The organism is Streptomyces sp. NPDC090021 (assembly GCF_044748225.1).
Taxonomy (GTDB): domain Bacteria; phylum Actinomycetota; class Actinomycetes; order Streptomycetales; family Streptomycetaceae; genus Streptomyces.
Genome location: NZ_JBIVFO010000054.1, coordinates 1 through 43,837, shown reverse-complemented (window position 1 = coordinate 43,837; position 43,837 = coordinate 1). Strand labels below are relative to the sequence as shown.

At 72.4% G+C, this 43,837-nt stretch carries 38 protein-coding genes and 1 pseudogene; 11 read left to right on the top strand and 28 right to left on the bottom strand.

Features of this window, described 5'->3' with window-relative positions; all coding sequences use genetic code 11:
• Positions 1-96: 96 nt before the first annotated feature.
• The 5 genes from ilvC to ACIPXC_RS31575 all read right to left on the bottom strand — a co-directional run bounded on the left by ilvC (position 97) and on the right by ACIPXC_RS31575 (position 8,034).
• Positions 97-1,098 (bottom strand): ketol-acid reductoisomerase, encoded by a 1,002-nt coding sequence (ilvC, locus tag ACIPXC_RS31595; RefSeq protein WP_030664757.1) that lies wholly within the window; start codon positions 1,096-1,098, stop codon positions 97-99.
• A gap of 157 nt (positions 1,099-1,255) precedes the next feature.
• Positions 1,256-1,780 (bottom strand): acetolactate synthase small subunit, encoded by a 525-nt coding sequence (gene ilvN, locus ACIPXC_RS31590; protein ID WP_030027475.1) that lies wholly within the window; start codon positions 1,778-1,780, stop codon positions 1,256-1,258.
• Positions 1,781-1,811: 31 nt separating this feature from the next.
• Positions 1,812-3,698 (bottom strand): acetolactate synthase large subunit, encoded by a 1,887-nt coding sequence (locus tag ACIPXC_RS31585; protein WP_401624895.1) that lies wholly within the window; start codon positions 3,696-3,698, stop codon positions 1,812-1,814.
• A 204-nt stretch (positions 3,699-3,902) separates the two neighbouring features.
• On the bottom strand, positions 3,903-6,788 hold the full coding sequence (locus ACIPXC_RS31580) for a putative bifunctional diguanylate cyclase/phosphodiesterase (protein ID WP_401624893.1): 2,886 nt from the start codon (positions 6,786-6,788) through the stop codon (positions 3,903-3,905).
• Positions 6,789-7,086: 298 nt separating this feature from the next.
• Positions 7,087-8,034: a 2-hydroxyacid dehydrogenase gene (locus tag ACIPXC_RS31575; protein WP_401624890.1), complete on the bottom strand. Its 948-nt coding sequence runs from the start codon at positions 8,032-8,034 to the stop codon at positions 7,087-7,089.
• A 72-nt stretch (positions 8,035-8,106) separates the two neighbouring features.
• Between ACIPXC_RS31575 and ACIPXC_RS31570 the strand changes: the two genes are divergently transcribed.
• Together ACIPXC_RS31570 and ACIPXC_RS31565 are read left to right on the top strand one after the other, a co-directional pair.
• Complete coding sequence (locus tag ACIPXC_RS31570) at positions 8,107-9,114, top strand: aldo/keto reductase (RefSeq protein WP_401624887.1); 1,008 nt, start codon at positions 8,107-8,109, stop codon at positions 9,112-9,114.
• Positions 9,115-9,222: 108 nt separating this feature from the next.
• A complete protein-coding gene (locus tag ACIPXC_RS31565) occupies positions 9,223-10,458 on the top strand; it encodes a PQQ-dependent sugar dehydrogenase (RefSeq protein WP_401624884.1) in 1,236 nt (411 codons plus the stop codon).
• A gap of 5 nt (positions 10,459-10,463) precedes the next feature.
• Here ACIPXC_RS31565 and ACIPXC_RS31560 read toward each other — a convergent pair.
• The 4 genes and pseudogenes from ACIPXC_RS31560 to ACIPXC_RS31545 form a co-directional block, all read right to left on the bottom strand.
• Positions 10,464-10,733 (bottom strand): annotated as a pseudogene (locus ACIPXC_RS31560) (hypothetical protein); the annotation flags it as partial.
• Between the two features lie 250 nt (positions 10,734-10,983).
• Positions 10,984-11,538: a GNAT family N-acetyltransferase gene (locus ACIPXC_RS31555; RefSeq protein WP_401624882.1), complete on the bottom strand. Its 555-nt coding sequence runs from the start codon at positions 11,536-11,538 to the stop codon at positions 10,984-10,986.
• 39 nt (positions 11,539-11,577) lie between these two features.
• Complete coding sequence (locus tag ACIPXC_RS31550; protein ID WP_401624879.1) at positions 11,578-13,827, bottom strand: MMPL family transporter; 2,250 nt, start codon at positions 13,825-13,827, stop codon at positions 11,578-11,580.
• 196 nt (positions 13,828-14,023) lie between these two features.
• Positions 14,024-14,461 (bottom strand): signal peptidase I, encoded by a 438-nt coding sequence (locus ACIPXC_RS31545; protein ID WP_401624876.1) that lies wholly within the window; start codon positions 14,459-14,461, stop codon positions 14,024-14,026.
• Between the two features lie 61 nt (positions 14,462-14,522).
• Here ACIPXC_RS31545 and ACIPXC_RS31540 point away from each other — a divergent pair, with 61 nt between their 5' ends.
• Together ACIPXC_RS31540 and ACIPXC_RS31535 are read left to right on the top strand one after the other, a co-directional pair.
• Positions 14,523-15,332: a GNAT family N-acetyltransferase gene (locus tag ACIPXC_RS31540; protein WP_401624899.1), complete on the top strand. Its 810-nt coding sequence runs from the start codon at positions 14,523-14,525 to the stop codon at positions 15,330-15,332.
• A 143-nt stretch (positions 15,333-15,475) separates the two neighbouring features.
• Positions 15,476-15,976 carry a DinB family protein gene (locus tag ACIPXC_RS31535; RefSeq protein ID WP_401624873.1) on the top strand — a complete coding sequence of 167 codons (501 nt, stop codon included), beginning with the start codon at positions 15,476-15,478 and terminating at the stop codon, positions 15,974-15,976.
• A 59-nt stretch (positions 15,977-16,035) separates the two neighbouring features.
• Here the strand turns inward: ACIPXC_RS31535 and ACIPXC_RS31530 are convergent, their stop codons facing one another.
• On the bottom strand, positions 16,036-16,767 hold the full coding sequence (locus ACIPXC_RS31530) for a siderophore-interacting protein (RefSeq protein ID WP_401624870.1): 732 nt from the start codon (positions 16,765-16,767) through the stop codon (positions 16,036-16,038).
• A gap of 75 nt (positions 16,768-16,842) precedes the next feature.
• Here ACIPXC_RS31530 and ACIPXC_RS31525 point away from each other — a divergent pair, with 75 nt between their 5' ends.
• From ACIPXC_RS31525 to ACIPXC_RS31515, 3 genes are all read left to right on the top strand, one after another.
• Positions 16,843-19,032 carry a penicillin acylase family protein gene (locus tag ACIPXC_RS31525; protein WP_401624868.1) on the top strand — a complete coding sequence of 730 codons (2,190 nt, stop codon included), beginning with the start codon at positions 16,843-16,845 and terminating at the stop codon, positions 19,030-19,032.
• Complete coding sequence (locus tag ACIPXC_RS31520) at positions 19,029-19,649, top strand: GNAT family N-acetyltransferase (RefSeq protein ID WP_401624865.1); 621 nt, start codon at positions 19,029-19,031, stop codon at positions 19,647-19,649. The genes ACIPXC_RS31525 and ACIPXC_RS31520 overlap by 4 nt, the downstream gene beginning before the upstream one ends.
• A 183-nt stretch (positions 19,650-19,832) precedes the next feature.
• Positions 19,833-21,677, top strand: coding sequence for a protein kinase (locus ACIPXC_RS31515; RefSeq protein ID WP_401624863.1), 1,845 nt, complete (start codon positions 19,833-19,835; stop codon positions 21,675-21,677).
• On the opposite strand, the gene ACIPXC_RS31510 is transcribed toward ACIPXC_RS31515, so the two are convergent.
• From ACIPXC_RS31510 to ACIPXC_RS31460, 11 genes are all read right to left on the bottom strand, one after another.
• A complete protein-coding gene (locus ACIPXC_RS31510; protein ID WP_401624861.1) occupies positions 21,667-22,203 on the bottom strand; it encodes a hypothetical protein in 537 nt (178 codons plus the stop codon). The genes ACIPXC_RS31515 and ACIPXC_RS31510 overlap by 11 nt on opposite strands.
• A 117-nt stretch (positions 22,204-22,320) precedes the next feature.
• Positions 22,321-23,835 (bottom strand): Asp-tRNA(Asn)/Glu-tRNA(Gln) amidotransferase subunit GatB, encoded by a 1,515-nt coding sequence (gene gatB / locus ACIPXC_RS31505; protein WP_401624859.1) that lies wholly within the window; start codon positions 23,833-23,835, stop codon positions 22,321-22,323.
• A 16-nt stretch (positions 23,836-23,851) separates the two neighbouring features.
• Positions 23,852-24,097, bottom strand: coding sequence for a hypothetical protein (locus ACIPXC_RS31500; RefSeq protein ID WP_037928130.1), 246 nt, complete (start codon positions 24,095-24,097; stop codon positions 23,852-23,854).
• Positions 24,094-25,587 carry an Asp-tRNA(Asn)/Glu-tRNA(Gln) amidotransferase subunit GatA gene (gene gatA, locus ACIPXC_RS31495; RefSeq protein WP_364859699.1) on the bottom strand — a complete coding sequence of 498 codons (1,494 nt, stop codon included), beginning with the start codon at positions 25,585-25,587 and terminating at the stop codon, positions 24,094-24,096. The genes ACIPXC_RS31500 and gatA overlap by 4 nt, the downstream gene beginning before the upstream one ends.
• Before the next feature lie 5 nt (positions 25,588-25,592).
• On the bottom strand, positions 25,593-25,889 hold the full coding sequence (gatC, locus tag ACIPXC_RS31490) for an Asp-tRNA(Asn)/Glu-tRNA(Gln) amidotransferase subunit GatC (RefSeq protein ID WP_030030671.1): 297 nt from the start codon (positions 25,887-25,889) through the stop codon (positions 25,593-25,595).
• A 198-nt stretch (positions 25,890-26,087) separates the two neighbouring features.
• Positions 26,088-28,268 carry a putative bifunctional diguanylate cyclase/phosphodiesterase gene (locus ACIPXC_RS31485; RefSeq protein WP_401624857.1) on the bottom strand — a complete coding sequence of 727 codons (2,181 nt, stop codon included), beginning with the start codon at positions 28,266-28,268 and terminating at the stop codon, positions 26,088-26,090.
• Positions 28,269-28,652: 384 nt separating this feature from the next.
• On the bottom strand, positions 28,653-30,854 hold the full coding sequence (gene ligA / locus ACIPXC_RS31480; RefSeq protein ID WP_401624855.1) for an NAD-dependent DNA ligase LigA: 2,202 nt from the start codon (positions 30,852-30,854) through the stop codon (positions 28,653-28,655).
• A 30-nt stretch (positions 30,855-30,884) separates the two neighbouring features.
• Entirely contained in the window at positions 30,885-31,868 is a 984-nt protein-coding gene (locus ACIPXC_RS31475; protein ID WP_401624853.1) for a methionine synthase, read from the bottom strand.
• Positions 31,865-32,554, bottom strand: a complete 690-nt coding sequence (locus ACIPXC_RS31470) for an SDR family oxidoreductase (protein ID WP_401624851.1) — start codon at positions 32,552-32,554, stop codon at positions 31,865-31,867. The genes ACIPXC_RS31475 and ACIPXC_RS31470 overlap by 4 nt, the downstream gene beginning before the upstream one ends.
• Before the next feature lie 325 nt (positions 32,555-32,879).
• Positions 32,880-33,224: a DUF1330 domain-containing protein gene (locus ACIPXC_RS31465; protein WP_401624849.1), complete on the bottom strand. Its 345-nt coding sequence runs from the start codon at positions 33,222-33,224 to the stop codon at positions 32,880-32,882.
• Positions 33,225-33,319: 95 nt separating this feature from the next.
• A complete protein-coding gene (locus ACIPXC_RS31460; protein WP_401624847.1) occupies positions 33,320-34,288 on the bottom strand; it encodes a GlxA family transcriptional regulator in 969 nt (322 codons plus the stop codon).
• A gap of 111 nt (positions 34,289-34,399) precedes the next feature.
• Between ACIPXC_RS31460 and ACIPXC_RS31455 the strand changes: the two genes are divergently transcribed.
• Positions 34,400-35,323: an NADP-dependent oxidoreductase gene (locus tag ACIPXC_RS31455; RefSeq protein WP_401624845.1), complete on the top strand. Its 924-nt coding sequence runs from the start codon at positions 34,400-34,402 to the stop codon at positions 35,321-35,323.
• A 20-nt stretch (positions 35,324-35,343) separates the two neighbouring features.
• On the opposite strand, the gene ACIPXC_RS31450 is transcribed toward ACIPXC_RS31455, so the two are convergent.
• On the bottom strand, positions 35,344-35,862 hold the full coding sequence (locus ACIPXC_RS31450; RefSeq protein ID WP_401624843.1) for a M48 family metallopeptidase: 519 nt from the start codon (positions 35,860-35,862) through the stop codon (positions 35,344-35,346).
• A gap of 176 nt (positions 35,863-36,038) precedes the next feature.
• Positions 36,039-36,554 (bottom strand): ATP-binding protein, encoded by a 516-nt coding sequence (locus ACIPXC_RS31445; RefSeq protein ID WP_401624841.1) that lies wholly within the window; start codon positions 36,552-36,554, stop codon positions 36,039-36,041.
• Between the two features lie 278 nt (positions 36,555-36,832).
• Here ACIPXC_RS31445 and ACIPXC_RS31440 point away from each other — a divergent pair, with 278 nt between their 5' ends.
• The gene (locus tag ACIPXC_RS31440; RefSeq protein ID WP_401624839.1) at positions 36,833-37,684 is read left to right on the top strand and encodes a helix-turn-helix domain-containing protein; all 852 of its coding nucleotides are present in this window, start codon (positions 36,833-36,835) and stop codon (positions 37,682-37,684) included.
• Between the two features lie 11 nt (positions 37,685-37,695).
• Complete coding sequence (locus ACIPXC_RS31435) at positions 37,696-37,893, top strand: DUF397 domain-containing protein (RefSeq protein ID WP_401624837.1); 198 nt, start codon at positions 37,696-37,698, stop codon at positions 37,891-37,893.
• A 287-nt stretch (positions 37,894-38,180) separates the two neighbouring features.
• Here the strand turns inward: ACIPXC_RS31435 and ACIPXC_RS31430 are convergent, their stop codons facing one another.
• Both ACIPXC_RS31430 and mnmA read right to left on the bottom strand, forming a co-directional pair.
• The gene (locus ACIPXC_RS31430) at positions 38,181-38,663 is read right to left on the bottom strand and encodes an ATP/GTP-binding protein (protein WP_401624835.1); all 483 of its coding nucleotides are present in this window, start codon (positions 38,661-38,663) and stop codon (positions 38,181-38,183) included.
• Positions 38,664-39,797 (bottom strand): tRNA 2-thiouridine(34) synthase MnmA, encoded by a 1,134-nt coding sequence (gene mnmA / locus ACIPXC_RS31425; RefSeq protein ID WP_401624833.1) that lies wholly within the window; start codon positions 39,795-39,797, stop codon positions 38,664-38,666.
• Positions 39,798-39,866: 69 nt separating this feature from the next.
• Here mnmA and ACIPXC_RS31420 point away from each other — a divergent pair, with 69 nt between their 5' ends.
• A complete protein-coding gene (locus ACIPXC_RS31420) occupies positions 39,867-40,532 on the top strand; it encodes an N-acetylmuramoyl-L-alanine amidase (RefSeq protein ID WP_401624831.1) in 666 nt (221 codons plus the stop codon).
• A gap of 13 nt (positions 40,533-40,545) precedes the next feature.
• Here ACIPXC_RS31420 and ACIPXC_RS31415 read toward each other — a convergent pair whose 3' ends face one another.
• From ACIPXC_RS31415 to ACIPXC_RS31405, 3 genes are all read right to left on the bottom strand, one after another.
• Positions 40,546-41,709 (bottom strand): cysteine desulfurase family protein, encoded by a 1,164-nt coding sequence (locus ACIPXC_RS31415; protein ID WP_401624829.1) that lies wholly within the window; start codon positions 41,707-41,709, stop codon positions 40,546-40,548.
• 124 nt (positions 41,710-41,833) lie between these two features.
• Positions 41,834-42,688, bottom strand: coding sequence for a thioesterase family protein (locus ACIPXC_RS31410; protein WP_401624827.1), 855 nt, complete (start codon positions 42,686-42,688; stop codon positions 41,834-41,836).
• Between the two features lie 46 nt (positions 42,689-42,734).
• The gene (locus ACIPXC_RS31405) at positions 42,735-43,391 is read right to left on the bottom strand and encodes a trimeric intracellular cation channel family protein (protein WP_401624825.1); all 657 of its coding nucleotides are present in this window, start codon (positions 43,389-43,391) and stop codon (positions 42,735-42,737) included.
• Between the last annotated feature and the right edge of the window lie 446 nt (positions 43,392-43,837).

Sequence of the window (43,837 nt, the reverse complement as noted above, 5' to 3'; positions counted from 1 at the left end):
GCCGGCGCCCCCGCCCCGGGGGGGGGGGGGGCCCCCCCGCCCGGGGGGGGGGGGGGGGGGGGGGGCGGGGGGCCCCCCCCCCCCCCCGCCCCGAGATCAGCTCTCGTCGTTGTCGACCCAGCTCATCAGCTTGCGCAGCTTCTTGCCGGTGGTCTCCAGCAGGTGCTCCGAGTCGGCCTTCTTGTACTCGTTGTACTTCGGCAGACCGGCCTTGTACTCGGCCATCCACTCCTCGGCGAACTTGCCGCTCTGGATCTCCTCCAGGACCTTCTTCATCTCGGCCTTGGTGGCGTCGGTGATGACGCGCGGGCCGGTGATGTAGTCGCCCCACTCGGCGGTCTCGGAGACCGACCAGCGCATCTTCTCCAGGCCGCCCTCGTACATGAGGTCGACGATGAGCTTCAGCTCGTGCAGGCACTCGAAGTAGGCGATCTCCGGCTGGTAGCCGGCCTCGGTCAGGGTCTCGAAACCGGCCTTGACCAGCGCGGACGCGCCACCGCAGAGGACGGCCTGCTCACCGAACAGGTCGGTCTCGGTCTCTTCGGTGAAGGTGGTCTTGATGACGCCGGCGCGGGTGCCGCCGATGCCGGCCGCGTAGGAGAGCGCCAGGTCGAAGGCCTTGCCGGTGGCGTCCTGCTCGACGGCAGCGATGCACGGAACGCCGCGGCCCTCCTCGTACTGGCGGCGGACCAGGTGGCCGGGGCCCTTCGGGGCGACCAGGGCGACGTCCACGTTGGTGGGGGGCTTGATGAAGCCGTAGCGGACGTTGAAGCCGTGGCCGAAGAAGAGCGCGTCGCCCTCCTTGAGGTGGTCCTTGATGGACTCCTCGTAGATCTCGGCCTGCAGCGGGTCCGGGGTGAGGATCATGATGACGTTCGCCCACTCGGCGGCCTCGGCCACGGGGACGACCTTCAGGCCCTGCTCCTCGGCCTTCGCCTTGGACTTCGAGCCCTCCTTCAGGCCGACGACGACGTCGACGCCGGAGTCACGCAGCGACAGCGCGTGGGCGTGGCCCTGGCTGCCGTAGCCGATGACCGCGACCTTGCGGCCCTGGATGATGGACAGGTCGGCGTCGTTCTCGTAGAACAGCTCGGCCACTGGGATATCTCCTTGGTGCGCTGGTGTTGCTCCCACCGTACGGCGGGGAACGGAATCTGAGTTTGTCGGTCTCGCTATGCGGGCCGAGCGCGTCTGCCGCGGCTCGGGCGGGCGTCGTGGCGCGGGCGCCGGGCCTCGGCCGCCGCGCCGGGACGGGTCAGGCGCTGCGGTCGAGTGCGCGCAGGCTGCGGTCCGTGATGGACCGTCCGCCACGCCCTATGGCGATCGTGCCGGACTGCACGAGTTCCTTGATGCCGAAGGGCTCCAGCATCTTGAGCATGGCGCCGAGCTTGTCGGAGCCGCCGGTCGCCTCGATGGTGACGGCCTCCGGGGAGACGTCGACCGTCTTGGCGCGGAACAGCTGGACGATCTCGACGATCTGCGAACGGGTCTCGTTGTCGGCGCGGACCTTCACCAGGACGAGTTCGCGCTCGATGGCATTGTGCGGCTCCAGCTCGACGATCTTGAGCACGTTGACCAGCTTGTTCAGCTGCTTGGTCACCTGCTCCAGCGGGAGATCCTCGACGTTGACGACGATGGTGATGCGGGAGATGTCGGGGTGCTCGGTGACGCCGACCGCGAGGGAGTCGATGTTGAACCCGCGGCGGGAGAACAGGGCGGCGATCCGGGCGAGGATGCCGGGCGTGTTCTCGACCAGGACGGAGAGCGTGTGCTTGGACATGTGAGGCGTTCTCTCTCTCGGCTCTCTCGGCTCAGTCGTCTTCGTTGTCGCCGAAGTCGGGACGGACGCCCCGGGCTGCCATGACCTCGTCGTTGGAGGTGCCGGCGGCGACCATCGGCCACACCATGGCGTCCTCGTGGACGATGAAGTCGATGACGACGGTACGGTCGTTGATGGCGTTGGCCTCGGCGATGACCTTGTCCAGGTCGGCCGGGTCCTCACAGCGCAGCGCCACGCAGCCCATGGCCTCGGACAGCTTGACGAAGTCCGGGACGCGCGTGCCCTTGCGGGGCGCGATGGACTCGCCGAGCTGGGAGCCGACCGTGTCGTGACCGGTCTCGTCGGCGTGCAGGACGGTGTTGGAGTACCGCTGGTTGTAGAACAGCGTCTGCCACTGGCGGACCATGCCCAGTGCGCCGTTGTTGATGATCGCGACCTTGATCGGGATGTTGTTCAGGGCGCAGGTGACCAGTTCCTGATTGGTCATCTGGAAGCAGCCGTCGCCGTCGATCGCCCAGACGGTGCGCTCGGGCATGCCGACCTTGGCACCCATCGCGGCCGGGACCGCGTAGCCCATGGTTCCGGCGCCGCCGGAGTTCAGCCAGGTGCGGGGCTCCTCGTACTTGACGAAGTGCGAGGCCCACATCTGGTGCTGGCCGACGCCGGCCGCGAAGACCGTGCCCTTCGGCGCGAGCGCGCCGATCCGCTCGATGACCTGCTGCGGCGAGAGGCTGCCGTCCTCGGGCAGGTCGTAGCCCAGCGGGTAGGTCTCGCGCCAGCGGTTGAGGTCGTTCCACCAGGCGGTGTAGTCGCCGGCGCTCCCCTCGGTGTGCTCGGCCTGGACCGCATGGATCAGGTCGGCGATGACCTCGCGGGCGTCACCGACGATCGGGACGTCGACGGCGCGGTTCTTGCCGATCTCGGCCGGGTCGATGTCCGCGTGGATGATCTTGGCGAAGGGGGCGAAGCTGTCCAGCTTGCCGGTGACGCGGTCGTCGAAGCGGGTGCCGAGCGCGATCAGCAGGTCCGACTTCTGCAGCGCGGTGACACCGGTGACGCTGCCGTGCATGCCGGGCATGCCGACGTGCAGCGGGTGGCTGTCGGGGAAGGAGCCCAGCGCCATCAGGGTGGTGCAGACCGGGACGCCGGTCAGCTCGGCGAGGACCTTCAGCTCCGCGGTGGCGCCGGACTTCATGACGCCGCCGCCGACGTACAGCACCGGGCGCTTGGCCTGGCAGATGAGCTTGGCGGCCTCGCGGATCTGCTTGGCGTGCGGCTTGGTGACCGGCCGGTAGCCGGGGAGGTCCTGGGAGGGCGGCCACGCGAAGGTGGTCTTCGCCTGCAGGGCGTCCTTGGCGATGTCGACGAGGACCGGGCCGGGACGGCCGGTGGCGGCGATGTGGAACGCCTCGGCGATCGTCTTCGGGATGTCCTCGGCCTTGGTGACCAGGAAGTTGTGCTTCGTGATCGGCATGGTGATGCCGACGATGTCCGCCTCCTGGAAGGCGTCGGTGCCGATCGCCTTGGAGGAGACCTGGCCGGTGATCGCGACGAGCGGGACGGAGTCCATGTGCGCGTCGGCGATCGGGGTGACCAGGTTGGTGGCGCCCGGGCCGGACGTGGCCATGCAGACGCCGACCTTGCCGGTGGCCTGGGCGTAGCCGGTGGCGGCGTGGCCCGCCCCCTGCTCGTGGCGGACCAGGATGTGACGGACCTTCTTGGAGTCCATCATCGGGTCGTACGCGGGGAGGATGGCGCCTCCCGGGATCCCGAAGACGGTGTCGCACCCCACCTCTTCGAGAGAGCGGATGAGGGACTGCGCACCCGTGACGTGCTCAACTGCGGCGGACTGCTGTCCGCCGGAACGGGGCCGCGGCTGCGGATGGTGGGCCCCGGTGGCCTGCTCGGTCATCGGCATTCTCTTCTCGAAGCTGAGGGTTTTACGCGGATTCGACTCTGTGCCAGTGCAACAAAAAACCCCTCGTGCCAGGAGGCAAGCGAGGGGAGCGCGTCGGGTGTGTTGAGCGGGGACATGCAGGTCCCAGCTTCAGCCGACGCGCTTTCCAAGTACGAGAATTCGGGTGCGCATGGCACTGACCCTCCCTCTGGCGGGAGGGTGATGTCAAGTAGGTGGGACGGGCGTCTCATTATGTGAGCCTCTGCGGATGACCATGGAGCCCCCGGAGGAGCCGCCCGCCAGTGCGGGCTGGGCCGCTCCGCCCGGTACTGGGAACGTACCGCGCACCAGCGCGCGCCGCAGCCTGTACTCGTCGAGGGGGCCGGAAAAGGCCATCCCCTGGCCGTGCGTGCACCCCATGGCACGCAGCGCGGCCACCTGCTCCGGCAGGTCCACACCATCGGCCACCGACCGCATGCCGAGGTCGTTTGCGATGCGCAAGAGGCCGGCTGTGATCTTGTGCAGGCGGGCCGACTCGACCACCCCTTCGACCAGGCCCCGGTCGAGCTTGAGCATGTCCACGGGGAGCCGGCGCAGGGCGCTGATGGCGGCGTAACCGCTACCGAAGCCGTCCAGGGCGATCCCCACCCCGAGCCGGTGCAGGGCGGCGAGGCGGCGTTCGAGGTCGTCGAAGGGGACCCTGGGGTCGGACACCGCGAGCTCCAGCACCAGGGCCCCGGAGGGCAGGCCGTGCCGGGTCAGGAGGGCCTCCACGGAGCCGAGCGGCATGGCGCTGTCCAGGAGCCGCTGGGCGGTCATCCGCACGGCCACCGGCACGTCGTGTCCGGCCCGGTGCCGGTCGGCGGCCTGCTCGACGGCCTCCTCCAGCAGCCAGCGCCCCAGCTCGGCGGCGCGCGAGGCGTCCGGGCCGGAGCCGGCCGCGCCGCTCGCCGCGCCCTCGCTGTACTCGGCCACCCGCAGGAACTCCGCCGGGGTGAAGAGGATCCCCTGGGCCGACCGCCACCGCGCCTGCGCGGCGACGGACGCGATCTCGCCGGTGGCCAGCGAGACCACGGGCTGGTGGAGCAGGGCGAACTCGCCCTCGTGCAGTGCGGTGCGCAGCCGGCCCGCGAGCTCGGCCTTGCGCACCACCTCGGCCTGCATCTGGGGGGCGTACACCTCGACCCGGTCCTTGCCTCCGGCCTTGGCCCGGTACATCGCGAGGTCCGCGTTGCGCATCAGGTCCGAAGGGGTGACTCCGGGGTCGGCGAAGGCCACGCCGATGCTGGCGGCCACCCGTACCTCGTTGCCTCCGATCCGGTACGGCTGGGAGAGCCTGGTGCGCAGCCGGTCGGCGATCTCGCGGGCCTGGTACTCACGGGCGCTGCGGTCGCGGCTGCCGTCGCCGAGGATCAGCGCGGCGAACTCGTCGCCGCCGAGCCGGGCGGCGGTGTCCCCGGCCCGGACCGAGTCCTGGAGCCTGCGGGCGGCCTCCACGAGCAGTTCGTCGCCGGCCTGGTGGCCGATGGTGTCGTTGACCGCTTTGAAGCCGTCGAGGTCGATGAAGAGGACGGCGGTGCTGTGGTCGCCGGCGCGGCGGCCCGTCAGCGCCTGGCGCACGCGCCGGGTGAAGAGGGCCCGGTTGGGCAGGTCGGTCAGGGGGTCGTGCTCGGCGCTGTGCTGGAGCTGTGCCTGGAGCCGGACGCGCTCGGTGACGTCCCGGCTGTTGAGGATGAGTCCGCCCTGGTGTCGGTTGACGGTGGACTCCACGTTCAGCCACTCGCCGCCGCCCGACTTGAAGCGGCATTCGATGCGGGTGGTGGGTTCCTCGGCGGGCGGTGCGGCGAGGAAGCGGCGTACCTCGTGGACCACCCTGCCGAGGTCGTCGGGGTGGATCAGGGTGGCCAGTTCGGTACCGACCAGTTCCTCGGCCTCGCGGCCGTAGACACCGGCGGCGGCCGGGCTGACGTAGCGCAGGGTCCCGGTGGGCGCGGCGATCATGATCACGTCGCTGGAGCCCTGGACGAGGGAGCGGAAGTGGTTCTCCTTCTGGGCCAGCTCCTGGGTCAGCGCGATGTTGTCGAGGAGCATGATGCCCTGCCGGATGACGAGGGCGAGCACGACCGTGCAGCCGGTGAAGACGACCATCCGGTCGACCTTCCGGCCGTCCACGACGTTGTAGAGGATGCCGAGGGTGCACACGGCGGCCGCGAGATAGGGCGTGAGGGCGGGCAGCGACCCGGTGATCGGGCGGCTGTGCGGGCGGTCCCTGCGCGGAGGGCCGGCCGGCGCCGGGCCCTGGTGGATGCGTCGGGCACCCCAGGGCGCGTATGCGAGCAGGAGCGAGCCGGCGAACCAGCCGGCGTCGAGGAGCTGTCCGGACTGGTACTCGGCGCTCAGCAGGGGCGAGGTGAACAGGGCGTCGCTGAGGACGGTCAGGGCCAGCGCCGCGATGGCGGTGTTCACGGCGGAGCGGTTGGTCTCGCTCCGACGGAAGTGCAGGACGAGGACCATCGAGACGAGCGCGATGTCCAGCAGGGGGTAGGCGAGGGACAGCGCGGCGCGCGGGACGCTGCCCGGGGCACCGGACTGCGCGGTGCGCGCGGCGTGGGCCAGGGCGAGGCTCCAGGACAGCGTGAGCAGGGAGCCGCCGATGAGCCAGGAGTCGAGTCCGAGGCAGACCCAGCCGGCGCGGGTGACCGGGCGCTTGGCGAGGACGAGCAGGCCCACGATGGCGGGCGGGGCGAAGCAGAGGAAGGCGAAGTCGGCGAGCGAGGGCTTCGGCACGTCCTGGCCGAGGACCACTTCGTACCAGCCCCAGACGGCGTTGCCGCAGGCGCCCATGAGGGAGGAGAACGCGAAGAGCAGCCAGGCGGGGCGTTCCCGGCTGTCGATCGTCCGTGAGTAGGTGTAGCAGGAGACGGCGGCCAGCAGTCCGGCCGCGCTGAGTCCGAAGTCGCCCATGATTTCGGCGACTTCCTCGGAACCCCAGTTGAGGGCGGCGCCGACGGCGTACCCGCCGCTGACGACCGCGAGGATCACCTGCATCGCGAGGCACCTGCCCCCACCCGACACGGACGGCCGGTCCAGGAGCGCCTGCGGGGTGCTCACCGGTCCCCCTCGCCGGCTGGTTCCGGCGCGGCCCAGTCCCGGCAGCGTCGCCTTCTGCGGCTGTGCCGCATCGGATCCTTCGTCCATTGGCCGTGCATCGCCCGTCGCCCCCCAAAGTGTCCGATCACTCCCCAGCGCCAGACGTTCCCGGCGCAGCCCCTTCTTCCGGACGATACACCACTTTCGTCACTCAGGGACATAGTTGCTCTACGCTCCGTCACCAGACGGGGAGTTGTGGCGACCGCTTGCATTCGGACGACTGCGGAGCGTACACGTCACGGGTGTCCTTCCGTGGCTGTCATTCGGTGATCAGCACGGTGTGCTCCACAGACTCTCCGGCGGCGAAGCGGGTGAGCTGACGCGCCAGCAGGCGCTTGGCCCGCGGTTCGAACGCCGAGCTGCTGCCGCCGACATGAGGCGTGATCAGGACGTTCGGGGCGTGCCAGAGCGGGTGGCCGGCGGGCAGCGGTTCCGGGTCGGTGACGTCGAGCGCCGCGCGCAGCCGGCCCGACTCCACCTCCGCCAGCAGGGACCCGGTGTCGACGACGGGGCCGCGCGAGACGTTCACGAGCAGGGCCCCGTCCTTCATCCGGGCGAGGAACCCGGCGCCCACGAGCCCCCGGGTGGCGTCGGTCAGGGGCGTCACGAGGATCACCACGTCGGCCTGCGGCAGGAGCCGGGGCAGGTCGGCGATGGCGTGCACCGGCCCCCGTGCGGTGGTCCGCGCCGAGCGGGCCACCCGTTCGATCCGTGCGCACTCGAACGGCACGAGCCGGTCCTCGACTGCCGAGCCGATGGATCCGTAGCCGATGATCAGAACTGACTTGTCGGCGAGGGCGTCGTAGAAGCCGGAGCGCCATTCCTCGCGGTCCTGCCCGCGGACCATGCCGGGGACGCCCCGCAGGGAGGCGAGGGTCAGCGCGAGGGCCAGCTCGGCGGTGCTGGCCGTGTGGACCCCTGCGGCGTTGCACAGCCGTACGCCGGGACGCAGGTCTCCGAGGCGGCCCAGCACGTCGTCGATGCCGGCCGTCAGGGTCTGGACGACCCGGACGGCCGGCATCGCGGCGAGCGGGCGCACGGTGACCTCGGCGGACTTCATGTAAGGGGCCACGTAGAAGACGCAGTCGGCCGGATCGGCCGGGAAGGCGTCCTCGCCGTCCCACTGGCGGTACCGGAAGGAGTCGGGGAGGCCGGCGACCTCTTCGGCGGCGAAGGGGAGCCAGACGTCCAGGGGCGTTGAAGTCATGATCACGAGGCTATGCCAAGCCGTCTTGATCAAGCCGTTAGTTTGGTTGCCGGAGCGGAGGGGGACGCAGGGGTGGAGCGCAGGTCGATCGGGGCGGGGGCGCTGAGCGTGGGCGCCGTCGGCCTCGGCTGTATGCCGATGAGCTGGGCGTACACGCCTTCGCGTCGACGGGGGCACGAGTCGCTGGCCGCCGTGCACGCGGCGCTGGACCTGGGGTCGAACCTGCTGGACACGGCCGATGTGTACGGGCCGTTCACCAACGAGCTGCTGCTGGGGCGGGTGCTGCGGGAGCGGCGGTCCGACGCGTTCGTGTCGGCCAAGGTCGGGCTGCGGGCGGGCGACCAGCACGTGGTGGCGGACGGGCGGCCCGGCTACCTGCGGCGGGCCTGCGACGCCTCGCTGCGGAGGCTGCGGACCGACGTCATAGACCTCTACCAGCTGCACCGGGTGGATCCGGAGGTCCCGGTGGAGGAGACCTGGGGGGCCATGGCGGAGCTGGTGGGCGCCGGGAAGGTGCGGGCGCTCGGCTTCTGCGCGCTGGGGGCCGGGGCCGGGCCGGGGGCGGGGCGGCGCGGTGACCGCGGGTACCGGACGACGCTGCGGCACCTGGAGCGGATGCAGCAGGTCTTCCCGGTGAGCGCGGTGCAGGCGGAGCTGTCGGTGTGGTCGCCGGACGCGGCGCGGCAGCTGCTGCCGTGGTGTGCGGCGCGCGGGGTGGGGTTCCTGGCGGCGATGCCGCTGGGCAGCGGGTTCCTGACCGGGACCCTCAGGCCGGGCGAGGGCTTCGAGCCGGAGGACGTCCGGGCCCGGCACCCGCGGTTCACTGCGGAGGCGATGGCCTCGAACCAGGTGCTGGTGGCGGGGCTGCGGCGGGTGGCGCTGCGGCACGGGCCCGAGGTCACCGTCGCGCAGGTGGCGCTGGCCTGGGTGCTGGCGCAGGGGCCGCAGGTGGTGCCGGTGCCCGGCGCGGACCGTGCGCACTGGGCGGTGGAGAACGCGCGGGCGGCGCGGCTGCGGCTCACGGCCGCGGAGCTGGCCGAGATCGCGGACCTTCCGGTCGACGTGGGAGCCTGGGACTGACCGCCCAAACCCACTCGATCGGGTGTACGAGCGGTGGAACTTCGGGAACTGCCCCGGCTGTTGAGACGGGTGAAGGGCAGGATCGGAGGACCGGAAGGGAGCAGGGCGATGCGATACGGAAGTTCTCCCGGGCAGGTGGGGTACGAGGGGGCGGGCGGACGGCGCCGGAGCGTGCTGGCGGCGGTCGCACTGGCCGGGTGCGGTGCGCTGCTCGTGACGGGGTGCTCCCCGGAGGGCGCCCCCGACGCCGGGCGGGGCGGTTCCCCACCGGGAGCGGCATCGGCGGCGGCGGGGTCACCGGGCCCCTCCGGGAGCGGCGGCGCCTCGCCGTCGGCGTCCGGGCCGCCCGCGAAGGGGGCGGTGACGGTCACCGGTGAGGTCGCCAAGGGGCTGGAGTCGCCCTGGGGCGTGGCCCCTCTGCCGGGGGGTGACCTGCTGGTCGCCTCCCGGGACGAGGGGACGATCAGCCGGGTCGCCGCGGGGTCGGGCACGGTGACGCGGATCGGCGAGGTGCCGGGCGTGGATCCGGGCGGCGAGGGCGGACTGCTGGGCCTCGCGCTGTCGCCGGACTTCGCCTCGGACCGTCTGGTGTACGTCTACTTCACGACTGCTTCCGACAACCGGATAGCGCGGCTGCGCTATGACGAGCAGAGACCTCCCGGGCAGCAACTGGGCGCGCCGGACACCGTGTTCCGGGGGATCCCCAAGGGGCTGATCCACAACGGCGGACGGATCGCCTTCGGCCCCGACGGGATGCTGTATGCGGGGACGGGTGAGACCGGCGTCACCGGTCTCGCGCAGGACCTGAAGTCGCTCGGCGGCAAGATCCTGCGGATGACTCCGGACGGGGATCCGGTGCACGGCAATCCGGAGGCGGATTCGGTCGTCTATTCCCACGGGCACCGCAATGTGCAGGGCCTCGCCTGGGACAAGGACAAACGGCTGTGGGCGGCCGAGTTCGGCCAGAACACCTGGGACGAGCTGAATCTGATCGAGCCCGGTGCGAACTACGGCTGGCCCGAGGCCGAGGGGAAGGCCGGCAGACCGGGCATGCGGGATCCGGTGGCGGTGTGGAAGACGGACGAGGCCTCGCCGAGCGGCATCGCCTGGGCGGAGGGGTCGATATGGATGGCCGGGCTGAGGGGCGCGCGGCTGTGGCGGATCCCGCTGTCCGGGACGGCGCCGGTGGCCGAGCCCGAGGCCTTCCTGACGGACAAGTACGGCCGGCTGCGGTCGGTGATCGCTCTCGGGGGTGAGCGGCTGCTGCTGGTCACGAGCGAAACGGACGGGCGCGGGTCGCCGGAGGCGGGCGACGACAGGATCCTGACACTGACGGTGCGGTGACGGTTCAGCTGCTCGGAGTAGGCATGGCGGCGGCGGGCGGCGACGGAGGCGGCCAGTACGGCGGGCAGCGCCTTGGCGGGGTCGTTCGCGTGGTACCAGTGGCTGGCCGGCCGGATGACCCGCTCCTGGGCGCGGATCAGGTGGGCGTCGGCCTCCACCGCCTCGGCGTAGCGGCGGTTGACGCGGGCGCGTTCGCCGGGCAGCAGGTCGTCGCCGACGGCCTCACGGACCAGCGAGTGCCGGAAGCGGTAGCCGTCGCCTTCGGGGGTGGCGAGGGCGGAACCGGTGCCGGTTCCGGTCGCGGCGTCGAGTTCGGCCTCGGCCCCGGCCTCGGTCGCGGCTTCCCGGGCGGTCTCGGTCTTCTCGAGGCCGACCGGGGTGGTGTCCGCCTCGGCGGCGTTCGGGGCGGGGGTCTTCGTGGTGTCCATGCGGGGCACCGTAGGGGCCGTGTCTGAGAGTTCTCCGAGAGTCCGGTGGTCGTGGCCGTATCGGGCCCCGCGGCCGGCGGGACCCGGTCGGCGTGCCTCAGGAGGAGCGGGTGGCGGCCCACTCGTGGGAGAGGATCGACCAGACCTCGGTGTCCTGGCGGACGCCCCGGTGGAGGTAGTTCTCCCGCATGACGCCTTCGCGGGTCATGCCGAGGCGTTCGGCGACGGCGAGGCTCTTCTTGTTGCCGGTGGCGGCGTGCCATTCGACGCGGTGCATGCCGCGCTCGCCGAAGGCGTAGTCGATCAGGACCCGGCAGGCCTTGGTGACCAGGCCGCGGCCGGCCGCGGCGGGCTCCAGCCAGCAGCCGATCTCGCAGTTCCCGCCGTCGGCGTCGAAGTTGGGGAAGAGGACGCCGCCCACGAGGGTGCCGTCGAGGCGGATGCCGAAGAAACGGGCGCCGTCCTCACCGGCCTTCACGGCGTACTTGGCCAGGAAGGCCCTGGCGGAGTCGACGTCCGGGGACCGGTCGGGGAAGCCGACGTACTGGCCGATGTACTCGCGGCCGCGTTCGATGTGCGCGAAGAACTCCTCCGCGTGCCGGGCCTCCAGCGGGAACAGCTGGGCGCCTTCGGCGAGGTCTATCGAGAACATGCGGCTTCTTCCTTGGGTCTCGTGCGGCGGTTCGCCGGATCACCGGGAGGCTGTGGCGGGCTCGGCCTCGTCCTCGCTCGTGGTGGGGACGGTGTCGGACCGCTGTGCCGGAAGTTTCGCATGCGGACGGCGCTCGGGTGGCTCGATGCTGATCCGGGGGAGCCGCCGGTCGAGCCAGGCCGGCAGCCACCAGTTGGCGCCGCCGAGCATGTGCATCAGGGCCGGGACGAGGAGGGTACGCAGCACGAAGGCGTCGAGGGCCACGGCCGCGGCGAGTGCGATGCCGAACATCGCGATGATCCGGTCGCCACTGAGCACGAAGGCGAGGAAGACGGAGATCATGATGACGGCGGCCGAGTTGATGACCCGGCTGGTCTCGGCGAGGCCGACGCGCACGGCGCGCCTGTTGTCGCCGGTCTCCCGCCACTCCTCGTACATCCGGCTGACGAGGAAGACCTGGTAGTCCATCGACAGTCCGAAGAGGACGGACACCATGATCACGGGCAGGAAGGGCTCGATGGGGCCGGCGCTGCCCAGGCCCAGCCGTTCGCTGCCCCAGCCCCACTGGAAGATCGCGACCACGACGCCGAAGGAGGAGGCGACGGCGGCGACGTTCATGGCCGCCGCCTTCAGCGGGATGCCGATGGAGCGGAAGGCCAGCAGCAGCAGGACGCAGCCGAGGGCGATGACCACGCCCACGAAGAGCGGCAGCTTCCCGATGATGACCTCGGCGAAGTCGTCGTACGCGGCTGTCACACCGCCGACGTGGACCTCCAGGGAGTTGCCCTGGCCGGCGCGCGGGATGACGTCCTGCCGGAGCGTGTCGACGAGGTCGCTCGTGGCCCGGGACTGGGGGGTGGAGTCCGGTACGACGGTCAGGACGGCCGTGTCGCCGCTGCGGTTGAGGACGGCGGGGCCGGTGGAGGCGACGCCCGGCGTCGTCCGGAGGGCCTGCTCCAGCCGCTCCACGGCGAGCCGGTCTCCGGCGCCGTCCAGGCGGGCGACGACGGCGAGCGGGCCGTTCGCGCCGGGCCCGAAGCCGTCGGCGAGCAGGTCGTAGGCCTGCCGGGTGGTGGAGCCGGCGGGGTTGTTGCCCTGGTCGGAGGTGCCCAGGTGGAGGGAGAGGGTGGGCAGGGCCAGCACCACCATGACGGCGGTGGCGACGGCGCCGAGCAGTTTGGGGTGGCGCTCGACGAAGGCGGACCAGCGGGCGGCGAAGCCGGAGGTCCGCTCGGGCTGCGGTCCCTCGGCGGCCAGCCTGCGGCGTTCGCGGCCGGAGAGGGCGCGCATCCCGATGCAGGACAGCAGGGCCGGCAGCAGGGTCACCGAGGCGGCGACGGTCAGGACGACGGTCACGCACGCGGCTATCGCGACGCCGTTGAGGAAGTTCAGCCGCAGCACCAGCATGCCGAGCAGCGCGATGCACACGGTGAGGCCCGCGAAGACGACGGCCCGGCCGGTGGTGGCGACGGCCCCGGCGGCGGCCTCCTCCACGGGGAGGCCGCGCATGAGGCCCTTGCGGTGCCGGGTCACGATGAACAGCGCGTAGTCGATGCCGACGCCGAGGCCGATGAGGGTGCCGAGCATGGGGGCGAAGTCGGCGACCGGCATCGCGTGCCCGAGCAGGGTGATGCCGAAATAGGCCGTGCCGACGCTGACGAGGGCGGTCGCGAGGGGCAGCAGGCTCGCGGCGAGGGAGCCGAAGGCGAGGAAGAGGACGAGGGCCGCGACGGCCACGCCTATGACCTCGGCGAGGTGCGCGGTGGGGGCCTCGGTGAGCTGGATGGCGCGGCCGCCCAGTTCGACCTGGAGTCCGCCGGCCTCGGTGGTGGGGTTCTTCGCGGTGTCGACGACGGCCCTGGCCTGGGCCTTGGGTACGGAGTCGGCCGGCTGGTCGAAGGTCACGACGGCGTAGGCGGTGCGCCCGTCGGGACTGATGCGCGCGGCGCTCTCGGGGCCGGGACCGTACGGTCCGGCGACTGATCCGACACCGGGCAGTGCGGCGACGGCGTCGAGGGCCCGGGTCATGCGCTGCTCGATGTCCGGGGTGCGGACGCTGTGATGGTCCGGGGCCCGCCACACGATGGTGTCGGTGTCGCCGCCCCGGCCGTGGAAGCCTTCGCGCAGGAGGTCGTTCGCCTTCCCGGACTCGGTGCCGGGGACCTCGTAGTTGTTGGAGAACGCCGCTCCGGCGGTCACTGCGGCCGCCGCGGTCCCGCCGAGGGCGAGCAGCCAGAGCAGGACGGCGAGGAGACGGTGGCGCATGCACCACCGTGCGAGGACTGCCAACGGACGTGCTCCCTGGTGGGTTCGGATCTTTACCGGGAGACAGCCCGTCGCAAAGAACGCGTGAACTCGTGAAGGCCCGGGGGGTCGCCCCGCGGTTCGGCCCAGATGGTCTGCAACCCCCACGATCTCAGCGTTTCGTGATCGTTGGCCCTTTTCGTGTGCATCATCACAGCAGGACCGCGAGGGGTGCGGGAACTCAGGTGCCGGCCGGGGTCCCGGTCCCGCCGGAGGCCGCCGGGAAGAGGGCGGCCGCCCGGTCCCCCGGCTCGTCGACCCGGTAGCCGGGGATCGAGGGCCAGCGGACGGTGAGGACGACCGCGTCCTCCTCCGCGTACCAGGAGTGGTCGACGCCGCGCCCCCAGAGCACGTAGTCGCCCTGCTCGGCGAGGACGACGGTCCGCCCGGGGAACTCCAGCCGGAAGCGTCCGCTGATCAGGACCAGCAGCGCGGTGCGCTGCTCCGCGGTCGCCCAGCGCTCGCGTTCCTCGCCCTTGGGGTGGACACCCCACTTGATCTCCACGTCCTCGCTGTGACGGGGATCGGCCGGGTCCTTGAAGTGGCCGAGGAGCCAGCCGCGGTCGGCGGCGGCGTCGGGGGCGGCCTTGCCGGTGTAGATGGTGAGGTCGTCGTTCACGCTGGTGAGGCTAATGCAGTTGTGCGGGCCCGCCGGACGCTGGTGAGCTCGGCGGATGACGATGGATCGTGATGAACTGCTGAAGGTGCGAGCCCGGTTCGATGCCGAGGTGCGTGAGGGTGCGCAGGCGGACGGCGGCGACGCCCTCCTGGAACGGGTGGGCCCGGTCGTCCGGCAGAGCGTGCCCGGTCCCGGCTGGAACGGCGTGCTCTGGTCGGACCTCGGCGCCGGGACGGCGGACGCGCAGATCGCCGCGCAGGTGGCCTTCTTCGCGGGGCGCGGCTGTGCGGACTTCGAGTGGAAGCTGTACGGGCACGACCGGCCGGCGGACCTCGGGGACCGGCTGCGGGCCGCGGGCTTCGTACCGGAGCCGCCCGAGACACTGATGGTGGGGCTGGTGGCCGAACTCGCGCAGCTGCCGGTGGAGCCGCCGGAGGGGATCACCCTGCGGGTGGTGACGGACGAGGCCGGGGTGGACCTGATGATGGAGGTCCACGCGAGGGCCTTCGGCACGGAGCGGCCCCGGATCCGGGAGGCGCTGCTGAGCAGGCTGCGCGAGGAACCGGAGACCATCGCGGCGGCGGTCGCGATGGCGGGTGACGTCCCGGTGAGCGCCGCGCGGATGGAGATGCGGCCGGGGGCGGCCTTCGCCGGCCTGTGGGGCGGCGGCACGGTCCCGCAGTGGCGGGGCAGGGGCATCTACCGCCTTCTCGTCGCTCACCGTGCGCGCCTGGCGGCAAAGCTCGGGATCCCCTACCTCCAGGTGGACGCCTCGGAGGACAGCCGTCCGGTCCTGGAGCGGCTGGGCTTCGGGGTGATGGGCGTGACGGTGCCGTACATCTGGACGCGGCCCGGCCCGGACTCGGACTGAGGGCGTGCGGGCTGAGGCCGTGCGGACTGAGGCCACGTGCGGGCTGAGGCCGTGCGGGCCGCTCCGCAGGGCCGGCTCCGCAGGGCCGGCCCGACGCGGGAGGGGGTTCCGCGGCCCCGGGGCCGACGGGCAGGATCGTGGACATGGAACGCATCAGCCCGCCTCTGACCGGGGGCGAACGCGAGACCCTCCGGGCCTACCTCGACTACCACCGGGCCACCCTCGCCCTGAAGTGCGAGGGCCTGACCGACGAGCAGCTGCGCCGTGCCTCGATGCCCCCGTCCACCCTGTCGCTGCTGGGGCTGGTCCGGCACATGGCCGAGGTGGAGCGGCACTGGTTGCGCCGTGTCGTCGGCGGCGAGCAGCTCCCGCACCTGTGGTCGGACAGCCATGACTTCCAGGCCGCCTACGACGCCTCCGGCTCCAGCCGCGCCGAGGCGTTCACAGCCTGGGAGGCGGAGGTGGCGCACGCCCGCCGCATCGAGGCGGCCGCCGCGTCCCTGGAGGTGACGGCGTACGTGCCGCGGTGGGAGGAGGAGGCCTCGCTGCGCCTGGTCATGCTCCACCTGATCCACGAGTACGCCCGCCACAACGGCCACGCCGACTTCCTGCGCGAGGCGATCGACGGGGCGACCGGGGCGTAGCCCCCGACCCCGGCCCCGACCCGGCCCCAACCCCGGCCCCGGCCCCGGCCGGACACCCCCTAAGCGGCGCGCCAGTATCCCAGGCCGTTGACCCGCTGCTTCGGCAGACCGAGGTCCTTGCGCAGATAGGCGGTCAGGGTGCGGGTGGTGGCCGTGTCGCAGGCGAGCCAGACGTACGCCGATCCCGGGTCGCCGAGCAGCTCCGGCAGCTCGGCCCGGACCCGGTCGGCGAGCGCCGTGCCGTCCCGCGGCACCCGGCGCATGTCGTGCCGCTCCGTGTCCAGGCGTACGGGCAGGTCCGTGTCGCAGGCGTGCTGGGTCTCGAACCAGATGGTCGCGGGCAGCCCGGGGAAGGCGTCCAGCAGCGAGTTGATCGCCGGGAGGGACGCGGGGTCGCCGATGACCAGCAGGCGTTCGGGGGACGGCGCCGGGGCGGAGAACCCGGTGCCCTGGACGGTGGCCTCGATGGTGTCGCCCGGCTTCGCGGCGCGGGCCCAGGCGCTGGCGACCCCGTCGTGCAGGGCGAACTCGAAGCAGAAGGTGCCCGTTTCGGGGTCCGGGTCCACCAGGGTGTAGGCCCGCTGGTGCGGCTTGTCCGCGTTCTGGAACCAGACCCGCACCCACATCGTCGGGTGCAGCGATGCGCCGGCGGCGGCCAGCAGTCCGCCGTCGGTGAAGTACACCCGGCGGTAGTGCTCCGTGACGTCTTCCGCCCCGGTCACCGTGAACGTGAAGTCCTTGCCCCGCAGGAGCTTGAGGACCACACCCTCCCAACCCTTGCCGACCGCCATGTCCGACCCCTCCCCTGACACCTTTATAGTTAGGCCAGCCTAACCTAATGCGTCATCGGGGAGAGTGTGAGCAGCGTGAGCAGCAGTGTGAGCAGCGAGAGCGACCCGGCGTCGGACGCGGGCGCCCGGGGTAGGCCCCACGGACAGACCCCGGAATCCTACGACGTCTTCCGCGACCCCTGGGGCATCCCCCACCTGCGTGCATCGGACGAACTCGCACTCGCCCACGCCCAGGGCCGGGTCACCGCTTTCGACCGCGCCTGGCAGCTGGAGGTCGAACGGCACCGCGCCGAGGGCTCCAGCGCCTCCTTCCTCGGCCCGGACTCCGTCACGTGGGACCGCTTCGCCCGCCAGAGCCGCCTCGCCGACACCGCCCGCCTCTGCTTCACGGCGATGGAGAGCGACGACCCCGCGACCGCCGCCTGGGTGCGCGCGTACGTGGACGGCGTCAACGAGGGCCTGGCCGCCGGCGCCGCCCGCGACGAACGCTTCGCCCGCACCGGCCTCGCCCCCTCGCCCTGGGAACCGTGGGTGCCGCAGGCGATCTGGATCGCCACCCACATCCTGTTCGCGGGCTTCCCGACCAAACTGTGGCGCGAGCGCGTCGCCCGCGCCCTGGGCGACGACGCGCTCACCCTCTTCGCCACCGACGGTCCCCGCATCGCCGGCAGCAACGGCTGGATGGTGCCCGGCGACCGCACCACCACCGGTGCGGCGATCATCGCCGGCGACCCGCACCGCTTCATCGAGGACCCGGGCGTCTACCAGCAGATCCGTCTGTCCTGCCCGGACTACGACGTCCTGGGACTCGCCGTCCCCGGCGTCCCCGGCCTCGCCCACTTCGGGCACACCGGCAGCGCCGCCTGGGCCATCACCAACGCCATGTCCGACTACCAGGACCTGTACGTCGAGCGGTTGCGCCGCGGTGACGGCGCCGTCGTGGAGGCCCTCGGCCCGGACGGGGTCTGGGAGCCCGTCGCACGCCACACGGAGACCATCGCCGTGGCGGGCGGCGACGACGTCGAGGTGGAGATCCTGGAGACCGCCCGCGGCCCGGTGGTCGTCCACGCGGACGGCGACCCCGGCGCGGAGGCGGACGCCGCCGACACCGCGGGCCGTGCCGACGGCAGCACCCAGACCCTCTCCCTGCGCTACCCGCCCCGCGTCCGGCGCGACCTCGGCTTCGCCGTCCTCCCCGCCCTGCTGCGCGCCCGGACCGTCGCCGACATCGACCGCGCCCTCGACGGCTGGGCCGAGCCGGTCAACGTCGTCCACGCCGCCGACACCGAGGGCGGCCTGCTGCACCGCGTCGCGGGCGCCGTTCCGCTGCGCCACCCCGCCAACCGGCTGCGCCCCGTGCCCGCCTGGGATCCGGAGCACGCCTGGCAGGGCTGGGCGCCGAACCCGGCCGAACCGGTGCAGGGCTTCGCCGTGATGGCGAACGCGCGCGGCATCGCCTCCCCGCTGGGCGTGGAGTTCGCGCCCCCGCACCGCGCCGACCGCATCCGCGAGCTGCTCAGCGGTTCCGCGGACTGGTCGCCGAAGGCGATGGCCGACGTGCACCGCGACACCTACCTGGCCTCGGCCGAGCCGCTCCTCGCGCTGCTGCCCGGCTTCGACGGGCTGACCCCGGCCGCGCAGGGACTGCGCACCCGGCTGCTGGCCTGGGACCGGCGCATGGAGGCCGACAGCACCGACGCCACCGTCTTCTCGGCCTTCCGGACCGCGACCGTACGCCGCTTCGCCGCCGATCCCGTCTTCGCGGACCTGGCGGGGGCGCCCGCCGGACCCGCGGTGTTCCACCCCTGGCTGTACCTCGTACCCAAGATCGGTTACGCGCTCGAAGGCCTGCTCGCCACGTCCCTGGTGCCGGAGCTGGACCGTGCGGGGCACGTCCGGGCCGCCCTGGAGGAGACCGCCGCGGCGGACTCCCCCGACACCCCGTGGTCGGAGGTCCACCGACTGGCCCCCTGGCAGGCGGTACCCGACCCGGACGCCCCCGAGTGGCCCGGCCTCGGCGGCGACCACGACTGCGTGAACGCCACTTCCTCCGTACCCGGCTTCACCGATGTCACCGCCCGTGCGTCGGCCGCCCGCTACGTCTGGGACCTGGCCCGCCGCGAGGACAGCCTCTGGGCGGTCCCGCTGGGCGCGGACGGCGTCACCGGCAGCCCCCACCACCGCGACCAGCTCGCCCTGTGGGCACGCTGCGAACTCGTTCCCGTCGTCACCGACTGGGCCCGGCTCACCGAGGGGTCCGTATGACCGCCGCGGCCGCCGCCCGGCAGCCCGTCCACACCCACTTCGTGGAGGGCCTCGGCACCGTCACCGTCACCCCGGTCGATCCGGCCGCCGACGCCGGTCTGATCCACGGCTGGGTCACGCAGGAGCGGGCCCGTTTCTGGGGCATGGGCGGGGCCGGCCGGGAACTGGTCCGGGAGATCTACGAGGACATCGACCGCCGCACCACCCACCACGCCTTCCTCGTGGCCCTGGAGGGCGAGCCGGCAGCGCTGTTCCAGACGTACGACTGCGCAGCGGACCGGGTCGGTGAGTGCTACGACGCCCGGCCGGGCGACGTCGGCGTGCACCTGCTGATCGGCCCGTGCGAGGGCGCCCCACGGCCCGGCTTCACCGGGGGCCTGCTCACGGCCTTCCTCGCCTTCGTGTTCTCCGACCCCGCCACCCGGCGCGTGGTCGCCGAGCCGGACGCACGCAACACCAAGGCCGTCGCACGACTGGAACGCACCGGTTTCGTGCTCGGACCCGAGGTGGTACTGCCGGAGATCGACCTGCCCGAGGTCCACCTCCCGGCCAAACCGGCCCGCCTCGTCTTCCTCGACGCACCCGCGCCGCCCGCGCCGCCCGCGGGAAGCCGCTGACCTGCGCCGCCCGTCGGCGGGGCGCCCGGCGAACGGAGGCCGCCCGGTCGGCGGTTGCGCGAGCCGGGCGCCCCGCCGACGCGCACACCCGGACGGCCGCGGCAAACCGATCGTTCCGATTGACCGGGTGATTCCGGTCACGAAAGACTGATGGTCAATCACCAACCCGGCGCTGGGGGGAAATTGACCAGCCAGAATCTGCACATCGGGCCGGATGCGGCAGCGGACCGCTACCGGCTGCTCAGGTCGATCGGGCGCGGCGGGGAGGCCGTGCTCTACCTCGCCGAGATCGAGCTCGCCGGCGGGTCGGAGCCCGTCGTCGTCAAGGTGCTCGACTCCAAGACGACCATCACGCCCGAGGTCTTCGACCGCATCAGCCAGAAGTGGAACGAGCAGGCGGAACTGCTGAGATTCGTCCACCGGCCCGGCGTCGTGGGGGTGCGCGAGCACTTCGAGGGGCCGCCGATCCACCGGCCCGGGGAGTCGTCCACCCTGACCGGGCGGGCGCTCGTCCTGGTCATGAACCACATCGACGGGCTCGACCTGCGGGACTGGCGGGCCGAGCGGACGCTCGCCACCGCCGCCGAGCGGCGCGAGGTCATGCGGACCCTGGAACAGCTGGCCGAGGTGCTGGACTGGCTGCACTCGGGGAAGGCCACGCCCTCCGGGCGCCAGGTCGTCCACGGCGACCTCTCCCCCGGCAATGTGATGGTCGACGCGCACGGGCAGGCCACGCTGGTGGACTTCGGCCTCAGCAAGCTGACCGCCGACCACCGGACGGCCGAGGTCTGGTTCACCCCCGGCTACGCCGCCCCCGAGGTGTTCGAGGGCAAGCGGACACCGGGCACCGACCGGTACGCCTTCGGGGCGATCGCGTACTTCCTGCTCAGCGGGGAGTCGCCGCCCGCCTCCCCGCAGCAACTGGCGCGGGCCATGGCCGAACTGCCCCAGATCGCGGTGCTGGACGCCGAGCAGCGGGCCCGGATCACCGACCTCTACGCGGAGGAACCCTCCCGGCGGCCGGTGAACCTGGCCGGGTGGATGAAGGACGTACGCCGTGCCGTGGTGTCCACCACGACGACGTCCACGGCATCGCGGCGGGCGGCCCTCCAGGACTCCCCGCCCCAGCCCGCCGCGCCTCCCCTGCCCACGGCGGCCCCGGCGGTTGCCGCGGCGCCTCCACCGCCCGCCTACCGTCCGACCGCGCCCGACCCGGCCGCGCCCGACCCGAGCGCCGCGGAGCCGCCCACGGCGCCGCTGACCGCTCCCGAGCCGGCTCAGCAGGCGACGGAGCCCGCGGGGTACGGGCCCGCGTACGACCTGTCCCCGGCCCCACCCGCACAGGCGGCTCCGCCGAGGAAGAAGCGACGGACCGGCCTGGTCCTGGCCTCGGCGCTCACCGTGGTCGTACTCGCCGCGAGCGCGGTCGTCGGTGTGAAGCTCCTGGGCGACAAGGGCCAGGAGGACAACACGGCGAGCGGGAAGCCCGGCGGGGCGAGCGCGCCGCAGTCGCCGGAGCCCGCCCCCTCCGCGGCCTCGCCGACCCCGTCCGCGGATTCCACGACGGACGGTTCGGCCGCCGGGGCCCCGCCCACCCCGGAGGGCTCCGCCGGCCCGCACGCTCCGGGAGAGGTCAAGGACAGCAACATCGCCGACCTGACCGTACTGTCCTCCGTGGGCGGCGCCGACAACTTCGAGGTCGGCTCAGCGAAGCTGAACACCACGGAGTACGGAGCGGCGCTGCTCGGCAGCTGCTACTACGGCGCGGCGATCGAGTACGACGTCAACAGGGCCTGGTCCACACTGGAGTTCACCGCCGGCATCGACGACGGCTCGACGGTCGAGCAGGCACGGCTGACCATCTCGGTGGACGACAAGCCTGCGGTGTTCTCCGAGCTGGTCCACCTGGGCAAGCCGGTCACCAAGTCCCTGGACATCAAGGGCGCCCTGCGGCTGCGCATCAAGGTGGAGGAGGGCTGCAAGGGCCGCGGCAACGCCGTTCTGGCAGCGCCCCTCCTCAAGCGCTGACGGAGCCGGTCCCGTCCGACACCCCGAGGTCGGCCCGCATGGCCGCACGCATCTCCCGGAGCAGGCCCCAGATCTCCTGCTGGGCGGCGGAGACCGCGGCCATCGTCTCGCCCTCCTCGGGGGCGCCCCGTTCCAGGCGCTTGACCTGGCCGTAGACCCTGCTCAGGGCGTGGTTGACGGCGCTCGCGGGTCCGAGCACGGCGTCCGGGGCGATCATCTGCGCCTCGGAGTAGCGGTCGCGCTGGGCGTTCTTGGCCTCGTCGAGCACCTCCCGGTCCGCGTCCTCGACCGGGCGCTCCCGCAGGACGTGCAGATGCCGGTTGAGCGCGGTGGTGAACTGCCGGGCGTCCCGGTTGAGGTCCGCGTAGCAGCTCCGCCGCAGCGTCAGACGGTCGCGGATCTCCTGATGGCCGCGCAGGATCTCTATCTCCCGGCGTTTCGCCCGCTCCGCCCCGCGCTGGGTGAGCAGCGCCGCGCCCAGGGTGCCCACCACACCGACGACCGCGACCATCGCACCGATCTCCACGCGCAACTCCCCCGTTCCTCCGCCGGACGTGGTCGTCCAGTGTGCGGGAGACGACCGGGGCCCCGCACCTCTTCGGTGCGGGGCCCCGGGGCGTTCGGGCCGTCGGGCCCGAAAGGCTCAGCCCTCGGAGACGCCCAGGCGCTCCAGGATGAGCTCCTTGACGCGCGCCGCGTCGGCCTGGCCGCGGGTGGTCTTCATGACCGCGCCGACCAGGGCGCCGACCGCGGCGATCTTGCCGCCGCGGATCTTGTCGGCGATGGCCGCGTTGCCCGCGATGGCCTCGTCGACGGCCGCGCCGAGCGCTCCCTCGTCCGAGACGACCTTCAGGCCGCGCTTCTCGACGACCTCGTCCGGGGTGCCCTCGCCGGCGAGAACGCCCTCGATGACCTGACGGGCCAGCTTGTCGTTCAGGTCGCCCGCCGCCACCAGGGCCGCGACCCGGGCCACCTGTGCCGGGGTGATCGGCAGCTCGTCGACGACGACGCCCTGCTCGTTGGCGTTACGGGCCAGCTCGCCCATCCACCACTTGCGGGCGGCGGCCGAGTCCGCGCCCTCCTCGATGGTGGCGACGATGGAGTCCACCGCGCCCGCGTTGAGGATCGACTGCATGTCGTGCTCGCTGACGCCCCACTCCTCGCGGAGGCGGTTGCGGCGCACGCGCGGCATCTCGGGCAGACCGGAGCGCAGCTCCTCGACCCACTCACGGGCCGGCGCCACGGGCACCAGGTCGGGCTCCGGGAAGTACCGGTAGTCCTCGGCGTTGTCCTTGATGCGGCCGGCCGTGGTGGAGCCGTCCTCCTCGTGGAAGTGCCGGGTCTCCTGCACGATCGAGCCGCCGGAGGACAGCACGGCCGCGTGCCGCTGGATCTCGAAGCGCGCGGCGCGCTCGACGGAACGCAGCGAGTTGACGTTCTTGGTCTCCGAGCGGGTGCCGAATTCCTTCGTCCCGTGGGGGCGCAGCGACAGGTTCACGTCGCAGCGCATCTGGCCCTTGTCCATGCGGGCCTCGGAGACGCCGAGCGCCTTGATGACCTCGCGCAGCTCGGCCACGTACGCCTTGGCGACCTCGGGGGCCCGCTCGCCCGCGCCCTCGATGGGCTTGGTGACGATCTCGATGAGCGGGATGCCGGCGCGGTTGTAGTCCAGCAGGGAGTGGGACGCGCCGTGGATACGGCCGGTGGCGCCGCCGACGTGCAGCGACTTGCCGGTGTCCTCCTCCATATGGGCGCGCTCGATCTCCACGCGGAAGATCTCGCCGTCCTCCAGCTGGACGTCCAGGTAGCCGTTGAAGGCGATGGGCTCGTCGTACTGGGAGGTCTGGAAGTTCTTCGGCATGTCCGGATAGAAGTAGTTCTTCCGGGCGAAGCGGCACCACTCGGCGATCTCGCAGTTCAGCGCGAGACCGATCTTGACGGCGGACTCGACGCCGATCGCGTTGACGACCGGGAGGGAGCCGGGCAGGCCGAGGCAGGTCGGGCAGGTCTGCGAGTTGGGCTCGCCGCCGAGCTCGGTGGAGCAGCCGCAGAACATCTTGGTCCTGGTGCCGAGCTCGACATGGACCTCAAGGCCCATGACGGGGTCGTACGACGCCAGGGCGTCCTCGTACGACAGCAGTTCGGTGAAGGTGGTCACGGTGAAACTTTCCCTCTCAGCCCAGCAGGACGTCGTCGTCGCCCAGGCGCTTGAGCTCGCGGTACAGGATCGCGAGGCCGGTGACGATGGCGGCGGCGGACACGGCGGCGTCGACCAGCTTCAGCATGTCGTTCTCGCTGCGGGCCTTCTTGACCTGCTTGATCACGCTGACGGCGCCGAAGGCGGTGGTGCCGATCGACAGGTAGGTGCCGGTCTTGGACTTCTTGAAGCCCTTGGCCTTGGACAGTGCACTGGTGCTCACAGCGACGGTGCCTCCTCAAGCAGCGGGTGACCCCAGCGCGCGACGAAGGCGGCCTCGACGGCGGCACCGACCTTGTAGAGCCGGTCGTCCTTCATCGCCGGGGCGATGATCTGCAGCCCGACCGGGAGGCCGTCCTCCGGCGCCAGGCCGCAGGGGAGCGACATGGCGGAGTTGCCGGCCAGGTTGGTCGGGATGGTGCACAGGTCCGCGAGGTACATCGCCAGCGGGTCGTCGGTGCGCTCACCGATCGCGAAGGCGGTGGTCGGGGTCGTCGGGGAGACGATCACGTCGACCTGCTCGAAGGACTTCTCGAAGTCCTGCGAGATCAGCGTGCGGACCTTCTGGGCGGAGCCGTAGTACGCGTCGTAGTAGCCGGAGCTGAGCGCGTACGTGCCGAGGATGATGCGGCGCTTGACCTCGTCGCCGAAACCGGCTTCGCGGGTCAGGGCGGTGACGTCCTCGGCGGACTTCGTGCCGTCGTCGCCGACGCGCAGGCCGTAGCGCATGGCGTCGAAACGGGCCAGGTTCGAGGAGCACTCGGAGGGCGCGATCAGGTAGTACGCGGCCATCGCGAGGTCGAAGGACGGGCAGTCCAGCTCGACGATCTCGGCGCCGAGCTCCTTGAGGAGCTCCACCGACTCGTTGAAGCGCTGGACGACGCCGGCCTGGTAGCCCTCACCGGCGAACTGCTTGACGACACCGACGCGCATGCCGGCGACCGACCCGTTGCGGGCGGCTTCGACGACCGGCGGGACCGGGGCGTCGATGGAGGTGGAGTCGAGCGGGTCGTGCCCGGCGATCACCTCGTGCAGCAGGGCCGCGTCCAGGACCGTGCGGGCGCAGGGCCCGCCCTGGTCGAGGGAGGAGGAGAAGGCGACCATGCCGTAGCGGGAGACACCGCCGTAGGTGGGCTTCACACCGACGGTGCCGGTGACGGCCGCGGGCTGGCGGATGGAGCCGCCGGTGTCCGTGCCGATGGCGAGCGGGGCCTGGAACGCGGCGAGGGCCGCGGCGGAGCCGCCGCCGGAGCCGCCGGGGATCCGGGTGAGGTCCCAGGGGTTGCCGGTCGGGCCGTAGGCGCTGTTCTCGGTGGAGGACCCCATGGCGAACTCGTCCATGTTGGTCTTGCCGAGGATGACGACGTCGGCTTCCTTGAGCTTGCGCGTCAGGGTGGCGTCGTACGGCGGGATCCAGCCTTCGAGAATCTTCGAACCGACGGTGGTCGGGACCCCGACGGTGGTGAAGATGTCCTTGAGGGCGAGGGGCACGCCGGCCAGCGGGCCGAGCTTCTCGCCGGCCGCGCGCTTGGCGTCGACGGCGCGGGCCTGGGCGAGCGCACCCTCGCGGTCCACGTGCAGGAAGGCGTGGACCTTCTCGTCGGTGGCGTCGATACGGGCCAGGTGGGCCTCGGTCACCTCGACGGCCGTCAGCTCGCCGGAGGCGATCTTCTCGGCGGTCTCGGCGGCCGTGAGCTTGATGATGTCGACCATGGCTGTTAGTCCTCCCCCAGGATCTGCGGCACCTTGAAACGCTGCTGCTCCTGGGCGGGAGCACCGGAGAGCGCCTGCTCGGGGGTGAGCGACGGACGGACCTCGTCCGCGCGCATGACGTTCGTCAGCGGCAGCGGGTGGGAGGTCGGCGGGACGTCTTGGTCGGCGACCTCGGAGACACGGGCGACCGCGCCGATGATGTCGTCGAGCTGTCCGGCGAAGTGATCCAGCTCGTTGCTGGACAGCTCAAGGCGCGCCAGCCGAGCGAGGTGGACGACCTCCTCGCGCGTAATGCCAGGCATGCAGCGATCCTCTGGGGGTGGGTGGATGTTTCGTTTCGGACCCAATCCTATGGGTCCGGGCGCTCGGCCTGCGAAACGGTTTGGCCCGGTGCCCGGACCGGGCCGCCGCGTGCGGCTTCCCGGGCGCCGCACGGACCCGCGCCCCGGTCGTCGGGGGGCGCCGGGTCCGGGCGGCGCCCCGGCGGCTGCGGCGCGGGATCAGACCGCGTCGGCCTCGGCCGCCGCCAGCTCCGCCGTGATGTCCGCCGGGCGGCGCCAGCCGCGCTCGCCGCGGGCCAGCAGCCAGGCGGTGGCCTCCTGCGGCGGCATCGCGGCGGCCACCAGCCACCCCTGCACGGCGTCGCAGCCCAGGTCCCGCAGCCGCTCCCAGGTCTCGTCGTCCTCGACGCCCTCGGCGACGACGAGCAGGCCGAGCGAGTGCGCGAGGTCCACGGTGCAGCGGACGATCTCCGCGTCCTGTGTGTCGACCGCGAGCCGGCCCACGAACGAGCGGTCGATCTTCAGCTCACTGACCGGCAGGCGGCGCAGGTGGACGAGGGAGGAGTAGCCCGTGCCGAAGTCGTCCAGGGACATCTTCACGCCGTGCCCGGTGAGGCCGGCCATGGTGTCCGCCGCCCGCTGGGGGTCCTCCAGCAGGACGTGTTCCGTTATCTCCAGCTGCAGGCCGCTCGCCGGGACCCCGTGGCGGGCCAGTCGCGCGGCCACCGCTCCGGCGAAGCCGGGGGTGTGGACGTCGCGCGGTGAGACGTTGACGGCGACGGGGACCTTCAGGCCCTGGGCGCGCCAGCGGGCCACCTGGGCCAGGGCGGTCTCCAGCACGTACTCGGTCAGGTGCGGCATCAGCCCGGAGGTCTCGGCGATGGCGATGAACTCGTCCGGGGGGACCCGACCGCGTTCCGGGTGGACCCATCGGACCAGCGCCTCCAGCCCCGCCACCTGTCCGTCGAAGCGGACCTTCGGCTGGTAGTGGAGTTCCACCTCGCCGGCGTCGAGGGCCCTGCGCAGGTCGCCGAGGAGGCCCAGGCGGTCGGGGGTGTTGCTGTCGCGCTTGGACTCGTACACTTCCACGCCCGTACGGTCCCGCTTGGCCTGGTACATCGCCACGTCCGCGCGCCGCAGCAGCCCCTCCGCGTCCAGTGCGTGGTCGGGGAAGACGGCGAGGCCGGCGCTGGCCTCCAGGACGAGTGTGAGTCCGTCCAGGTCGAGCGGGGAGCTGAGCGCCGCGACCAGGTGGCGGGCGACGCGCTGGGCGCTGGTGGTGGAGTCGGCGACGGGGAGCAGTACGGCGAACTCGTCGCCGCCCAGGCGTGCGGCCTCGGCCTCCTCGGGCAGGGCCTGGCGCAGCCGGTCGGCGATCTGCAGGAGCAGCCGGTCGCCCGCCAGGTGCCCGAGGGTGTCGTTGACGGCCCGGAAGCGGTCCAGGTCGATGAGCACGAGCGCCGACCGGGTGCCCAAACGTTCAGCCTCGTCCAGGGCGGACCAGGCCCGTTCCAGCAGCCACTGCCGGTTCGGCAGGCCGGTCAGCGGGTCCCGCAGCTGCTCCTCGGCGCGTGCCCGGGCGATCCAGAGGGTGGAGTCAAGTGCGATCAGGGGTACGGCGAAGAGCGGCAGCAGCACCGGCTGGGTGACGGCGACCACGCAGATGAGGGGGGCGATGCCGAGCAGCGCGACCGCCACTAAGGCCTGTCGGAGCAGGGCGGTCCGGGCGACGGTGGGCAGCCCGCCGCCGCGCGGGGCGAGCGCGATCCAGAGCAGGAACCGGGTGGCGAGCAGGTAGGTGACGGCGACGAGGACGATCTCGGGGACGGCGTCCAGCCCCCAGAGGGTCGGCAGCCAGGGCGTCTCGACGGTGGGTGTCTCGCCGAAGGCGGCGAGCACGAGGGCGGCGGCCCCGATGCCGAGGATGTCGACGGAGCCGTGCAGCAGTCCTTGGCGCCAGCGGTGCCGGCGCGCGGCCCCGACCAGGGAGACCACGGCCAGCGAGACCAGTCCGGCGGGCACCCAGCCGTAGAGGATGAGCACGCCGAGCGTGAGCGCGGCGCCCGATCCGGTGCCGCCCCACCAGCGGTCCCGGCCGAGGGCGACCAGGTGGCCGACGATGATGCCGGTGAGGAGGGCCAGGGCCCAGCCGACGGGTCCGCCGGGGAACAGCGCATGACGGCCGCTCAGGGCGGACGCGATGCCGGTGGTGAGCACCACGACCGCGAGACCCACGACGAGGAAGGGCAGCACGCCGCGCCGCCCCTGCCCGCCCTCACCGGTGTCGACCGGTCGGGTCTCCGGTGTCCTGGTACCCAGGACACCGAGCCTGCCCGCCCGCATGGACGGGATGTCCCCGCCGAATTCAGGTGACGGGTCGGCGCTTTCGGTGGGTTTCATGCCCGTACCTCTCACAGCCGGCGATGCCGATGTCACGCGATGGCCCCGATGTCGTGCCACCACGGCCGGATATCGCGTCCTGCAGCCGTGCACGACAGGCGCACCCCTCAACAGTAGGACGCGGGAGGCTCCCAGGGGCAGCGGTCGGCAGTGGTTGCCCGAATGCGCCCCAGCCATCCTCATCAGTACGGTATCCGCCGAACGGGTGAGTTTGGGCGGGGCCCCCTGCCATCCGTCCGATGATCCGACAGGTCACCGCCCTGCGACCAGCCTTGTACCGGCCGTTTACCACCGTCCGCCACGCCTGGCGTGCGCCCGCCCGTACGGCCGCACGCCACGCATCCGTTCGCCTTCGCTACTCCCCCTCGGGGATCGCTCCCCGTCCTACTCGCCCTCGGCCGCGCCGTCCAGCGGGAGCGCGGCCTCGCGCGCCGCGTCCGGGCCCTGTTCCAGCAGCACGGCGAAACCGGCGTCGTCGAGGATGGACAGCTTCAACTGGACGGCCTTGTCGTACTTCGAGCCGGGGTTGTCGCCGACCACGACGAAGGAGGTCTTCTTGGAGACGGATCCGGTCACCTTGGCGCCGCGGCTCTGCAGGGCCTCCTTGGCGCCGTCCCGGGTGTGGTTCTGCAAAGTGCCGGTGACGACCACGGTCAGCCCCTCCAGGGGACGCGGTCCCTCGTCCTCGGCGGAACCTTCCTCCTCCATCCGCACCCCGGTCTCCCGCCACTTGCGCAGGATCTCCTGGTGCCAGTCGACCGCGAACCACTCCTTGAGGGAGGCGGCGATGATCGCCCCGACCCCGTCGGTGGCGGTCAGCTGCTCCTCGGTGGCCGCCTCGATGGCCGCGATGGACCGGAACTCGCGGGCGAGGGCCTCGGCCGCGACCGGTCCGACATGGCGGATGGACAGGCCGTTGATGATGCGGGCGAGCGGCCGCTCCTTGGCGGCGGCGATGTTCTCCAGCATCGCCAGGGCGTTCTTCTTCGGCTCGCCCTTCTGGTTGGCGAAGACCGTGACGATCTTCTCCTCGCCCGTCTTCGGGTCGCGCTTGGGCAGTCCGCTGTCCTGGTCCAGGACGTACGCCTTGATGGGCAGCAGCTGCTCGATGGTCAGGTCGAAGAGGTCTCCCTCGTCGAGCAGCGGCGGCTCCGCAGGCTCCAGCGGCCCGGTCAGCGCGGCCGCCGCGACCATGCCGAAGTTCTCGATGTCCAGGGACTGCCGGCCCGCCAGGTAGAAGAGCCGCTCGCGCAACTGGGCGGGGCAGCTCTGCCCGTTGGGGCAGCGGACGTCGATGTCCCCCTCCTTCATGGGCCGCAGCGCGGTCCCGCAGGCGGGGCAGTCCGCCGGCATCTCGAACTCCCGCTCGGTGCCGTCGCGCAGGTCGACGACCGGGCCGAGGATCTCGGGGATGACGTCGCCGGCCTTGCGCAGGACCACGGTGTCCCCGATGAGCACGCCCTTGGCCTTGACGACCTCCTGGTTGTGCAGGGTCGCGAACTCGACCTCGGAACCGGCCACCGTGACCGGCTCCACCTGGGCGTACGGGGTCACGCGCCCGGTGCGGCCGACGCCGACCTTGATGTCGATCAGCTTGGTGTTGACCTCTTCGGGCGCGTACTTCCAGGCGATGGCCCAGCGCGGGGCGCGGGCGGTGGAACCGAGGCGGCCCTGGAGGGCGATCTCGTCGAGCTTGACGACGACGCCGTCGATCTCGTGCTCCACCGAGTGCCGGTTCTCGCCGAACTCCGCGATGAAGTCCCGGACCTCGGCGAGCGAGGAGACCACCTTGTTGTGCCGGGCGGTGGGCAGGCCCCACTCGCGCAGCAGCTCGTACGCCTGCGACTGGCGCTCGATCGCGAAGCCCTCGCGGGCGCCGATGCCGTGGACGACCATGTGCAGCGGGCGGCTCGCGGTGACCTTCGGGTCCTTCTGGCGCAGCGATCCCGCCGCGGCGTTGCGCGGGTTGGCAAAGGGTTTGCCCTCGGCTTCGACGAGTCTCGCGTTGAGCTCCTCGAACTTCTCCATCGGGAAGTAGACCTCGCCGCGGATCTCGACGAGCGCCGGGATCCGGTCCCCCGAGAGACGGTCCGGGATCTCGCCAATGGTGCGAACGTTGGGCGTGATGTCCTCACCGGTGCGGCCGTCGCCGCGGGTGGCCGCACGGGTCAGGCGGCCGTTCTCGTAGGTGAGGTTGACGGCGAGGCCGTCCACCTTCAGCTCGCACAGGTAGTGGTAGGCGGAGGTGCCCGTGTCCCGGGCCACCCGCTCGGCCCAGGCGGACAGTTCCTCGTCGTCGAAGGCGTTGTCGAGGGAGAGCATGCGCTCGCGGTGCTCGACGGAGGCGAAGTCCGTCTCGTAGGCCCCGGCCACCTTCTGGGTGGGCGAGTCCGGCGTGCGCAGCTGCGGGTACTGCTCCTCCAGCACCTCCAGCGAACGCAGCAGCCGGTCGAACTCGGCGTCGCTGACGACCGGCTGGTCGTTCACGTAGTACCGGAAGCGGTGCTCCTCGACCTGCTCGGCCAGCAGCTGGTGCTGTTCGCGCACCGCCGCCGGTACTGCCGTGTCCTGCTGTTCGGCTGCCATGCCGTGTCCTCCCGTGGCCCGTCCCGACCGTCACTCAGGGTTGTCGGCGAGCGACCTCGCCGCTCTGACGCAATGTGCCTGCACCGCGCGGGCGTAGGCGGGCGAGGCACCTGCCAGACCGCACGAGGGGGTGACCACGACGGACTCCGCGAGAGTCCCCGGGGCCAGTCCCAGCCTGCGCCAGAGCTTCCTGACACCCATGACGCTACCGCCCGGGTCCGACAACGGGCTGTCGGTACCCGGCACCACTCCGGCGAACAGCTTCGTGCCGCCTTCGACGGCCTCCCCGACGGCGTCGTCCTCGCGCTCCGTGAGCAGGGAGAAATCGAACGACACTCCTGTGGCACCGGCCCGCCGCAGCAGGCCGAAGGGGACCTCGGGCGCGCAGGAGTGGACGATCACCTCGCCGTCGTGGACGGCGAACACCTCGCGCAGCGTGCCCTCGACGACCTGCCGGTCCACGGCGCGGTAGGTGCGGTAGCCGCTCGCGGAGCGGACCCGGCCGAGCAGCACGGCGGTCAGGGACGGCTCGTCGAGCTGGAGCACGATGTCGGCGCCGGGGATCCGCTTGCGCACGTCGGCCAGGTGCTCGCGCAGGCCCTCGGCGAGCGATCCGGCCAGGTCCCGGCAGGCGCCGGCGTCCTGCAGCATCGCCTCGCCGCCGTGCAGTTCCAGCGCGGCGGCCAGCGTCCACGGCCCGACCGCCTGGATCTTGAGCCTGCCGGTGTAGCCCTGGGTGAACTCCTCCAGCGCGTCCAGGTCCTCGCCGAGCCAGGACCGGGCCCGGCGGGTGTCGCGCCCGGGCCGGTCGCTGATCCGCCAGCCGCTGGGCTCCACGTGCGCGTACATGTCGACGAGCAGCCCGGTCGAGCGCCCGATCATGTCCGCGCCGGGCCCGCGGGCCGGCAGTTCGGGCAGGTACGGGAAGTCCTCGAAGGAGCCGGTCGCCGTCTTCGCGGCCTCGCGGGCGTCGCCGCCGGGCAGCGAGCCGACGCCGGTCGCGCCGGCGCTCATCGGCCCGGCCTGACGGACAGGTCGTTGACCTCGGCGTCGCGGGGCAGGTCGACGGCCATGACGATGGTGGTCGCCACCGACTCGGGGTCGATCCAGGCGGCGGGGTCGTACTCCTTGCCCTCCTGGGAGTGCACCTTGGCCTGCATGGGGCTGGCGGTGCGGCCCGGGTAGACGGAGGTGACGCGGACGCCGTTGGCCCGCTCCTCGGCGCGCAGCGAGTCGGCGAGGGCCTTCAGGCCGTGCTTGGAAGCGGCGTACGCGCTCCAGTCGGCGTGGGCGTTGAGGCCGGCGCCGGAGTTGACGAAGACGACGGTGGCCTTGGACGCGCGCAGGGTGGGCAGCAGCAGCCGGGTCACCTCGGCGGGGGCGATCAGGTTCACGTTGAGCTGCTGGTGCCAGGTCTTGGGGCGCAGCTCCCCCACCGGTCCGAGGTCCACGATCCCGGCGATGTGCAGGAGCGAGTCGATGCGCTCGGGGATCGCCTGCTTGGAGAAGGCCCAGGAGAGCCGGTCGGGGTCGGCGAGGTCGCCCACGAGGACCCGGGAGCCGGGGTAGCGCTCGACGAGCTGCTTGCCGCGGGCGGCGTCGCGGGCCAGGAGGACGAGGTCGTCGCCGCGGGCGTGCAGGCGGGTCGCGACGGCGGCGCCGATGCCGGAGCCGGCACCGGTGATCAGGTGAGTAGCCATGGGGCCCATGCTCGCACCCCTGAGCCCGCGCGGAGCCCGAAGGTCAAGGTCAGGTACCGGCGGCGGCTGCACGAGCGCGCTCCGCGCAGGGGCAGGCACCGCGCAGGGGCAGGCACCGCGCAGGGGCGGGCACCGCCTGCCCCGCCGTGGCGGCGGGCACGGAGTCCCGGCCGATCGCGGTGTCGGGGAGCCCGGTGACCGGCCGGGCCCGTGCGTCGGCCCTCGGCCGGGCCGACCGCCGCAGCGCCTGCGTCCGTAACGAGGAGCGGCGGCGGGTCCACCCCCCCCCCCGGCCCCGCGAGGACGAACGCGGCGGGGTTGACCGTCAGAGGCCGGCTTCGGCGCGCAGACGGGCGGCCGTCTCCGTCGCGTCGTAGTCGGCCGGGACGCCCTCGACCAGGACGGCCTCGCCCGCTATGTGCCGCGTCCGCAGCGGGAGGATGGCCCGGTAGGCGTCGGAGGCGTACCAGGCGCGGGCCCGCTCGATGTCGGGGAAGCCGATGACGACGACGGTGCCGGGGAAGGGGCCCTCCAGGACCTCGACCTCCTTGCCGTGCACGAGGAAGCGGCCGCCGAAGGGGTTCATGGTCGACTGGATGGCCTCGATGTAGGTGAGGACGTCCTCGTTCATCGTCTCGGGGCGGAGGTGGGCGATGGCGTACGCGGTCATGGTCTGCTCCCCTGTCGATGCCGGCCGGTCCGCCGGTGCGGGCCGTCGGTCCGATCCTGTCAGCGCGCGCCCCGGGGTGGCGATTACCTCGGGGGTCATGCCGGGGCGGCGGGCTGGAAGGTGCGCCGGTAGGCGATCGGGGAGATGCCGAGGGACGTGCGCATGTGCTGGCGCAGGGAGCCCGCGGAGCCGAAGCCGGAGCGGTGGGCGACCAGGTCGACCGGCAGGTCGCTGGACTCCAGCAAGTGGCGGGCGACCTCCAGTCGTTGCGCGGTGAGCCACTGCACGGGGGTCATGCCGACCTCGTCGCGGAACCTACGCGTGAAGGTGCGCAGGCTCATCCGGGCGTGGGCGGCCAGCTCCGTGAGGGTGATCGGCCCGCCGAGCCGTTCCAGGGCCCAGGCGCGGGTGGCTGTGGTGGTGGCGACGGTGGGCTCGGGGACGGGCCGGTCGATGTACTGCGCCTGGCCGCCGTCGCGCCAGGGCGGTACGACGCACAGCCGCGCGGCACGGTTGGCGACGGCGGAGCCGTGGTCCTGGCGGATCATGTACAGGCAGAGGTCGACGCCGGCGGCCACGCCCGCCGAGGTGAGGACGTCGCCGTCGTCGACGAAGAGGACCTCGTCGTCGAGCCGGACGCGGGGGAAGCCCCGCTGGAACTCGGGCGCGTGCGCCCAGTGCGTGGTGGCGGGCCGGCCGTCGAGCAGCCCGGCGGCGGCGAGGACGTACGAGCCGGTGCAGAGGGAGACCAGCCGGGTGCCGGGCCTGATCGCGGCGAGGGCGTCTGCCAGCGGCTGCGGCAGGGGCGCGCCCTGCGCGAGTTCGTCCATGGAGTGGGTGGGCGTGATGATCACGGTATCGGCCGCGGCGAGAGCCTCGGGGCCCGCCGAGACGCCGACGGTGAAGCCCGCGTCACTGGTCACGGGCCGTCCGTCGGCGGTGCAGACGGTCAGCTCGTAGAGGCGGTTCCCGGCCTCGTCGTAGGCGTTGCCGAAGACCCGGGAGGGGATCCCGAGCTCGAACGGGGGGACCCCTTCAAGGGCCAGTACAGCGATCCGATGCATGGCCAGATCCTGACAGATGGTGGCCGTATGGCCAACACCACGCGTGTGCTCCGGCGCCGAAGCTGGTGCCGCAGCAGCACCCGAGCAGCTGGAACATGCGAGGAGAAACACATGCGCGCCGTCGTCGTCAGCCAGTGGGGCGGACCCGAGGTACTGACCGAGACCGAGCTGGACCGCCCGGAACCGGGCATGGGCGAGATCCTGGTGCGGGTCCGCGCGGCCGGGGTGAACCCGGTCGACTGGAAGGCCCGGGCCTCCGGCGCCCTGATCCCCTGGGGGCCGGTCCCGCAGGTCGGCTGGGACGTGTCCGGCACGGTCGAGGCCGTCGGACCGGGCGTGACCCTCTACCGGGCGGGCGACGAGGTGTACGGGATGCCCCGCTTCCCGCAGCAGGCCGGCGCCTACGCCGAGTACGTCACCGGTCCCGCCCGGCACTTCGCCCGCAAGCCCGCCTCGCTGGACCACGTACGGTCGGCCGCGCTGCCGCTGGCGGCGCTGACCGCCTGGCAGGCGCTGGTGGACACCGCCGGGGTATCGGCCGGGCAGCGCGTGCTGGTGCACGCCGCGGCGGGCGGGGTCGGCCACCTGGCCGTGCAGATCGCCAAGGCCCGGGGGGCGTACGTGATCGGCACCGCGAGCGCGGCCAAGCACGACCTGCTGCGCGAACTCGGCGCCGACGAGGTGATCGACTACCGCACCACGGACTTCGAGGACGCCGTCACGGACGTGGACGTGGTGATCGACGCCATGGGCGGGGACCACGGGCAGCGCTCGCTGAAGGTGCTGAGGCCGGGCGGCCACCTGGTGACCCTGCTCGGCCCGGACGGCCTTCCGGCCGATACGCAGGGCGTGCGGGCCTCCTGGATGATCGTGGAGCCTGACCTGAAGGGCCTGGAGGAGATCGCGGCCCTGGTTGAGCAGGGCCTGCTCAAGCCGCTGGTCGACACGGTGCTGCCGCTGGAGCAGGCGGCGAAAGCCCACGAGATCGGCGAGCTGGGCCGCACCACCGGCAAGATCGTCCTGACGGTCGCCTGAACGCCGGACAGCAGTCGGGCCTACCGGACCGCCCCTCGCCACAGGAACGGTTCTTCCTGTGCGAACAGTTCCTCGCGGCTCTGGTGCCCGGGAAGGGCGAGGCCCATCTCCCGCCGGAAGGCGGGGCCGTGTCCCGGCACCTTCAGGTGGCACAGCTCGTGCACGAGGACGAAATCGACCAGGCTCGCCGGCAACTGCATGACGGCCCAGTGCACGGCGATCCGCCTGTCGGGGCCGCACCAGCCCCATCGCTCCCCGAGGTCGTCCACGGCGACCTCGGTCGGCCGCACCCCCATGCGGAGGGCGATCGCCGGCATCCGGGAGGCGAGCCACCGCTGCCCGCGCTCGGTGTACCAGGCGGCCAGGGCGTCGGAACCGGCCGAAGGCGTGGCGGGGGCGGGAAGCTCCAGCCATCCGGCTCGCAGCCGCACCCGCCCTCCCTCGCCCGCCGGTACCAGCCTGAGCCGGTACCGGCGGCCGAGGTAGGCGAAGCTGCTGCCGCCGACAAGTTCCTTGACGGGCTCGGGGGGGGCGGGCACGGCGGCGCCGGACCTCATCCGCGAGCCGGGGAAGCCGGGACCGGACGGCCGCGGCCACCGCTCGCGGATCCGCGTCGGCCGGTACGGCGAAGAGGTGACCCCACCGCGCTGGTCGACGTCCGGGCCCCGGGCCAGGGCGGCGTGCCGGTCCCGCAGCCGCGCGCTGGGGCCGTTGTTCAGGCCGCGAGGGCGGCGGCTGCCGGCGGGGTCGGAGGCGCGTCGGGCCCGCCCCTCCCGGTCCGCAGCTCGAACCAGATGGTCTTGCCGCCGGTCCCGAACAGCTTCTCGTCGAGGCAGCAGCCGCCCCACTGGTCCGCGACGAGTTCGAGTATGGCCAGCCCCCGGCCTCCCTCGGCGTCCCATGCGATCGTGGCGGGGACCTCCATGGGGAACACCGGGCTGGAGTCGGAGACGCTGACCCGCAGCACGGGGCACGCCCAGCGCAACCGCACGGAGGCGGGCCCCTTGGCGTGCCGAACGGAGTTGGTCGCGAGCTCGGAGGCCAACAGCTCGGCACGGTCGGTAAGTTCGTCGAGCCCGTGCGCGTCGAGCACGGCCCGCAAGGTGGTCCGCGCGATGCCAGGTGCGCGGGGGTCCCGGGGGAAGTGGAGCTCGTACTCCCAGGGTTCGGCGAAGGCGATCGGCGGCGGGGCCACCGCCCCGCCCCGACTCTTGTCCGTTTCGCGTGTCACGCGGGCACCTCCATGTGCGGCGTGAGGGATCTCCGTCGGCCACGTGTCGCGTCGTCTTGTCCGTGCCGGTGGCTTGCCGTCCCACCTTCCCCGCCTTGGGGGTTGAGCGGTCGGTGCGCTTCCGCCTACAGGTCTGCGACGAGTGGCTTGCGTCACACGCTAGCCCCGAAACTAAAACCCGTGCTACCTCATTCACTGAAACGGGTAGTGCTTCTAGTTTCGATGGACGATCAGGTACCGCTGTCGGCAAACTGTGCGCGCGAGGGAGGAGTTGACACATGGCACCGAGGCACTACCCGACCATCCGACAGCGGCGCTTCGGCGCGGAACTGCGCCGCCTGAGGGAAGGCGCCGGGCTGTCCGCACCGGCTGCAGCGGAGCGTCTGGGCGCGGACCGCACGATGATCTCCAACATCGAATCGGGACGGTTCGGCATCAGCGAAGGGCGGCTCCACCGCCTCGCGAGCATCTACGAATGCAACGACACCGGACTCATCGAAGCCCTGGCCGCGATGACCGGAGGGCGCACAAAAGGCTGGTGGGACGAGTACCGGGGCAAGATCCCACCGGACTTCCTGGACGTGGCGGAACTGGAGCATCACGCCACGAGTCTGCGGACGCTCCAGACGGCCCACATCCCAGGTCTGTTCCAGACCGAGGAGCACGCACGGGCCCTGTTCGACCTGTTCGTTCCGGCACTCCCCCGGCTGGAAGTGGAGCTGCGGGTAGCCCACCGGCTGGCGCGGCACAGCGTGATCACACAGGACCGGGGCGTGCCGTACGTGGGGTTGATCCACGAGTCGGCCCTCCGGATGCGCATCGGCGGCAGCCACGTCGCCAAGCGTCAGCTGATGCGCCTCCTTGACGAGAGTGAGCGCCCCAACGTCCGGCTTCTCGTCATCCCCTTCACCGCCGAAGGCTTCCCCATGGCCGGGGATACGGTGATGTACGCCTCGGCGCCGAACCCGCACCTGGACACCGTGGAGGTGGACTCGCCGATCGGCGCGGTCTTCTTCGACGCACCGACGCAACTGGCCAACTTCCGGGAGCGGCTGGACTTGGTCGAACAGGTGACGTTGAATCCGGGAGAGTCGAGGGACCTCATCCTCGCCATCGCCGGAGATCTTTAAGAGGTGCCGTCTTGTCCGAGTTGAGCTGGTTCAAGTCCTCGTACTCCGAGGCTTCCGGCAACGCATGCGTCGAAATCGCCATCTGCGAGGGCGACGGCGTGGCAATCCGGGACAGCGTCTTCCCCAGCCGGGTCATCACGACCACCAGAGCCGCGCTCGCAGCTCTGGTCGTCAACGCGCAGACGTCACTGAGCGTCACCCCGCGATGACGGACGTTCCGGTACCGGTCAGCCTTCGCGACGCGCACTCGGCCACTCAGCAGGTCATCGACCGGACCCAGCTGCACCACTCGGCGCTTCTCGATCTGCCCAAAGCCTCATTGCGTGCGCGGACCGCACGCACCGGGCCCAGCGACCGTTCCGCTCGCCCTCGGCCGCGAGGTAGATGATCCGGGACGACCTGTCCGGGTGGGAGCCGAGGTCGCGCCGGAGGGAGCGGGGCTCCTCGGGCCGGCCCTTCCGCCGGTTGACGCGCCGGCTCTCCGCGGGTGGTCTGCTCACGCTGTCGTCGTCGCCTTCGGCTCCGGTTCCGATCCCGTCTGCTGCGCGAGGCGCCGTTCCAGTACGGCGAGCTGGCGGGCGACCTCGCCCGTGGCCAGGCGTGGTACCCCGCCGTAGTGGCCGTGCAGGTAGCGGCGCTCCAGGTTCTCGTCGTTGCGTGCCTTGCGGGCGGCGAGGAGCGGGTAGAGGGATGACTCGCCGCTTCCCTCCTTGACCGCGATCCAGACCTGGTCCCGGTCGAGCGGGCGCTCCGTGACCGAGGGGCCGAGCAGGGTGGCGTCGTGCGGGGTGAAGACGAGCTGTGCGAGCTGCGGGTTGGCGTCCTCGTCCTGGAAGAGGCGAACGACCTCCGCCGCGAGCACGGGGTACAGGCTGGAGTCCAGTTGGTCGGCGAGCAGGACTCCCCCGCCCTTCCTGTTCAGCATGGTCAGCAGGGGGCCGAGGAAGGCGAACCAGGCGTGGGTGCCGACGTCGGCCACTCAGACGGCGGCCGCGGCCCGCGTCGTCGTCGCGATGGTGGCGGAGCCGACCACGCGGGTGCCGTCGTAGAGCACGATCGCCTGGCCGGGGGCCACGCCGCGGACGGGCTCGGTGAAGGACACGCGCAGCTCGCCGTCCACGACCTCGGCGAAGACCTCGGTCTCGCCGCCGTGGGCACGCAGCTGGGCGGTGTAGGTGCCCGGGGCGGCCGCCTCGGCACCGCACCAGCGGGGACGGATCGCGGTGAGGGCGCTGACGTCGAGGGCTTCGACGGGGCCGACGGTGACGGTGTTGTTCACCGGGGAGATGTCGAGGACGTAGCGCGGCTTGCCGTCGGGGGCGGGGTGGCCGATCCGCAGGCCCTTGCGCTGGCCGATGGTGAAGCCGAAGGCGCCGTCGTGGGTGCCGACCTTCTCGCCGGTGGCCCCGTCGACGATGTCGCCCTCGGCCTTGCCGAGGCGGTGCGCGAGGAAGCCCTGGGTGTCGCCGTCCGCGATGAAGCAGATGTCGTGGCTGTCGGGCTTCTTCGCGACGGCCAGGCCGCGCTCCTCCGCCTCGGCCCGGATCTCCTCCTTGGTGGTGAGGGTGTCACCGAGCGGGAAGAGGGCGTGGGCGAGCTGCTTCTCGTCGAGGACGCCGAGGACGTACGACTGGTCCTTGGCCATGTCGGAGGCACGGTGCAGCTCGCGGGAGCCGTCCTCCTTGAGCACGACGGTGGCGTAGTGGCCGGTGCAGACGGCGTCGAAGCCGAGGGCGAGGGCCTTGTCGAGCAGCGCGGCGAACTTGATCTTCTCGTTGCACCGCAGGCAGGGGTTCGGGGTGCGCCCGGCCTCGTACTCGGAGATGAAGTCCTCGACGACGTCCTCGCGGAAGCGCTCGGCGAGGTCCCAGACGTAGAAGGGGATACCGATGACGTCGGCGGCGCGGCGGGCGTCGCGGGAGTCCTCGATGGTGCAGCAGCCGCGGGCGCCGGTCCGGAAGGACTGCGGGTTCGCGGAGAGCGCGAGGTGGACGCCGGTCACGTCGTGCCCGGCTTCGACGGCACGGGCGGCGGCGACGGCGGAGTCCACTCCGCCGGACATGGCGGCCAGGACGCGAAGGGGGCGGTCGGTGCGCGGCAGGTTCTCAGTCATAGCACCGTCCAGGGTACGGGGGAACCGGGCGGGGTCACAGCGCGTTATCGGGTCAGGGGGGTGGATCACATGACCGGGCAGAGGAACACCGGGTCGAGGCCGAAGAGCCGCACGCGCCGTGCGGTCCTGTTCGGTGGCCTCGGAGTGGCGGCCGCGGCGGCGGTGGTGGGGCGGGACGAGATCCGGCGCGGGTACTGGCTGCTGCCAGGGGTGTCCAAGCCGCGCAAGGAGGGTGAGATCGACCACGCGGGTGCGGGGTGGACCCCGGCGTCCCCGGCGAACTGGCGTTTGGCGGACCGGCCCGACGACTACCGGGTGGACCGGATCGTCGTGCATGTCACGCAGGGCGGCTTCCGGTCCTCGGTGGACGCCTTCAAGAACCCGTGGCACAAGGCGTCGGCGCACTACATAGTCCGCGGCGACGGTCATGTGGAGCAGATGGTGCGCGAGCTGGACGTGGCCTTCCACGCGGGGAACCGCTCGATGAACGAGCGCAGCGTCGGCATCGAGCACGTCGGTTTCGTGGACCGGCCGAAGGACTTCACGGACGCCATGTACGCGGCGTCGGCGCGGCTGGCGGCCGACATCTGCCGCCGTTACGGCATACGGCCCGACCGCACGCACATCGTCGGGCACTCCGAGGTGCCGGGCGCCGACCACACAGACCCGGGCGAGCACTGGGACTGGGACCGCTACATACGCATGGTCCGGGAGGCCCTGGCCGCTTCGGCCTGAGCCTCCCGGGAGCTCAGCTGAGGCCTGCCGTCCGGGCGCGTTCGACGGCCGGGCCGATGGCGGCGGCCAGGGCGGCGACGTCCTCCTTGGTGGAGGTGTGGCCGAGGGAGAAGCGCAGGGTGCCGCGGGCCAGCTGCGGGTCGGTGCCGGCCGCCAGCAGGACGTGGCTCGGCTGGGCCACGCCCGCGGTGCAGGCCGAGCCGGTGGAGCACTCGATGCCCTGGGCGTCGAGCAGGAGCAGCAGGGAGTCGCCCTCGCAGCCGGGGAAACTGAAGTGTGCGTTGGCCGGAAGCCGCTCGTTGGGGTCCCCTCCGAGGACGGCGTCGGGCACGGCCGCGAGGACGGCGGCGATCAGTTCGTCGCGCAGGGCGCCGATCTCGGCGGCGAACTGCTCGCGCCGCTCGGCGGCGAGGACGGCGGCCACCGCGAAGGCGGCGATGGCGGGCACGTCGAGGGTGCCGGAGCGGACATGCCGCTCCTGGCCGCCGCCGTGCAGGACGGGTACGGGGCTCTGGTCGCGGCCCAGGAGCAGCGCTCCGATGCCGTAGGGGCCGCCGATCTTGTGGCCGCTGACGGTCATGGCGGCGAGGCCGCTTTCGCCGAAGTGGACGTCGAGCTGCCCGAAGGCCTGGACGGCGTCGGAGTGCAACGGGATCCCGGCCTCGCGGGCGGTGTCGGCCAGTTCCCGGACCGGCATGACGGTGCCGATCTCGTTGTTGGCCCACATGACGGTGGCCAGGGCGACGTCGTCGGGGTTGCGCTCGACGGCTTCGCGGAAGGCGTCGGGGTGGACGCGTCCGTAGCGGTCCACGGGCAGGTAGTCGACCTGGGCGCCCTCGTGCTCGGCGAGCCAGTGCACGGCGTCGAGCACGGCGTGGTGTTCGACGGGGCTGGCGATGATCCGGGTCCGCACGGGGTCCGCGTCGCGCCGGGCCCAGTAGAGGCCCTTGACGGCGAGGTTGTCGGCCTCCGTGCCGCCCGCGGTGAAGACCACCTCGCTGGGGCGGGCGCCGATCGCCTCGGCGAAGGCCTCGCGGGCCTCCTCGACGGTACGGCGGGCCCGGCGGCCGGCGGCGTGCAGGGAGGAGGCGTTCCCCGTGGCGGCGAACTGCGCGGTCATCGCCGCGGCGGCCTCCGGCAGCATGGGGGTGGTGGCGGCGTGGTCGAGGTAGGCCATGATCCCCCGATTCTAGGGGCCCTCCCGCGACCGTCCGCCCGGCGGGACCCGATCCGGCCGGGCCGTGGGGGGCTCGTGCCCGCCCCGCGGTCTCCCGGCCGGGCGCCGCGCCGCGCGCCGGGGGTCACATGCGCAGGGCGCGCGCCAGCTGGCGGGACTGGGCGACGAGGTGGTCGGTGGAGTCCCAGACCTCGGCGTCCTCCTCCAGGAAGCCGCCGGCCAGGTTGCGGGTGGTGATGGAGATCCGTAGCGGGCCGGGGGCCGGGCGGCGGCGGATGTGCGTGGTGAGTTCCACGGTCGGGGTCCAGGCCACCAGGCCGAGGTCGAAGGCGGTCGGCGGCAGCGCGTCCACCGCGAGGAGCATGGAGAGCGGGTCGGCGTCGCGGCCGTCGGCCAGCTCGAACCAGGCCCGCATCTCTCCCTTGCCGGAGGGTGAGCCGACGGCCCAGCCCGCCGTCGCCGGGTCCAGCCGGAGCCGGAGCCGGTCCACGATGGCGGAGCTGCCGGGGATCGGTGCGGGGCCGGCCTCGGGGCCGATGCAGTTCTCGTAGGAGGGCATGAGCGGCGGCACGGCGACCGTCCGCACGTCGTCGGGCAGGGACGCGAGGTCACCGTAGGAGGCGAGGACGCGGATGCGCTCGACCTCGTTGCCGTGCTCGTCGTACTGGAAGAGCGACGCCTGGCCGGTGGAGAGCGTGCGGCCGACCCGGACGATCTCGGTGCGGATCACGGCGGGGCCGGGTACGGAGGAGGTCAGGTAGTGCGCGGACACCGTGAAGGGGTCCGGGTGCGGGAGGGCCGCCGCCAGAGCCCGGCCGACCAGGGCCAGCAGGTAGCCGCCGTTGACGGCGGCGATGATCGTCCAGCCGGCGGAGAGCTCCGCGTCGTACACGCCGGGCTCGTCCGCGCGTTCGATGATGGCGGTGTCGCGGTCGAACTCGCTGTCGCCGATGGATGCCTGGGCAGCTGCATATGACATGGAACGACGGTACACCCGCTTACTACTAAGCGGTAGCTTTCTTGTGTTACGGCTCTTCGGCCACCGAGGAGCGCCGGTTCCAGGCCAGCGGCGCCCGCCAGTGGAAGCGCATGGCGAGCAGCCTCAGGACGAAGGTCGTGACGATCGCCAGGGCGGTGGTGACCGCGTTGAGCGAATCCAGGGCGATGGAGACGGCGACCATCGCCGCGCCGACGGTGGCGGGCACGGCGTACATCTCGCGGTCGCGCAGCAGCGAGGGCACCTCGTTGACCAGGACGTCGCGCAGTACGCCGCCGCCGACGGCCGTGGCGAGGCCCAGCGCGGCGGACGCGGTCAGGCCGAGGCCGTACTCGTAGGCCTTGGTCGTGCCGGTGACGCAGAACAGCGCGAGGCCGGCGGCGTCGAAGACGTTGATGGCCCGGTTGATCCGCTGGACCTCGGGGTGCAGGAAGAAGACGAACGCGGCGGCGACGAGCGGGGTGACGAAGAAGCTCAGCTCGCCGAAGGCGGCCGGCGGGACGGCGCCGATGACCAGGTCGCGGAAGAGTCCTCCGCCGAGGGCCGTGACGAGGGCGAGGACGGCGATGCCGAAGACGTCGAAGTTCTTGCGGACGGCGAGCAGGGCGCCGGAGGTGGCGAAGACGAAGATGCCGGCGAGGTCCAGGGCATGCTGGACCCCCGGCGGGAAGAGATCGTGGAGCACCGGGCCATTGTCACCTGCCGCGCCGCCTGCGGCGGGCTCGGCGGAATCCGGGGCTCCGCCACCGTGACCCGGGTGCGGGCCGACCCGGGTGCGGGCCGACGACCCGGAGCTCCGCCCCGGACCCGCGCCCCGAACGCCGCCCAAGGCGGGTCGGCGACGGAACCTTCGGCTCCGGCCACCGCCGGCGAATGCCGCGCCGCCTGCGGCGGGCTCGGCGGAATGCGGGGCTCCGCCACCGCGGCCGGGGGGCGGGCCGATGGCCCGGAGCTTCGCCCCCGAACCCCCGCGCCTCACCCACCGGCCGGGCCGGGTTTGCCGGGGCTGGGTCAGGCAGGCAGGCCTGGACGGTTCCGGCGAGGCCGGTCGTGGGGCGGGGGGGGGGGGGGGGCCCCCCCCCCCCCCCCGCCCCCCCCCCCCCCCGGGGGGCCCCCGCCGCCCCCCCCCCC

Coding starts and splice junctions, on each gene's coding strand:
- ACIPXC_RS31475 (WP_401624853.1), bottom strand. CDS start 31,868: ATGAGCGCCGGCGCGACCGGCGTCGGCTCGCTGCCCGGCGGCGACGCC.
- ACIPXC_RS31575 (WP_401624890.1), bottom strand. CDS start 8,034: ATGACTTCAACGCCCCTGGACGTCTGGCTCCCCTTCGCCGCCGAAGAG.
- ACIPXC_RS31555 (WP_401624882.1), bottom strand. CDS start 11,538: ATGTTCTCGATAGACCTCGCCGAAGGCGCCCAGCTGTTCCCGCTGGAG.
- ACIPXC_RS31530 (WP_401624870.1), bottom strand. CDS start 16,767: ATGGCGGTCGGCAAGGGTTGGGAGGGTGTGGTCCTCAAGCTCCTGCGG.
- ACIPXC_RS31410 (WP_401624827.1), bottom strand. CDS start 42,688: ATGTCATATGCAGCTGCCCAGGCATCCATCGGCGACAGCGAGTTCGAC.
- gatC (WP_030030671.1), bottom strand. CDS start 25,889: ATGCCTGGCATTACGCGCGAGGAGGTCGTCCACCTCGCTCGGCTGGCG.
- ACIPXC_RS31420 (WP_401624831.1), top strand. CDS start 39,867: ATGACCGGGCAGAGGAACACCGGGTCGAGGCCGAAGAGCCGCACGCGC.
- ACIPXC_RS31470 (WP_401624851.1), bottom strand. CDS start 32,554: ATGGCTACTCACCTGATCACCGGTGCCGGCTCCGGCATCGGCGCCGCC.
- ACIPXC_RS31535 (WP_401624873.1), top strand. CDS start 15,476: ATGGAACGCATCAGCCCGCCTCTGACCGGGGGCGAACGCGAGACCCTC.
- ACIPXC_RS31455 (WP_401624845.1), top strand. CDS start 34,400: ATGCGCGCCGTCGTCGTCAGCCAGTGGGGCGGACCCGAGGTACTGACC.
- ilvN (WP_030027475.1), bottom strand. CDS start 1,780: ATGTCCAAGCACACGCTCTCCGTCCTGGTCGAGAACACGCCCGGCATC.
- ACIPXC_RS31415 (WP_401624829.1), bottom strand. CDS start 41,709: ATGGCCTACCTCGACCACGCCGCCACCACCCCCATGCTGCCGGAGGCC.
- gatA (WP_364859699.1), bottom strand. CDS start 25,587: ATGGTCGACATCATCAAGCTCACGGCCGCCGAGACCGCCGAGAAGATC.
- ACIPXC_RS31540 (WP_401624899.1), top strand. CDS start 14,523: ATGGATCGTGATGAACTGCTGAAGGTGCGAGCCCGGTTCGATGCCGAG.
- ACIPXC_RS31460 (WP_401624847.1), bottom strand. CDS start 34,288: ATGCATCGGATCGCTGTACTGGCCCTTGAAGGGGTCCCCCCGTTCGAG.
- ACIPXC_RS31465 (WP_401624849.1), bottom strand. CDS start 33,224: ATGACCGCGTACGCCATCGCCCACCTCCGCCCCGAGACGATGAACGAG.
- ACIPXC_RS31520 (WP_401624865.1), top strand. CDS start 19,029: ATGACCGCCGCGGCCGCCGCCCGGCAGCCCGTCCACACCCACTTCGTG.
- mnmA (WP_401624833.1), bottom strand. CDS start 39,797: ATGACTGAGAACCTGCCGCGCACCGACCGCCCCCTTCGCGTCCTGGCC.
- ACIPXC_RS31585 (WP_401624895.1), bottom strand. CDS start 3,698: ATGCCGATGACCGAGCAGGCCACCGGGGCCCACCATCCGCAGCCGCGG.
- ACIPXC_RS31440 (WP_401624839.1), top strand. CDS start 36,833: ATGGCACCGAGGCACTACCCGACCATCCGACAGCGGCGCTTCGGCGCG.
- ligA (WP_401624855.1), bottom strand. CDS start 30,854: ATGGCAGCCGAACAGCAGGACACGGCAGTACCGGCGGCGGTGCGCGAA.
- ACIPXC_RS31485 (WP_401624857.1), bottom strand. CDS start 28,268: ATGAAACCCACCGAAAGCGCCGACCCGTCACCTGAATTCGGCGGGGAC.
- ACIPXC_RS31565 (WP_401624884.1), top strand. CDS start 9,223: ATGCGATACGGAAGTTCTCCCGGGCAGGTGGGGTACGAGGGGGCGGGC.